The sequence below is a fragment of the Magnetospirillum sulfuroxidans genome (assembly GCF_018224925.1).
GTDB lineage: Bacteria > Pseudomonadota > Alphaproteobacteria > Rhodospirillales > Magnetospirillaceae > Magnetospirillum > Magnetospirillum sulfuroxidans.
Window position 1 is genome coordinate 57672 of the sequence record NZ_JAGTUF010000009.1, and the last position, 57671, is coordinate 115342.

General features: G+C 61.9%; 47 protein-coding genes and 1 tRNA gene (2 of these 48 cut by a window edge). 20 read left to right on the forward strand and 28 right to left on the reverse strand.

The genetic code is table 11. From position 1 onward, the window contains the following. On the forward strand, window positions 1–1980 hold the 3' portion of the coding sequence (locus KEC16_RS10945; protein WP_211548772.1) for an efflux RND transporter permease subunit. 1167 nt of this gene lie to the left of the window's left edge; the window shows 1980 of its 3147 coding nt (coding positions 1168–3147); its start codon lies beyond the left edge, outside the window; the stop codon is at window positions 1978–1980. Between the two features lie 16 nt (window positions 1981–1996). Next, window positions 1997–2629 carry a TetR/AcrR family transcriptional regulator gene (locus KEC16_RS10950; protein WP_211548774.1) on the forward strand — a complete coding sequence of 211 codons (633 nt, stop codon included), beginning with the start codon at window positions 1997–1999 and terminating at the stop codon, window positions 2627–2629. A gap of 94 nt (window positions 2630–2723) precedes the next feature. Here KEC16_RS10950 and KEC16_RS10955 read toward each other — a convergent pair whose 3' ends face one another. Next, on the reverse strand, window positions 2724–2900 hold the full coding sequence (locus tag KEC16_RS10955) for a DUF4169 family protein (RefSeq protein WP_211548776.1): 177 nt from the start codon (window positions 2898–2900) through the stop codon (window positions 2724–2726). A 130-nt stretch (window positions 2901–3030) separates the two neighbouring features. Between KEC16_RS10955 and KEC16_RS10960 the strand changes: the two genes are divergently transcribed. From KEC16_RS10960 to KEC16_RS20125, 3 genes are all read left to right on the forward strand, one after another. Next, window positions 3031–3107: transfer RNA gene (locus KEC16_RS10960), tRNA-Asp, on the forward strand. Between the two features lie 357 nt (window positions 3108–3464). Continuing rightward, on the forward strand, window positions 3465–4748 hold the full coding sequence (locus tag KEC16_RS10965; protein ID WP_211548778.1) for an ammonium transporter: 1284 nt from the start codon (window positions 3465–3467) through the stop codon (window positions 4746–4748). 105 nt (window positions 4749–4853) lie between these two features. Beyond that, complete coding sequence (locus tag KEC16_RS20125) at window positions 4854–6893, forward strand: sensor histidine kinase (protein WP_211548780.1); 2040 nt, start codon at window positions 4854–4856, stop codon at window positions 6891–6893. Here KEC16_RS20125 and KEC16_RS10975 read toward each other — a convergent pair. Both KEC16_RS10975 and KEC16_RS10980 read right to left on the reverse strand, forming a co-directional pair. Beyond that, entirely contained in the window at window positions 6865–7635 is a 771-nt protein-coding gene (locus tag KEC16_RS10975; RefSeq protein WP_249209099.1) for an alpha/beta fold hydrolase, read from the reverse strand. The genes KEC16_RS20125 and KEC16_RS10975 overlap by 29 nt on opposite strands. A gap of 11 nt (window positions 7636–7646) precedes the next feature. Further along, window positions 7647–8099, reverse strand: a complete 453-nt coding sequence (locus tag KEC16_RS10980; protein WP_283091910.1) for a MarR family winged helix-turn-helix transcriptional regulator — start codon at window positions 8097–8099, stop codon at window positions 7647–7649. Between the two features lie 149 nt (window positions 8100–8248). Here KEC16_RS10980 and KEC16_RS10985 point away from each other — a divergent pair, with 149 nt between their 5' ends. Continuing rightward, window positions 8249–8938 (forward strand): fumarylacetoacetate hydrolase family protein, encoded by a 690-nt coding sequence (locus KEC16_RS10985; RefSeq protein WP_211548786.1) that lies wholly within the window; start codon window positions 8249–8251, stop codon window positions 8936–8938. A 75-nt stretch (window positions 8939–9013) separates the two neighbouring features. On the opposite strand, the gene KEC16_RS10990 is transcribed toward KEC16_RS10985, so the two are convergent. From KEC16_RS10990 to KEC16_RS11025, 8 genes are all read right to left on the reverse strand, one after another. Further along, window positions 9014–9661: a NapC/NirT family cytochrome c gene (locus KEC16_RS10990; protein WP_211548788.1), complete on the reverse strand. Its 648-nt coding sequence runs from the start codon at window positions 9659–9661 to the stop codon at window positions 9014–9016. 16 nt (window positions 9662–9677) lie between these two features. Further along, window positions 9678–10127, reverse strand: a complete 450-nt coding sequence (locus tag KEC16_RS10995; protein WP_211548790.1) for a nitrate reductase cytochrome c-type subunit — start codon at window positions 10125–10127, stop codon at window positions 9678–9680. After that, entirely contained in the window at window positions 10124–11074 is a 951-nt protein-coding gene (napH, locus tag KEC16_RS11000; RefSeq protein WP_211548792.1) for a quinol dehydrogenase ferredoxin subunit NapH, read from the reverse strand. The genes KEC16_RS10995 and napH overlap by 4 nt, the downstream gene beginning before the upstream one ends. After that, window positions 11071–11868 (reverse strand): ferredoxin-type protein NapG, encoded by a 798-nt coding sequence (gene napG, locus KEC16_RS11005; protein WP_211548794.1) that lies wholly within the window; start codon window positions 11866–11868, stop codon window positions 11071–11073. Before napG ends, napH begins: the two co-directional genes overlap by 4 nt. A gap of 14 nt (window positions 11869–11882) precedes the next feature. After that, on the reverse strand, window positions 11883–14381 hold the full coding sequence (gene napA / locus KEC16_RS11010; protein ID WP_211548796.1) for a nitrate reductase catalytic subunit NapA: 2499 nt from the start codon (window positions 14379–14381) through the stop codon (window positions 11883–11885). Further along, window positions 14378–14686, reverse strand: coding sequence for a chaperone NapD (locus KEC16_RS11015; RefSeq protein WP_211548798.1), 309 nt, complete (start codon window positions 14684–14686; stop codon window positions 14378–14380). The genes napA and KEC16_RS11015 overlap by 4 nt, the downstream gene beginning before the upstream one ends. After that, complete coding sequence (locus tag KEC16_RS11020; RefSeq protein ID WP_211548800.1) at window positions 14677–14985, reverse strand: 4Fe-4S dicluster domain-containing protein; 309 nt, start codon at window positions 14983–14985, stop codon at window positions 14677–14679. Before KEC16_RS11020 ends, KEC16_RS11015 begins: the two co-directional genes overlap by 10 nt. Before the next feature lie 173 nt (window positions 14986–15158). Next, window positions 15159–16796, reverse strand: a complete 1638-nt coding sequence (locus KEC16_RS11025; RefSeq protein WP_211548802.1) for a sensor domain-containing protein — start codon at window positions 16794–16796, stop codon at window positions 15159–15161. A 118-nt stretch (window positions 16797–16914) separates the two neighbouring features. Between KEC16_RS11025 and nudC the strand changes: the two genes are divergently transcribed. Continuing rightward, window positions 16915–17838 carry an NAD(+) diphosphatase gene (gene nudC, locus KEC16_RS11030; protein ID WP_211548804.1) on the forward strand — a complete coding sequence of 308 codons (924 nt, stop codon included), beginning with the start codon at window positions 16915–16917 and terminating at the stop codon, window positions 17836–17838. 42 nt (window positions 17839–17880) lie between these two features. Here the strand turns inward: nudC and KEC16_RS11035 are convergent, their stop codons facing one another. From KEC16_RS11035 to gltB, 3 genes are all read right to left on the reverse strand, one after another. After that, a complete protein-coding gene (locus KEC16_RS11035; RefSeq protein ID WP_249209101.1) occupies window positions 17881–19569 on the reverse strand; it encodes a methyl-accepting chemotaxis protein in 1689 nt (562 codons plus the stop codon). Between the two features lie 202 nt (window positions 19570–19771). Beyond that, entirely contained in the window at window positions 19772–21184 is a 1413-nt protein-coding gene (locus tag KEC16_RS11040) for a glutamate synthase subunit beta (RefSeq protein WP_211548806.1), read from the reverse strand. Window position 21185: 1 nt separating this feature from the next. After that, window positions 21186–25841 (reverse strand): glutamate synthase large subunit, encoded by a 4656-nt coding sequence (gene gltB / locus KEC16_RS11045; protein WP_211548808.1) that lies wholly within the window; start codon window positions 25839–25841, stop codon window positions 21186–21188. 453 nt (window positions 25842–26294) lie between these two features. Between gltB and KEC16_RS11050 the strand changes: the two genes are divergently transcribed. Beyond that, complete coding sequence (locus tag KEC16_RS11050; RefSeq protein ID WP_211548810.1) at window positions 26295–27740, forward strand: globin-coupled sensor protein; 1446 nt, start codon at window positions 26295–26297, stop codon at window positions 27738–27740. A 202-nt stretch (window positions 27741–27942) separates the two neighbouring features. On the opposite strand, the gene KEC16_RS11055 is transcribed toward KEC16_RS11050, so the two are convergent. From KEC16_RS11055 to glgB, 6 genes are all read right to left on the reverse strand, one after another. Further along, window positions 27943–28122 carry a hypothetical protein gene (locus KEC16_RS11055; RefSeq protein ID WP_211548812.1) on the reverse strand — a complete coding sequence of 60 codons (180 nt, stop codon included), beginning with the start codon at window positions 28120–28122 and terminating at the stop codon, window positions 27943–27945. Window positions 28123–28246: 124 nt separating this feature from the next. Further along, window positions 28247–30703 carry a glycogen/starch/alpha-glucan phosphorylase gene (locus KEC16_RS11060; RefSeq protein ID WP_211548814.1) on the reverse strand — a complete coding sequence of 819 codons (2457 nt, stop codon included), beginning with the start codon at window positions 30701–30703 and terminating at the stop codon, window positions 28247–28249. A 60-nt stretch (window positions 30704–30763) separates the two neighbouring features. Continuing rightward, a complete protein-coding gene (gene malQ / locus KEC16_RS11065) occupies window positions 30764–32968 on the reverse strand; it encodes a 4-alpha-glucanotransferase (RefSeq protein WP_211548816.1) in 2205 nt (734 codons plus the stop codon). A 10-nt stretch (window positions 32969–32978) separates the two neighbouring features. Next, window positions 32979–35108, reverse strand: coding sequence for a glycogen debranching protein GlgX (gene glgX / locus KEC16_RS11070; protein ID WP_211548818.1), 2130 nt, complete (start codon window positions 35106–35108; stop codon window positions 32979–32981). A gap of 77 nt (window positions 35109–35185) precedes the next feature. Next, the gene (locus KEC16_RS11075; RefSeq protein ID WP_211548820.1) at window positions 35186–36787 is read right to left on the reverse strand and encodes an inverse autotransporter beta domain-containing protein; all 1602 of its coding nucleotides are present in this window, start codon (window positions 36785–36787) and stop codon (window positions 35186–35188) included. Window positions 36788–36952: 165 nt separating this feature from the next. Further along, on the reverse strand, window positions 36953–39148 hold the full coding sequence (glgB, locus tag KEC16_RS11080) for a 1,4-alpha-glucan branching protein GlgB (RefSeq protein WP_211548821.1): 2196 nt from the start codon (window positions 39146–39148) through the stop codon (window positions 36953–36955). Between the two features lie 202 nt (window positions 39149–39350). On the opposite strand from glgB, the gene KEC16_RS11085 reads away from it, so the two are divergent. Continuing rightward, window positions 39351–39572: a hypothetical protein gene (locus KEC16_RS11085; RefSeq protein WP_211548823.1), complete on the forward strand. Its 222-nt coding sequence runs from the start codon at window positions 39351–39353 to the stop codon at window positions 39570–39572. 62 nt (window positions 39573–39634) lie between these two features. Here the strand turns inward: KEC16_RS11085 and KEC16_RS11090 are convergent, their stop codons facing one another. From KEC16_RS11090 to KEC16_RS11120, 7 genes are all read right to left on the reverse strand, one after another. Further along, complete coding sequence (locus KEC16_RS11090) at window positions 39635–40105, reverse strand: hypothetical protein (RefSeq protein WP_211548825.1); 471 nt, start codon at window positions 40103–40105, stop codon at window positions 39635–39637. Between the two features lie 7 nt (window positions 40106–40112). After that, entirely contained in the window at window positions 40113–40697 is a 585-nt protein-coding gene (locus KEC16_RS11095; RefSeq protein WP_211548827.1) for a protein-methionine-sulfoxide reductase heme-binding subunit MsrQ, read from the reverse strand. After that, window positions 40697–41596 carry a protein-methionine-sulfoxide reductase catalytic subunit MsrP gene (gene msrP / locus KEC16_RS11100; RefSeq protein WP_211548829.1) on the reverse strand — a complete coding sequence of 300 codons (900 nt, stop codon included), beginning with the start codon at window positions 41594–41596 and terminating at the stop codon, window positions 40697–40699. The genes KEC16_RS11095 and msrP overlap by 1 nt, the downstream gene beginning before the upstream one ends. A 107-nt stretch (window positions 41597–41703) precedes the next feature. Further along, the gene (locus KEC16_RS11105) at window positions 41704–42204 is read right to left on the reverse strand and encodes a DUF4405 domain-containing protein (RefSeq protein ID WP_211548831.1); all 501 of its coding nucleotides are present in this window, start codon (window positions 42202–42204) and stop codon (window positions 41704–41706) included. Window positions 42205–42206: 2 nt separating this feature from the next. Beyond that, the gene (locus tag KEC16_RS11110; RefSeq protein ID WP_211548833.1) at window positions 42207–42440 is read right to left on the reverse strand and encodes a hypothetical protein; all 234 of its coding nucleotides are present in this window, start codon (window positions 42438–42440) and stop codon (window positions 42207–42209) included. A 131-nt stretch (window positions 42441–42571) separates the two neighbouring features. Beyond that, window positions 42572–43126 carry a demethoxyubiquinone hydroxylase family protein gene (locus tag KEC16_RS11115; protein WP_211548835.1) on the reverse strand — a complete coding sequence of 185 codons (555 nt, stop codon included), beginning with the start codon at window positions 43124–43126 and terminating at the stop codon, window positions 42572–42574. Continuing rightward, a complete protein-coding gene (locus KEC16_RS11120; protein ID WP_211548837.1) occupies window positions 43123–43596 on the reverse strand; it encodes a disulfide bond formation protein B in 474 nt (157 codons plus the stop codon). The genes KEC16_RS11115 and KEC16_RS11120 overlap by 4 nt, the downstream gene beginning before the upstream one ends. A gap of 102 nt (window positions 43597–43698) precedes the next feature. Here KEC16_RS11120 and KEC16_RS11125 point away from each other — a divergent pair, with 102 nt between their 5' ends. Then, on the forward strand, window positions 43699–44619 hold the full coding sequence (locus KEC16_RS11125) for an ArgK/MeaB family GTPase (RefSeq protein ID WP_211548840.1): 921 nt from the start codon (window positions 43699–43701) through the stop codon (window positions 44617–44619). Between the two features lie 53 nt (window positions 44620–44672). Further along, a complete protein-coding gene (locus tag KEC16_RS11130) occupies window positions 44673–46022 on the forward strand; it encodes a diguanylate cyclase domain-containing protein (RefSeq protein ID WP_249209104.1) in 1350 nt (449 codons plus the stop codon). Here the strand turns inward: KEC16_RS11130 and ygfZ are convergent, their stop codons facing one another. Continuing rightward, on the reverse strand, window positions 46023–46847 hold the full coding sequence (ygfZ, locus tag KEC16_RS11135; protein ID WP_211548842.1) for a CAF17-like 4Fe-4S cluster assembly/insertion protein YgfZ: 825 nt from the start codon (window positions 46845–46847) through the stop codon (window positions 46023–46025). It lies immediately after the preceding gene. Between the two features lie 101 nt (window positions 46848–46948). Between ygfZ and KEC16_RS11140 the strand changes: the two genes are divergently transcribed. The 9 genes from KEC16_RS11140 to metC all read left to right on the forward strand — a co-directional run. Further along, window positions 46949–47974 (forward strand): glycosyltransferase, encoded by a 1026-nt coding sequence (locus KEC16_RS11140; protein ID WP_211548844.1) that lies wholly within the window; start codon window positions 46949–46951, stop codon window positions 47972–47974. After that, window positions 47971–48996, forward strand: coding sequence for a glycosyltransferase (locus KEC16_RS11145; protein WP_211548846.1), 1026 nt, complete (start codon window positions 47971–47973; stop codon window positions 48994–48996). Before KEC16_RS11140 ends, KEC16_RS11145 begins: the two co-directional genes overlap by 4 nt. Beyond that, on the forward strand, window positions 48996–50750 hold the full coding sequence (gene asnB, locus KEC16_RS11150; RefSeq protein WP_211548848.1) for an asparagine synthase (glutamine-hydrolyzing): 1755 nt from the start codon (window positions 48996–48998) through the stop codon (window positions 50748–50750). The genes KEC16_RS11145 and asnB overlap by 1 nt, the downstream gene beginning before the upstream one ends. 2 nt (window positions 50751–50752) lie before the next feature. After that, complete coding sequence (locus KEC16_RS11155; RefSeq protein WP_211548850.1) at window positions 50753–52084, forward strand: dihydroorotase; 1332 nt, start codon at window positions 50753–50755, stop codon at window positions 52082–52084. 310 nt (window positions 52085–52394) lie between these two features. After that, window positions 52395–54662 (forward strand): right-handed parallel beta-helix repeat-containing protein, encoded by a 2268-nt coding sequence (locus KEC16_RS20130; protein ID WP_211548852.1) that lies wholly within the window; start codon window positions 52395–52397, stop codon window positions 54660–54662. 129 nt (window positions 54663–54791) lie between these two features. Continuing rightward, the gene (locus KEC16_RS11165) at window positions 54792–55334 is read left to right on the forward strand and encodes a hypothetical protein (RefSeq protein ID WP_211548854.1); all 543 of its coding nucleotides are present in this window, start codon (window positions 54792–54794) and stop codon (window positions 55332–55334) included. A gap of 281 nt (window positions 55335–55615) precedes the next feature. Continuing rightward, complete coding sequence (gene radC / locus KEC16_RS11170; protein ID WP_211548856.1) at window positions 55616–56326, forward strand: RadC family protein; 711 nt, start codon at window positions 55616–55618, stop codon at window positions 56324–56326. Next, the gene (locus KEC16_RS11175; protein WP_211548858.1) at window positions 56323–57420 is read left to right on the forward strand and encodes a ParA family protein; all 1098 of its coding nucleotides are present in this window, start codon (window positions 56323–56325) and stop codon (window positions 57418–57420) included. Before radC ends, KEC16_RS11175 begins: the two co-directional genes overlap by 4 nt. A 227-nt stretch (window positions 57421–57647) precedes the next feature. Beyond that, on the forward strand, window positions 57648–57671 hold the beginning of the coding sequence (gene metC / locus KEC16_RS11180) for a cystathionine beta-lyase (RefSeq protein ID WP_211548860.1). Its footprint extends 1146 nt past the window's final position; the window shows 24 of its 1170 coding nt (coding positions 1–24); its start codon is at window positions 57648–57650; its stop codon lies off the right edge, out of view.

Below are 57671 nucleotides of genomic sequence, written 5' to 3' on the forward strand. Positions count from 1 at the left end.
ATCAACACCTTGACCATGTTCGGCTTGGTGCTGGCCATCGGATTGCTGGTCGATGACGCCATCGTCGTCGTCGAAAACGTCGAACGCGTCATGAGCGAGGATGGATTACCCCCACGCGAAGCCACCCGCCGTTCCATGAACCAGATCACCGGCGCCTTGGTCGGCATCGGCTTGGTGCTGTCGGCGGTGTTCATTCCCATGGCCTTTTTCGGCGGCTCTGTCGGCGTCATCTATCGCCAGTTTTCCATCACCTTGGTCTCGGCCATGGCCTTGTCGGTGCTGGTCGCCTTGGTTCTGACCCCGGCCCTGTGCGCGACATTGCTAAAGCCCGTCCACGCCGGGGATTATCACAAGACCGGCTTTTTCGGCTGGTTCAACCGCAATTTCGAGCGCGGCAGCAACACCTATCGCAACGGCGTGCGCGGCATCTTGGGCCGCAAGAAGCGGTTTTTCCTGATGTTCGCCCTGTTGCTGATCGCCTTGGGCGTGTTGTTCACCCGCCTGCCCACCGCCTTCCTGCCCGAGGAAGACCAAGGCATCATGTTCGCCCAGGTCTCGACCCCGCCCGGCGCCACCACCGAACGCACCTTGGAAGTGGTCAAGCAGGTCGAACAGCACTTCCTGGAAAAGGAAAAGGACTCCGTCAACGGCCTGTTCACGGTGGTTGGCTTCAGCTTCAGCGGCCGCGGCCAGAACTCGGCCATGGCCTTCGTCAACCTGCGGGATTGGGATCTGCGCCACAGCCCCGACAAAAAGGTCGGGGCCATCGCAAGGCGCGCCATGGGGGCATTTTCCGGCATCAAGGACGCGCTGGTCTTCGCCTTTACCCCGCCATCGGTGATCGAGCTGGGCAACGCCTCGGGCTTTGACTTCCAATTACTTGATCGCGGCGGCTTGGGCCACGAGGCCTTGTTGCAGGCCCGCAACCAATTGCTGGGCATGGCGGCGCAAAGCCCGGTGCTTGTCGGCGTCCGCCCCAACGGCCTGGATGACACGCCGCAATTCCGCATCGACATCGACCGCCACAAGGCCAGCGCCCTGGGGCTGTCGCTGGCCGACATCAACACCACCTTGTCGGCGGCGTGGGGTGGTTCCTACGTCAACGACTTCATCGACAACGGCCGGGTCAAGAAGGTCTATCTCCAGGCCGACGCCCCCTTCCGCATGTTGCCCACCGATATCGACCGCTGGTACGTGCGCAATACCGCCGGCGAAATGGTGCCGTTCTCGTCCTTCTCCAGCTCGACCTGGACCTATGGCTCGCCCCGTCTGGAACGCTATAACGGCATTTCGTCGCGGTCGATCCTGGGCCAGCCGGCCCCAGGCCGCAGCTCGGGCGAGGCGATGGCGGTAATGGAAGAGATCGCCGCCAAACTGCCCGCCGGCATCGGCTATGAGTGGAGCGGCCTGTCCTACGAGGAACGGCTGTCCGGGTCCCAAGCCCCCGCCCTTTACGCCATTTCCCTGCTGGTGGTGTTCCTCTGTCTGGCGGCGCTGTATGAAAGCTGGTCGATTCCGTTCTCGGTGATGCTGGCGGTGCCCCTGGGCATCTTGGGCGCGGTGCTGGCGGCGATGATCCGCTTCTTGCCCAACGACGTTTATTTCCAGGTCGGCCTGTTGACCACCGTCGGCCTGTCGGCCAAGAACGCCATCTTGATCGTCGAATTCGCCAAGGCGCTGCACGAACAAGGCATGTCTTTGGCCGAGGCCGCCATCGAAGCCGCCCGTCAACGCCTGCGGCCAATCCTGATGACCTCGCTGGCCTTTATCTTGGGCGTCCTGCCGCTGGCCATGGCCGACGGCGCCGGCTCGGGCAGCCAGAACGCCATCGGCGTCGGCGTCATGGGCGGCATGATTGCCGCCACCGTCTTGGGCATTTTCTTTGTGCCGCTGTTCTTTGTCAGCGTGCTGCACCTGTTCCGCAAACGCACGCAAAAGCTTCCGCATGAACTCACCCAGGTCGAAGCCGGTGAAATTTAGCGCGGTGGGGGCCTGCATGCGCGACGAACCCTGCACCTCGCGGCGCGACAAACGGCGGGTCGCCATGCTGGAAGCAGCCCACCGTTTGTTTCTTGAACGCGGCTATGGCGCCACCACCTTGGCCGAGGTGGTCAAATGCTCGGGCGGATCGTTGGCGACGCTCTACGATCTGTTCGAGGGCAAGGAGGGGCTGTTTCGAGCGGTCATCGCCGGCCAGTGCGTCCAGATCGCCGAATCGCTGGAACAGGCCGAGATGGCCGACCTGCCCCCGGCCCAGGCCTTGCGGCGCTTTGCCGAAGCCATCTTCGACATCGTCTTGTCCAAGGACAGCATTGCCCTGCTGCGCCAGATCATCGCCGAAGCCAGCCAGTTTCCCGAATTGGGCCGCACCTTGTTCGCCACCGGCGTCGAAGTGATCCACAGCAAAGTTGACGGTTACCTGCGGCGACAAACCGCCCGCGGCTTGCTGGATATCAGCGAGCCGCGTGTGGCCTCTAATATCTTTATCGAAATGGTTCTCCAGCAATACCGCATGCGGCTGCTCTGCGGCGTGCCGGTCAGCTTGACCGCCGAAGAAAAGAAAGCCCATCTTGATCGGACGCTCGCCGTTTTCCTGCGGGCGTTCGGACCGGCGCAGCGGAACCCCTGACAGGTTGGGGAAAACATCAATTCCCCCAACCTTGGCGCCAAAGCGGAGGGCGGTGGATACCGCCTTCAGCGCGCCAGCGGGTTAGCCCCCCGGATCAATCATCCAGCTTTTTGCCGTCCAGATCGGTTTTTTGCCGCTCCGCCTCTTTGCCTGCCGCCTGCTTTTCCGCCTTGGTCCGACCAAAGGCTGCGCGATTTGCCTCGGCCTGCTTATTTTTCTCGTCCCGCGTCTTGGCCTTACGCCAGCGGTTTAAATTGACGATTTCCGCCATTTTTCACCTCATTCCAGAGCCAAAGCATAGCGTCCCCCCATCGCCGCCGACCATAAAAAATACGCCGAAACCAAAATATCCTCTTGCCCACCCGAAACCCCCCTGTTATATACCCGTCCCTCACGAGGTTGCGGGTGTAGCTCAGTTGGTTAGAGCGCCGGCCTGTCACGCCGGAGGTCGCGGGTTCGAGTCCCGTCACTCGCGCCACCTCGTTGAAGGATGTTTTACCAAAAAGCCGACGCCGCCCTTAACCAGGCGGCGTCGGCTTTTTGGTATTCGGCTTCAGCAAAAGTAAAAGCCCAATAATAAGGCACAGCCGCAAATTGATCACATCTTAGGCTAAATATTGAACCCAGCACCCACACCCACACCGCTCTGTCTATTTTTCACGCTATTTCGCCACACATTTGCATATTTTTTAACCACATCACCAATGTCTGTTTTTTACGCATCTGGTTAATGAATTGATATTACTTGCATTTGTTAAAGCTGCACCTTTGGCACGGTTATTGATGGTGCCCCATCACCCAGTTGATTTGAGGTCAGGGCGAGGAGCGCAGGCAAATGGATGTTACGCGTACCGGGGCAGATGTACTGTTCATTCTTTTGGGCGCCATCATGGTGTTGGCCATGCATGCCGGTTTTGCCTTTCTCGAAGTTGGAACGGTTCGAAAAAAGAACCAAGTCAACGCCCTGGTAAAGATTCTCACTGACTTCGCCGTTTCGACCATCGTCTATTTCTTCGTCGGCTATGGCGTTGCCTATGGCATCAGCTTCCTGCACCCGGCGGCCGAATTGGTGGGAAAGACCGAAGGCGCCGCCTTTGCCCGCAATGGCTATGATCTGGTCAAATTCTTCTTCCTGGCCACCTTCGCCGCCGCCATTCCCGCGATCATTTCCGGCGGCATTGCCGAACGCGCCAAATTCTGGCCGCAATTGATCGCCACCTCGATCCTGGTCGGATTGGTCTATCCCATCACCGAGGGCATGGTGTGGGGCACCCGCCTGGGCTTCCAAGACGCCATCACCGGCCTGTTCGGCGTTCCCTTCCACGATTTCGCCGGTTCGGTTGTCGTCCACGCCTTGGGCGGTTGGGTCGCCCTGGGGGCCGTGCTGATGCTGGGCGCCCGCCGCGGCCGCTATCGCAAGAATGGCCGGGTCATCGCCATTCCGCCGTCGAATATCCCGTTCCTGGCCTTGGGGTCGTGGGTGCTGTGTGTCGGCTGGTTCGGCTTCAACGTCATGAGCGCCCAAGCCATTGATGGCATTTCCGGTCTGGTGGCGATGAATTCGCTGATGGCCATGGTCGGCGGCATCGTCAGCAGCCTGATCGTCGGCCGCAACGATCCCGGCTTCGTCCATAACGGCGCCTTGGCCGGTTTGGTGGCGGTCTGCGCCGGCTCCGACATCATGCATCCCGTTGGCGCCCTGATCACCGGCGGCCTCGCCGGCGCCCTGTTCGTCTGGGCGTTCGAACAGTGCCAGGACAAGTGGAAGATCGATGACGTCTTGGGCGTGTGGTCCCTGCATGGCCTGTGCGGCTTCCTGGGAGGCATCGCCTGCGGGGTTTTCGGCCTCGAGGCTTTGGGTGGCCTGGGGGGCATCCACCCTGGCGCCCAAATCGTCGGCAGCCTGACCGGCGCCGGCATCGGCCTGCTGGGGGGCTTGACGGTCTACGGCAGTCTGCGCGCCACCATCGGCATTCGCTTATCCGACGAAGACGAATTCATGGGGGCCGATCTGGCCATCCACCAGATTACCGCCTATCCCGAGGAAGCCACCTCCATCCATGACGACGGCGCCCCCCTGGCCGCTCGGGCGGCGGCACGGGGCGTCAGTGCCGCGTGATTTGCGCTTGGCGCGGACAATCCTTGTATTAAACTCTCCCCTCGTGGGCCGTGCGCCATGTGAACGCGTCAAGGCGCCAGGGTATTTCCGGGGGGAGAGGAAAGGGTGACGGTATTTTCCAAAAGCTGGCTTCGCCCCTCGGCCAGCGTCAGGTCCGTCATCACCTTGGGGGCTTTGTTCATGCTCGCCGTCCAAGCCATGACCGGCTATGAGATCTGGCGGCAGTACAGCCATAACATCACCTTGGCCGAGCGAAACATCAATTTGCTCGCCGACGTTCTCGCCAGCGAAATCAATCGTTCGGTCATGGCGGTGGATGCCGTGGTCGAACTCACCACCGCCGAATTATCCACCACCACCCACCGGCCACCGGCGGAAACCCGACGGGTGATGCGCGACCGCGCCATCGGAATAGCGCAGATCTTCGGGTTGATTGTGGTTGACGAAAACGGCAACACCATTGCGTCCTTGCACGCTCCTTCTTCCCGCCACGCCGCCTTCATCGATGCCGTTATGGCCGCCGCCCGGGAATCGAACCTGCCGTTTCATATCGGCAATGTCGTCCCGGCGCCATTTGACGGCACTCCGATCATTCCGTTCAGTCGGTTCCGTCACGATGCCAACGGCAATGTCGCCGGCATAACCATTGCCGCCATGTCGGCTCAGTATTTCCAGGAATTGTTCTTGCAGGTGAAGTCGTTGCCGGGGGCCAGGCTGACCTTGGCCCGGCTGGATGGCCGCATCTTGGCGCAGACGCCGGAAGGAACCGATGTGACCTTGGCCGGCTTGCCGGAATTCCAGCCCTATGCCCGCGACAACGGATTGCTGTACGACCACGACGCCGAAGCCGGCCGAATCGTCGCCTTTCGCACCTTGCGCCCGTATGGGCTGAAATTATCGGTATCCATCGATTCTGCGACCTTGTTGACGTTATGGCGCAGCAACGCCTTGCGCCTGTTGTTGGCCGCCATGTTCGGCTCGGTTGTCCTGGCGGCGATGATCGCCCTGATGCTGCGCAACTTGGCGCGGGACGAACAACGCCTGAGCAGCCTGCGCGAAAGCGAACGCCGCCGCCGCATGGCCCAGTTCTCGCTCGATCATTGTGCCGACATGGTGGTGTGGACCAACGACCAAAGCCGGATCGTTTTCGCCAACAAAGCCCTTCATGATCGCCTGGCCTATGACGATCAGAGCTTACTTGGCAAAAACGTCGGCGACATCGACCCCAACTACCCGCAAGAGGACTGGCATCACCGCATGGCCGAATTGCGCAAGGCGGGACGTCTGCGAGTTGAATCAAGCCTGCGTGATAGTGCGGGCCAACTGATTTCGGCCGAAGTATCGGTGAATTTGTTCCATATGGACGGCCAGGATTACACCTGCGCCATCATCCGCGACACGGTCGAGCGCAAACAATCCGAAGCCCTGCTGGCCGAGCGGACCAGACGCCTGGAAGCATCCAATGCCGAGTTGGAACAATTCGCCTATGTCGCCAGCCACGATCTCCGCGAACCCCTGCGCATGGTCAGCAGCTTCGTCGGCCTGCTGGAACGGCAGTTCGGCCAGGACATGTCGGCCGAAGCCCGGGAATATGTGAAATTCGCCCGTGAAGGCGCCGTGCGCATGGATCGTCTGATCCTTGATTTGCTGGAATATTCCCGCGCCGGCGCCAGTGGGCGGCCGCTCGCCGTCGTCGCCCTGTCGCAGGTGGTGGCCAATGTTCACCACAATCTGTCCGTCGCCCTTAATGAGGCGCAAGCCCGCCTCAGCCTCCCCGCCGCCCTGCCCAAGGTTTGGGGCGACGAAGACGAACTTGGCCGCGTGCTGACCAATCTGATCAGCAACGCCCTGAAATACCGCCATCCCGACCGCGTTCCCGAAATCGAGCTGACGGTCGAGTCCCACGACGATCAGGTCACCTGCGTGATCCATGACAACGGCATCGGCATCGCCCCACAATATTTTGATCGCATCTTCCGCATCTTCCAGCGCCTGCACGGCCGCGAACGCTATGAGGGCACCGGGATCGGTCTGGCGATCTGCAAGAAAATCGTCGAGCACCACGGCGGCCGCATCTGGGTCTCATCGGCCCCCGATCAGGGAACGACGTTTTTCTTCACCCTGAAACTGGCGACACCAAGCTGACAAAACCGACAATGGCGGCCAGCACAGCCTCGGCCTGATCCCGTTGCGGGGTGTGACCGCAGGCCGGCAGAACCAGACATTGCGCCCCGGCGGGCACGGTGTCGCGGATGATGTCCACCTGAGCCAAGGTGGCATATTCGTCATCCTCGCCTTGGATCACCAGGACCGGAACCGAAATCGCCGCCAGATGCGAGCGGATATGCCAATGTTTGAAGGCCGGCTCCAGCCATGTGCTGTTCCAGCCCCAAAAGGCGCAATCGACATTGTCGCCGTGATAACGGGCCAGACGCTGGCGCAGATCGGTGTCGCGGTAGATATCGGTGACCGCGGCGATGGCTTGCAGGCACATGTCCTCGACGAAGGAATGCGGCGCCATGGCCACCACGCCGAGAACGCGACGATCGCCGTCACTGCCGGCGGCAACCAGGGCGATGGTGGCACCATCGGAATGACCGATCAGAATGGCCTGATCGATGCCGGCCTGATCCAGCAAGGCCGGCAAATGGATTTCACCTTCGCGGTTCAGGTAATCGACAGGGCGCGGCAAGGCCACCGGGTCGGAACCGCCATAGCCGAGGCGTGAATAGACCAAGGCCGGCAACCCCACGGCGGCGGCGACGCGGTCGGGAAAATCCCGCCATTGCGCCATGCACCCCAATCCTTCGTGCAGAAACACCAGCACCGGCCGCCCGGCCGGCCTGTCGCCAATCCAACGGGTTTCCAGCCGGGCTGTCGCAACCATCGTCACCGACATCAGCGAACGACCGCTTCCCGGCCTTCCACATTGCCGTACAAGCGCTGCAACAATCCCTTGAGCGTCCGAACCTCGTCCTCGCTCATGCCGGCGATGGCGGCGCTTTCCCAATGCAAAGCGCGCGGAACAATGGCCTCGGCCGTGCGGCGACCTTCCTTGGACAAGTCGATGAGCACGGCGCGGGCATCCTCGCCCGAGCGGCGCCGCACCAGCAGACCGGAACGGTCCATGGCGGCGGTAATGCGCGACAGGGTCGACAATTCAATGGCGGTCAGCCGCGACAGGTCGCCCAGGCGCTGCTCCCCTTCATCCAGCAGCGCCGCCATCACCCGCCACATGGGAAGGGTGATGCCAAAACGCTCAAGTTCTCGCGAAAAAGTATTTGATATGGAAACACCTGCACGGTTTACGAGATATGGGACATAGTCCCCCAGTTGGAAGCGCACGATCATTCTCCTCCCTGGACGCCCTCTTTTATTTTTGAGGCGTTCCTAATTTCAGTGGCTCCATGATTTCCACCACGCCCTCTGTGTCAAGAGAGATTGTCCAAGCCATACGAAGGAGTCATGCTGCACGTCCCTGTTTTTCCGCGGAGAAGATCATGAGCGCCGCCCTGTTCACCCTGCCCCAGCCCGCCGTTCCGATTGTCGGAGAAGACGCAGTCTATCCAGTCCGTCGGGTGTTCTGCGTCGGCCGCAACTATGCCGGTCACGCCCGCGAGATGGGGTCAGACCCCAACCGCGAGCCGCCGTTTTATTTCGGCAAAAGCCCTGATTGTCTGGTTCCCGGCGGCGGCGCCATCCCCTACGCTCCGGGGACCGCCAACCTGCATCATGAAATCGAGCTGGTGGTCGCCGTCGGCGCCGATGTCTTTCAGGCCAGCGCCGCCACCGCCGCCAAGGCGGTGTTCGGCCATGCCGTCGGCCTGGACATGACTCGCCGCGACCTGCAAAACGCCGCCAAGGACAAGGGGCGGCCGTGGGATTTGGGCAAATCGTTCGAGTTTTCCGCCCCGATCACGCCGCTGACCCGGTCATCGCAGCCCATGCTGAGCGGGGCCATCACCCTGACCATCAACGGCGAGGTGCGCCAACGCGGTGATATCGCCGATATGATCTGGTCGGTGCCGGAAGTCATCGCCCATCTGTCGCAATACTACCATCTGGGACTGGGCGACCTGATCTACACCGGCACGCCGGAAGGGGTATCGCCGGTCCGCCCCGGCGACGAACTGGTCGGCAGCGTCGCCGGATTGCCGGAATTGCGCGTCACCATCGCCCCGGCCCAATAAATCCGGCCCATGAAAAAGCGGCCCGTTCCAGTCGGAACGGGCCGTTTCAGTTTCGGCATTCCCCGTCCCTGGGGACTATTTGCGGTGAACCGCATTCCAGGTTTCGTTCAACTCGCGCTCGGCATTAAAGGCGCCTTGGGGCAGTTTATGGGCCACCCCCTTATGGCAATCGATGCAGGTCTTGCCCTCTTCCATCGCCTCGTCGTGGCGAACCTGGGCCCGCTTTTGCTGACGGGACAGGTCAAAGGCCGAGAAGGTGTGACAATTGCGGCATTCGCGCGAATCGGTTTCCTTCATCGCCGTCCAGACATGCTTGGCCAGTTCCAGACGCTTGCCCTCAAATTTCTCCCGCGTGTCGATGCTGCCCAAAAGCTTGTGCAAGACTTCGTTCGATGCCTGCATCTTGCGCTTGATCTTATAGAACCACGGCTTGGGCACATGGCAATCCGGGCAGGTGGCGCGCACGCCCGAGCGATTCTGGTCGTGGATGGTTCCCCGATATTCCCGATAGACGTTGGCTTCCATCTCGTGGCACGAGATGCAGAACGCCTCGGTATTGGTCATCTCCATCGCCCAGTTGAAGCCGCCCCAGAACATGATGCCGGTGGTGAAGCCGACCACCAAGATGGCGCCGAGCGACCACCGCGCCGTCGGCCGCCGCAGCAAGCCCCAGGCCTGACACAACAGGCTGGGCTGCTTGCCGGATTCGTTTTCGTTGGTCATGGCCAGGATCCTTTCCTCACCGGCCGGTGACGGCGGGCTTGAACTCGTTTTCCACCAGCGGCTTGGCATCCACTTGCGGCACGTGGCACTGGGTGCACACATAACGATTGCCGTTCACTGTGTCCTGACGCACGCCATTGCGGTCGATGTAATGCAGATCGGAAATCTTCGGCGCTTTTTCCTGGTCGGAATACGGCCATTCGTGGCAGCGCAGGCACTGATTGACCTTAAGGTCGATCTCGTATTTCGAGGTGTCGTGCGGCACCAGCGGCGGCTGCTGACGATAAGCCCGCTCGTGCTTGACGCCGTCTTGAACCTTATAGGTGGGCGGCGCCTTGTCGTCGGCATTGATCGGATTATCGCGCAGGGCCTTGACTTCGGCGGCCAGCGCGCCGCCGCCCATCCCGATTGCCGATCCCAGGGCAAGCCCCAAGGCGACGGCCATGGCCATGATCTTGTGTTTCACAGCTTTTTCTCCCCTTGCAGAACGTGGTCACGCGGTTCTCGGGCGGCCACGCCCGCGCCGTCGTGGAAACGAGTGGAAAAGATGAAGACGTCCTTGGCGCAGACATCGATGCAGCGCCCGCAATTACTGCAATCGCGCGACAAGATGATCGGCCCGACGCCATTCTTGGCCCCGCGCAACGCCGGGGTGATGACCTGGCGTTCGGGGCAGACGGCGAAACAATCCATGCAATTATCGCAAGCCGCGCGGTTGACGGCGGAAACCCGGATCAAGCCCTTGGCGCCGATCAGGGCGTAAAAGACGCCGACCGGGCACAGATGACCGCACCAGCCACGCGACACCACGCCCAAATCGAACAACAGCACGGCGACGGTGACCGACAACGCGGCGCCGAAGGTGAACAGCGAGCCGGTGACCAAGCCGCGATGCAACATGGTGACCGGATTGACCGCTTCCCAAGCGATGGTGCCGGTGACCGCCGACGCGGCCAGAACGCCGGCCAGGATCAGCAGACGCAGACGGCGATCCAACGGATAGGCGTCTTTCCAGCCCAGCCGGGTCCGCACCCAGGCGGCGAAATCGGTCAGCACGTTGACCGGGCACACCCAGCCGCAATAGCTGCGTCCGCCAACCAAGGCGTAGACGCCAACGACCAGAGCCGCGCCAATCAGCCCGCTGACTTCCATCACATGGCCGGCCAGCAGGGATTGCAGCGCCATCAGCGGATCGGTCAGCGGCAACACCCCCAAGGTCATGCTGGCGGCCAAGGTCCCCTTGGTGATCCAGACGCCCCATAGCGGGCCGGTCAGGAACACGGCAAGGAAAACAGACTGGCTGAGACGGCGCAGGATCAGCCATTTATGCGCCGCCAGCCAGCCGTCACGGGCCATGCGGTCGGCACCGGGGCAGGTCTTGTCGCGACCGGCATTGGCGGCTTGCGGCGTCATGGCTTGAATTCCTTGAAGCCGCCGCCGGGCAAACGTTCGGGACCGGGCGCAGCCGGAGCCTCGGGCATGCGGTCGGGCAAGTCGATGATGTCGTCGATCAGCGCCTTGCCGGCCTTGCGCTTTTCTTCCCATCCCAGACGGTAATGAGCGCCAAGCTGGCCCACGGCCAAGGCAGGCGGCAACACCTTGATGGCGGCTTCGTCGAGCACGCAGGCTTTCTCGCACTTGCCGCAGCCGGTACATTTGTCGGTATGGACGGTGGGGATGAACACCGCGTGCTTACCGGTGCGTTCGTTGTGATGACGTTCCAGCGTGATCGCTTGGTCGATCATCGGGCAGACGCGATAGCAGACGTCGCAGCGCAATCCCAGATAGTTCAGGCAGGTTTCCTGGCCGACCAGCACCGCGACCCCCATATGGGCCTTGGTGATGTCGGTCAGCGACTTGTCCAACGCCCCGGTCGGACAGGCGACGACGCACGGAATGGTCTCGCACATCTCGCACGGCACCGTGCGGGCGGTGAAGAACGGCGTGCCGATCGGCGGACCGTCGCCGGCTTCGGACAATTTCAAGGTGTCATAAGGGCAATCGCGCACACATAAGCCGCAGCGGACGCAAGCCGACAGGAAATCGGCATCGGCGATGGCGCCGGGCGGCCGCAAGGCGACCGCTTCGGCCCGACGCCGCGCCGGTACCGCCAGCAAGGCCGCCACCAAGCCGGCACCACACGCTGCCCGGAAAGTTCCGGCCAGCATGTCGCGTCGGGTCATGGGGGCGGCCTGGCGGCGGTCCATGGCATGTTCTCCGATCAGGCCTTGACCACCTTGACCGCGCACTTCTTGTAGTCCGTTTCCTTGGAAATCGGGCAGGTGGCGTCAAGGGTGAGCTTGTTGACCAAAACGGATTCGTCGAAGAACGGCACGAACACCAACCCTTCCGGCGGCCGATTGCGGCCACGGGTGTCCAGACGCAGGGAAATCTCGCCGCGCCGGCTGGCCACCTTGACCACGTCGCCATTGCGCAAATTGCGCTTCTTGGCGTCGTTGGGGTGCATGAAGCAGGTGGCGGCGGGAACCGCCTTGTGCAGTTCGGGCACACGCCGGGTCATCGAGCCGGAATGCCAATGTTCCAACACGCGGCCGGTGCACAGCCACAGGTCGAATTCGGCATCGGGCTTTTCCGGCGGATCTTGGTACGGCAAGCCGATGATGAAGGCGCGGCCATCGGGACGGCCATAGAAACGCACGCCTTCCCCGGCCTTGACATAGGGGTCATAGCCTTCGCGGTAACGCCACAGGGTTTCCTTGCCATCGACCACCGGCCAACGCAGCCCGCGGGCCTTGTGGTAAAGATCGAAATCGCCGAGATCATGGCCATGGCCACGGCCGAAGGCGGCGTATTCCTCGAACAGGCCTTTTTGCACGTAGAAACCGAACGCCTTGGATTCGTCGTTTTCGAAACCCTGGGCGATTTCCGACAGCGGGAACTTATTGACGTTGCCGTTGGCATACAGCACGTCGAACAAGGTCTTGCCCTTGTATTGCGGCGCCTTGTCCAGCAATTCCGCCGGCCACACTTCTTCCATCTTGAAGCGCTTGGAGAATTCCATCACCTGCCAGACGTCGGAGCGGGCCTCGCCCGGGGCCTTGACCTGCTGGCGCCAGAACTGGGTCCGCCGTTCGGCGTTGCCGTAAGCGCCTTCTTTTTCCATCCACATGGCGGTGGGCAGGATCAGATCGGCGGACAAGGCGGTGACGGTGGGGTAAGGATCGGAGACAACGACGAAGGCTTCCGGGTTACGATAACCGGGATAGGTTTCCTCGTTCATGTTGGCGGCGGTCTGCATATTGTTGGTGCATTGCACCCAATAGGCGTTGAGCTTGCCGTCCTTCAACATGCGATTTTGCAAGACGGCGTGATAGCCGACCTTGGGATTGATGGTGCCGGGCGGCAACTTCCAGATCTTTTCGGCGATTTCGCGGTGCTTTTCGTTCATCACCACCAGATCGGCGGGCAGCCGATGGGCGAAGGTGCCGACCTCGCGCGCGGTACCGCAAGCCGAGGGCTGACCGGTCAGCGAAAACGGGCCGTTGCCCGGTTCCGAGATCTTGCCCACCAGCAGGTGGACGTTATAGATCATGTTGTTGACCCAGGTGCCGCGGGTGTGCTGGTTGAAGCCCATGGTCCAGTACGACACCACCTTCTTGGCGGGATCGGCGTACAGCTTGGCCAGGGCGATCAGCTTGTCCTCGGGCACGCCCGACAACTTGGACACCTTCTCGACCGTGTAATCGGCGACAAACGCCTTGAACTCGTCAAACGACGAGTCGTTCATCTTGTTGGGATCACCCTTGCCGTTATAGCCGTTGTTGCCCGGCTCCTGCTCCAGCTTGTGGGTGGGGCGCAGGCCATAACCGATATCGGTGACCCCCATCTTGAACGTCACCGCTTTGTCGATGAACGCCTTGTTCACCGCACCATTCTGAATGATGTAGTTGCAGATGAAGTTCAAGATCGCCAGATCGGTGTTGGGCACGAACACCATGCCGTTATCGGCGAGATCGAAGCTCTTGTGTTCGTAGGTGGACAACACGGCGACCTGACAGCCGTCATGGGTCAAACGGCGATCAGTCAGACGCGACCACAAGATCGGGTGCATCTCGGCCATGTTGCTGCCCCACAACACGAAGGCATCGGCGTATTCAAGGTCGTCGTAACAGCCCATGGGCTCGTCCATGTTGAACGTGCGCATGAAGCCGGTCACCGCCGAGGCCATGCAATGGCGGGCGTTGGGGTCAAGGTTGTTGGAACGGAAACCGGCCTTCATCAGCTTGGCCGCCGCATAGCCTTCCCACACCGTCCACTGGCCGGAACCGAACATGCCGATACGGGTGACACCGTCCGGCTTTTTCAGTTGTTCTTTCCACTTTTCCGCCATGATGTCGAAGGCTTGGTTCCAACTGATCGGCGCAAATTCGCCGTTCTTGTCGAACTTGCCGTTCTTCATGCGCAGCAGCGGCTGGGTCAGGCGATCTTGGCCGTACATGATCTTGGACAGGAAATAGCCCTTGATGCAGTTCAGGCCGCGATTGACCGGGGCATCGGGATCGCCTTGGGTCGCCACCACCCGTCCGTCCTGGACGCCGACCAGGACGCCGCAGCCGGTGCCGCAGAAGCGGCAGACGCCCTTGTCCCAACGGATGTTGGCCTTGGCCGGCTGCGCCGCCGCCGGCAACGAGATACCGGCCGCCGCGGCAGTGGCGGCGGCGGCGTTCGCCTTGATGAAGTCGCGCCGGTTGAGGCTCATGGAACGATCTCCCCTTCCAAATCCGTGTCGAAATGGTGATAGACGAGGGCGACCGATAAGATGCCCTCGATGTCGTGGAAACTGGTGATGGTGGCCCCGGCCCACTGGCCGGCGGCGTCTTCGACGATGACGACCATCTTGCCTTCGTCGGTCATGGTGTGGACTTCAACGCCGGGCAGGGACTCAAGCGCCTGCTTGACGCGATGGCGCTGGGCCGGAATGACGTGAACCAGCACGCCGCAGATGTTCTCGACCATTTCGCGCGGGGCTTCATGCTCCCGCGCAACGAAAGTGCCTAGGCGCATGACGTGTTTTCTCCCAGACCGGCCGGCGCCAATGTCAGCGCCCCCACCGGACAGACGTTCAGACAATCGCCACAGCCGGAGCAGACGGCGACATCAATCAAGGGAATGGCCCGGCCGCCCAGCAGGGCGTGCATTTTCAGGGCGCGAGGGGCGCAGGGATCAGCGCAGCTTCCGCAAGCAACGCCTTGCACGGCCAAACAGCCGCCGCCGAGAACGGCGACCCGTGGCCCCTGGGTTTCCGGCGGTTGAATGCGGGCGGCGCGTCCGAACAGGGCGCGGCGGGAAAGCTGTGGCGACATCTCTTGGCCCCGTCAAAACCGCCTTCCCAAAGAAGGAAGACCGGCGAGGTCAGAGTGTACCCATGCGTACGAATGGCATTTGATTTTGGTCAAGAAGACCACACAAGACACGGGGTTATTCCCGACGCCTTTGCTTGGTTATTCAAATATCAGGAAAACACGGTATTGCCCGATCAGCCTTGCCCCGGCAGGAACCCATCAACCAACATCTGGCGGAATTGGTCCGCCGGCACCGGTCGGGAATAGAAAAATCCTTGCACGGTATCGCAGCCATTATCCTTGAGGAATTGGATATGAGCGGCGATTTCGCATCCCTCGGCCACCACTTCCAGATTGAGGCCGCGGCTGAGGCCGATGATGGCGCGGGCGATTTCAGCCGTCTTGGGATTGCTGTCCACATCCGAGATGAAGGCGCGGTCGATCTTCAAGGTGGTGATGGGGAAACGCCCCAGATAGGACAGCGACGAATAGCCGGTGCCGAAATCGTCGATGGACAACCCCAACCCCAGATCGCGCAACGCGGTCATCTTCTTGACCGCGACTTCCACGTCATTCATCAGCATGCTCTCGGTGATTTCCAGTTCCAGCCATTTGGCCGCAAGACCGGTTTCAGCCAGCACGCCGGTGACGATATCAAGCAAGGCCCGGCTTTTGAACTGGCGGGCCGACACATTGACCGAAACCTTGACCGTCTTCAGCCCCTCGCTCTGCCATTCGCAGATTTGCAGGCATGAACGGCGCAAGACCCAGGTGCCAATCTGTTCGATCAGGCCGGTTTCCTCGGCCACCGGAATAAACTCACCCGGATTGATCATCCCCCGATCGGGATCAATCCAGCGGATCAGGGCCTCGGCCCCGACAATGCGGTTGTTCTCGGCCGACACCTTGGGCTGGTAAAAGACGACGAATTCCTCGTTGGCCAAGGCCCGGCGCATGCGCGCTTCCAGATCCAGGCGGGATCGGGCCTTGTTGTTCATATCCTTGGAAAAGAACTGGTAATTATTGCGGCCCGAGACCTTGGCGTGATGCAGCGCGTTTTCCGCCTGCTTGATCAGCCCCTCGGCCGATTGGGCATCTTGCGGATAAAGGGCGACGCCGATGGAAAAGGTCACCACCACTTCCTGACCATCAATGCCGAACGGCTCCTTCACCGCCGCCAGAACCTTTTCGGCAACGATGACGCTGTCATCCACATCGGCCATGGTCATGACCAAGGCGAATTTATCGCCTTCAAGCCGCACCGCCGTATCGGTTTCGCGGATACACCGGCGCAGACGGCTGGCGACTTCGGTCAACAGACGATCGCCGGCGGCGTGGCCCAAGGCATCGTTGACCAAGGTAAAACGATCCAGCCCCATCATCAGCAAGGCCACCGAGCCGCCGACTCGGTTGATCTGCACCATTGCCCGTTCGACCCGATCGACAAAGATGTCGCGATTGGGCAATCCGGTCAGGGAATCATGGCCGAATTTGTTGCCGCCGCCGTCTCCCGCCGGACGCAGCAAGGCGAGAAAATGGGCGCCATCGGCAATCGCGGTAACACTGATATCGGCCAGCAGCGGCGATCCATCGGCGCGGCGGATCTCGCCACGCCACGGCGTCGCCGCCGCCTGGGTCAAGGCTTGGCCAATCTGCCCATGAGCGATGGAAGCGTGGGGCGAGCCGTTGTTGAGGAAACTGCCGCCGGTATGGCCGGTCAGAAGTTCGAATGCCTTGTTGACGCGCACCGGCACCCGTTCGGCGTCGGCAACGACCACCGCGTCGCGAATGTTTTCCAAAATGGCGTCAAGCACAAGATGGTCTTCGGTCATTGGCCCCCCTTAGGATCGCCAATTTTCACCAAGTCCGGCAAAAGCGCAATCGCCATATGCATGTGGATTGCCATCGCCACCCTTGAGACCGGGAAACGACCATGCCATGGTTATGGCCATGAGCCATCTTCTTTTCGCCACCGCCCCCCTGGATCGCGCCCACCATCTGCGCCGCGACCTCACTATTATCAACCGCTTGCGCTCTGGCCCCGAGGTTCGAGTGGTCAGTTATTGGCGCGATCTGTCGCTGCTGCGCGACGGCCGCGCCCTGCTGGCCTGCGGCACCGAAGCGGCTCAATTGCTCGATCTGGCCAGCGAAACTATTTTTCTGGGTCTGCTCGCGGGCAAGCCCGTCTTCGCCGCCGATGTCAACACCTTGCGCGCTGAAGCCGACGGCGCCCCGCCGCAATGGGAAAACGGCGCCAGCTGGGGCGAATTACGCGCCATCGGCGCCACTTTGTCGGCGGAAGACGGGGCTATCTTGGCCACCGGCCGCGCCTTGGTCAACTGGCACCGCACCGCCAAATTCTGCGGCCGTTGCGGCAGCCCGACCGAATCGCGCGAAGGGGGCCACGTCCGGGTCTGCCTGGACATCGCCTGCAACGCCCAACATTACCCACGCACCGATAATGCGGTGATCATGCAGGTCACCGATGGCGACAATATTCTTTTGCACCGCCAGCCATCTTGGCCCGCCGGGATGTGGTCGGTCCTGGCCGGCTTCGTCGAGCCGGGCGAAACCCTGGAACAGGCGGTGATTCGCGAAACCCACGAAGAAACCGGCATCATCGTCGATGACATCCGTTATGCCGGCAGCCAGCCGTGGCCGTTTCCGGCGTCATTGATGGTCGGCTTCACCGCACGCGCCATCGGCGGTCAGTTATGCCCCGACCTGCACGAATTGGAAGATGCCCGCTGGTTCAGCCGCGCCGATATCGCCGCCGATTTCAGCGACGCCCACCGCAACACCGACGCCGGCCCCTATCTGGCCCGTCCCGGCTCCATCGCCCGCCAGATGATCGATGCCTGGTTGAAAGGCTGAGCCCCTCCCGCCGCGGTGACCCGCGGCGGGAGGGAACTATCGCTACATCTTGCGGACTTCATCGAGGAAGCGCGACAATCCGCCGGTCAGTTCGTTGGCGTCGTCGGCCAAGGAATCGGCAGCGGTTTGCACCTCGCGCGCCGCTGATCCGGTTTCGTTGGCGGCGTCGGCCACCGCGCCGATATGATTGCCAACCTCTTGCGCCCCATGGGCGGCTTCGCCGACCGAGCGGGCGATTTCATTGGTGGCGGCACCTTGTTCTTCGACCGAGGCGGCGATGGATTGGGCGATGCCGCTCATCTGGGCGATGGTGCGGCCGATTTCACCGATGGCATCGACCACCTGCGAGGTCGTGCCCTGAATGGCTCCGATCTGGCTGGTGATCTCGTCCGTCGCCTTGGCCGTCTGGTTGGCCAAATGCTTGACTTCGTTGGCGACCACGGCGAAGCCCTTCCCCGCCTCGCCGGCCCGCGCCGCTTCGATGGTGGCGTTCAGCGCCAGCAGATTGGTCTGCGCCGCGATGGTGTTGATCAAGCCCACCACCTGACCAATGCGCGACGCCGCTTCCGACAGACCGCGAACGACGCTATCGGTGCGCTCGGCCGCTTCCACCGCGTCGTGGGCGATGGTGGTCGATTGCGCCACCTGCCGCGAAATCTCCCCGATCGAAGCGTTGAGCTCCTCGGCCGCCGCCGCGACGGTTTCAACATTGCTGGTGGTCTGTTCCACCGCCGCCGCCACCATGGCGGTTTCGGCGCTGGTCTGATCGGCGGTCCGGGTCATCACCCCGGCGGTGGAGCGCATCTGCGATGCCGCCGCGTTGACCGCCTGAGCCGCGGCGGAGACCCCCGCCTCCAACTCGTCGGCCAGCCGGGCCAAGGTCTCGCGGCGATCCACTTCCGCTTGACGCCGCCCCTGTTCCTGCTCGTCGCGCAGGGATTGCACGGCCAAGGCATTATCCCGAAACACCATGACCGAACGGGCCATCTCGCCGATCTCATCCTTTCGCCCGGTCCCCTCGGGCATGGCGCTGGTATCGCCATCGGCCAGTTTGTGCATGGTGCCGGTGATATTGGTCATGGCCCCGACCATGCCCTTGCCGACCACATACGATACCAGCACGACCAAGATGATGATGATGGAAATGCGGATACCTTGGCTCAGCAATTCGGCGCGAAAGGCGGTTTCGATATCATCGACATAAATGCCAGAACCGATCACCCAGCCCCAGGCATCAACACCCTTCACATAGGAAATCTTCGGCACCGGCGCTTCGTGTCCGGGCTTGGGCCATAAGTAATCGACAAACCCAGCCTTGTTTTTGGCCACTTCCTCGACAAAGGCGACAAAGATGGCCTTGCCATTACCATCCTTCAACCCCGACTGGTCCTTGCCGTTCAATTCCGGCTTGATCGGATGCATGACCACGCGAGAGGCCATGTCATTGATCCAGAAATACTCGTTCTCGCCATACCGCAAGGCCTGCACGGCAGCCTTGGCGGCGGTCTTGGCGTCATCTTCCATCATCAGGCCGGAATTGGCCTGTTCGATGTAATATTCGACCAGGCCGGTGGCGGTTTCAACGATGTGCTGGGTTTTCAGGCGCCGTCCATCAACCATTTCGCCACGGAGATGGCTGAGATTCAATCCGACCAACACCACCATGCCGATCAGAGACACGCCAAGAATCAGCAAAATCTTGCTGCGAAACTGCCAGTTGTCGATGAACATGCAGAAAACCCCGATGCCTGGAATTATTATTTTAATTCTGTTTTAGCCCGCCTTTTTTCAAGATTATTGCGGCAGACCCCCGGGGATGGTCAACACTATTGTCCAGAATTATGACTTTAGTTTTAAGATCATCTCTCTCCGCCACCCTCAATAAAAAAGGCGCTTCCACCGGGGTGGAAGCGCCTTTTTATAACAATCCCGATCAGCGCGGCAGGGTGCTGGCGCCCATCAGGAATTCATCGACAGAGCGAGCAGCCTGACGGCCTTCGCGGATGGCCCAAACCACCAACGACTGACCACGCCGGATATCGCCCGCGGCAAACACCTTGGGGTTCGAGGTCTGGTACTTCAGCGTATCGGCCTTGACGTTGCCGCGACCATCCTTTTCCAGACCTAGCCCTTCGACCAGACCTTCATGCACCGGATGGACAAAGCCCATGGCCAGCAAGACCAGATCAGCCTCAAGCGTGAATTCGCTGCCGGCGATGGGCTGGAACTTGGCGTCGACTTCGATGCAGTTCAGCCCCTTCAACTGACCGTTTTCGCCAAAGAACGAGTTTGTCGCCACCGACCAGCGCCGGGCACAGCCTTCGTCGTGCGACGACGAGGTGCGCAGCTTGTTCGGCCATTTCGGCCAATTGACCAGCTTGTCTTCCAATACGGGCGGCTTGGCCATGATCTCGATCTGGGTGACCGAAGCAGCCTGCTGGCGGTTCGAGGTGCCGACACAATCGGCGCCGGTATCGCCGCCGCCGATGACGACCACCTTCTTGCCCGTGGCCAAGATGTCGGCAACGCCCACCGCCTCGCCCGAGACCCGGCGATTCTGCTGGACCAGGAAGTCCATGGCGTAATGCACACCAGCCAATTCGCGACCGGGAACCGACAGATCGCGCGGCTTTTCCGCCCCGCCGGTCAGCACCACCGCATCATAGCCGTCCAACTCGGCCACCGGCACGGTGACGCCGACATGGGCATTGGTGCGGAATTCGACACCTTCGGCAACCATCTGGGCGGCGCGGCGTTCGATCACCGCCTTATCCAGCTTGAAATCGGGAATGCCATAGCGCAGCAGACCGCCGACATGGGCGTTCTTTTCATAGACCACCACATGATGACCGGCGCGGACCAATTGCTGCGCCGCCGCCAGACCGGCGGGACCGCCACCGACCACCGCCACCTTCTTGCCGGTGCGCGGCTTGCTGGTGTCGGGCTTGATCCAGCCTTCGGCCCAAGCATGTTCGACGATGGCATGCTCGATGGTTTTGATCGCCACCGGAACGTCTTCCAGATTCAAGGTGCACGATGCCTCGCACGGCGCGGGGCAGATGCGGCCGGTGAATTCCGGGAAGTTATTGGTGGAATGCAGAACCTCGATCGCTTCGGCCCAGCGGTCGCGATAGACCAGATCATTCCAGTCGGGAATGATGTTGTTGACCGGGCAGCCCTGGTGGCAGAACGGAACGCCGCAATCCATGCAGCGCGCGCCCTGCTTGGCCAGATCGCCATCCGACAGCGGCATGGTGAACTCGTGGTAATGCTTCACCCGATCTTCCGGCTTTTCATAGCCGGGGGTCAGGCGGGCAAATTCCTTGAAACCGGTCGCCTTGCCCATCTCAGTGCCCTCCCGCCGGAGCAACGGTCTGGGCCTTTTGCATTTCCTGCAAAGCGCGGCGGTAATCCACCGGCATGACCTTGACGAACTTGGGCATGTAATATTCCCAATTCAGCAGAATGTCGTGAGCCCGCTTGGACCCGGTGTAATGGACGTGGTTCTTCAGCATGGCCAGAATGCGATCGGCATCGCCACGGGTCATGTCATCCATGACATCGACCAGACCATGGGCTTCCAGGTCGTTGGCCATGCCTTCTTGTTCCATCGCCTCTTCTTCGGCTTGCACCGGTTCAAGTTCGACCATGGCCAGATTGCAGCGCTTGGCGAAATCGCCGGCCTCGTCCAGAACATAGGCGACGCCGCCCGACATGCCGGCGGCGAAATTGCGGCCGGTCGGGCCGATAACCAGCACACAGCCGCCGGTCATATATTCGCAGCCGTGATCGCCGACGCCTTCGACCACCGTGATGGCGCCCGAATTGCGGACGGCGAAACGTTCGCCGCCGATGCCACGGAAGTAACACTCACCTTCGACGGCGCCGTACAGCACGGTGTTGCCGACGATGATGTTGTCCTCGGGGACGATCTTGGAAATCTTCGGCGGGTAGATGATGATCTTGCCCCCCGACAGACCCTTGCCGACGTAATCGTTGCCCTCGCCTTCCAGTTCCAGGGTCATGCCCTTGGCGGCAAAAGCGCCGAAAGACTGCCCCGAGGTTCCGTTCAGCTTGACGTGGATGGTGTCCTCGGGCAGGCCGGCATGGCCCCACTTCTTGGCCACCTCGCCGCCCAGCATGGCGCCGGCGGTGCGATCGTAATTGCGGATGGTCTTTTCGATGCGCACCGGTTGTTGGGTGTCGATGGCGTTGCGCGCCGCGGCGATCAGCTCACGATCCAGAACCTTGTCGATATCGTGGTCCTGGGCCTCGCAATTATAGACCGCCTCGCCCTTGCTATCGACCTGATGGAACAGGCGGGTGAAGTCCAGTCCCTCGGCCTTCCAGTGATTGATGGCCTTGTTGGTGTCCAACAGGTCGGAGCGGCCGATCATTTCCTGCAAGGACCTAAAGCCGAGCTTGGCCATCCACTCGCGCACTTCCTCGGCGATGAAGAAGAAGTAGTTGATGACGTGCTCGGGCTGGCCCTTGAAGCGCTTGCGCAATTCAGGGTCCTGCGTCGCCACGCCGACCGGGCAGGTATTGAGGTGACACTTGCGCATCATGATGCAGCCGGCGGCGATCAAGGGCGCGGTGGCAAAGCCGAATTCATCGGCGCCCAACAGCGCGCCGATGACCACGTCGCGGCCGGTGCGCAAGGCGCCGTCGACCTGGACGGCGACGCGTTTGCGCAAGCCGTTCAGCACCAGGGTCTGATGGGTTTCAGCCAGACCAATTTCCCACGGGCTGCCGGCATGCTTGATCGAGGTCAGCGGCGAAGCGCCGGTCCCGCCATCGAAGCCGGAAATGGTGACATGGTCGGCCTTGGCCTTGGTGACGCCGGCGGCGACGGTGCCGACGCCGACTTCCGACACCAGCTTGACCGAGATACGGGCGGCCGGATTGACGTTCTTCATGTCGAAGATCAGCTGGGCCAGATCTTCGATGGAATAGATGTCGTGATGCGGCGGCGGGCTGATCAGGCCGACGCCGGGGGTCGAGTGACGCACCTTGGCGATGTTCTCGTCCACCTTGTGGCCGGGCAGCTGCCCCCCTTCGCCGGGCTTGGCGCCTTGGGCCATCTTGATCTGGATGTCGTCGGCATTGACCAGATATTCGGTGGTGACGCCGAAACGGCCCGAGGCCACCTGCTTGATGGCCGAGCGCATGGAATCGCCATTGGCCATGGGGACGAAGCGTTCGGACAGTTCGCCGCCTTCACCGGTATTGGACTTGCCGCCGATGCGGTTCATGGCAATGGCCAAGGTGGTGTGGGCTTCCCACGAAATCGATCCGAACGACATGGCGCCGGTGACGAAGCGCTTGACGATCTCGGCCGCCGGCTCGACCTCGGACAAATCGACGCCATTGCCCGTGGGCGCCGCCCGCGAATCGTTGGAAATGGCGGCTCCGCCGCCGGCCGGCTTGATGTCGAATAGGCCGCGCAAGGTCAGCAGACGCTGGCCCTGTTCGTCGATCTGGCGCGAGAAATCCTTGAAGGTCTCATAGGAATTGGTGCGCACGGCGTGCTGGATGGCCTGGATGCTTTCCGAGGTCCAGGCATGGTCTTCGCCACGAATCCGCCACGCATATTCACCGCCCACATCCAAGGCATTCTTGTAGATGGGGGCATCGGAATAAGCCATCTGGTGACGGCGCACCGATTCCTCGGCCACTTGGGCCAGACCAACGCCGCCGATGCGGCTGGCGGTGCCCTTGAAATAGGAATCGACAAAATCCTGGGCCAGACCGACAGCGTCGAAAATCTGGGCGCCGCAATAGGATTGATAGGTCGAGATGCCCATCTTGGCCATCACCTTCAAGATGGCCTTGTCGATGCCCTTGATGAAGCGCTTTTGCACTTCATGGGCGTCCAGCTTTTCCGGCAAGGTCGGACGCATGCTTTCCAGCGTCTCGAAGGCCAGATAGGGATTGATCGCCTCGGCCCCATAGCCGGCCAGACAACACATGTGATGGATTTCACGGGCTTCGCCGGTTTCCATCACCAGACCGACCTGAGTGCGCAAACCTTCGCGGATCAGGTGATGATGCACCGCCGACACCGCCAGCAGCGACGGCATGGGAATGCGATCGGCGCTGACCTTGCGGTCGGACAGGATCAGAATGTTGTAGCCATCGGCCACCTTGGCCTGGGCCAGGGCGCACAATTCGGCGACGGCGTGCTGCATTCCGGCGGCGCCGGCGGCAGCGGACCAAGTGATGTCCAACGTCAGCGACTTGAAGCCGGAATTGGGCACATTTTCGATGCGGCGGATCTTTTCCAGATCCTCATTGGTCAGGATCGGCTGCTTGACCTCCAGCCGCTTGCTTTCGGCGCCATGTTCGACGGCCAACAGATTGGGACGCGGACCGATCAGGCTGACCAGGCTCATCACCGATTCCTCGCGGATCGAATCGATCGGCGGATTGGTGACTTGGGCAAACAATTGCTTGAAATAGTTGAACAGGTTCTTGGGCTTGTCCGACAACACGGCGATGGGGGTGTCGCTGCCCATGGAGCCGATGGCTTCCTGGCCGGTGACCGCCATGGGCTGCATCAGGAACTTCAAATCTTCCTGGCTATAGCCGAACACCTGCTGACGCTTGAGCAGGGTGGCGCCGTCGAAATCCTTGGGCTCCACCTCGATCTTGAGATCTTCCAGCACCAATTGGGCTTCATCCAGCCATTGCTGATAGGGCTTGGCTTCGGCCAATCCCAATTTGATCTCCAAATCGTCGATCAGACGACCCTTTTCCAGGTCGATCAGCAGCATCTTGCCGGGCTGCAAACGCCACTTCTTGACGATCTTGTCTTCGGGGAAGGTCAGCACGCCCATTTCCGACGCCATCATGATCTTGTCGTCGTCGGTGATCACATAGCGCGCCGGACGCAGGCCGTTGCGGTCCAAGGTGGCGCCGATCATGCGGCCATCGGTGAAACAAACGGCGGCGGGGCCGTCCCACGGCTCCATCAGGGCGGCGTGGTATTCATAGAACGCGCGACGCTTTTCGCCCATCAGCGGATTACCGGCCCAGGCTTCCGGCACCAGCATCATCATGGCGTGATGCATGGGGTAACCGCCCAGCACCAGCAATTCCAGCGCATTGTCGAAACAGGCGGTATCGGATTGGCCCTCGGCGATCAGCGGGAACAGCTTTTCCAGATCGGCGCCGAAGACCGGGCTGCTCATGGCCTTGCGGCGGGCATTCATCCAATTGACGTTGCCGCGCAGGGTATTGATCTCGCCGTTATGGCTGATCATGCGGAACGGGTGGGCCAGACGCCAAGACGGGAAAGTGTTGGTGGAAAAGCGCTGGTGAACCAGGGCCAAGGCCGAAACCATGGCCGGATCGGACAGATCCTTGTAATAGGCGCCGACCTGATCGGCCAGCAGCATCCCCTTGTAGACGATGGTGCGCGACGACAGGCTGGGGATGTAGAAATCATCCTCGGCGCCCTTGGGGATGGCGTTTTCAGCCTGCTTGCGGATGACGAACAGTTTGCGTTCGAACGCCTGTTGGTCGGCGCAATTGCCGCCCTTGCCAACAAAGACCATGCGGACGAAAGGCTCGGTCGGCTTGACCGTCTCGCCCAGGCCGGAACCGTCGGTGGGGACATCGCGCCAGCCCAGCAACACTTGGCCTTCGGCCCGGATCAGATTATCGACCGAGGCGACGCAGGCAGAGCGCAACGTCGCATCTTGCGGCAAGAACACGGTGCCGGCGGCATAAGAGCCTTCGGACGGCAGCACGATGCCCAGCTTGGCCGCTTCGGCGCGCAGGAACGAATCGGGCAATTGGATCAAGATGCCGGCACCGTCGCCGGCCAGCGGATCGGCCCCCACGGCCCCGCGATGGGTGAGATTGCGCAGGATCTCCAGACCCTGCTTGATGATCTCATGCGACTTGCGGTTCTTGATATCGGCGATAAAGCCGACACCGCAGGCGTCGTGTTCATAACGCGGGTCGTACAGTCCCTGTCCCTCAGGCAATCCGCTCATCGTACACTCGGTTCCCTTAAGGCCTGGTCGACCCCCCCCAAAAGGGCTTGCGCCGACGCTGCCAAATTCCAAAGTTGTCCCATGACGCCGGAGCAATGCTCCAACCCCATCCGGCGAAGGGTTTTACCCATCCGGCCGAAGCGAAGCAGCTTTCATACGGCATTACGTCGCGCTCGCCAAGCCTCGCTTGGGTCTGTTGCTGGCAACTTGCCGAATCATTGAATTTTCAACCCCCGCCCCCGCCCTCTTGGATGGGGAATGCCTACCCAAGCGAAGGATGCCGCCCCTCTTGAAATCATTCCAACGCATGGCACTTATCCCGCGATTTTCTTTGACAGAGGCCGTGAATGTGGTTTTCTGCTCGGTGATTTAGTGGTGCTTCACCGGGGGGACAGAAATGCCACTGAATGTTCTTGGGGATTCGAACACGAACCTTTTAGCATCTAGGCCCGCATGAGCGACGATTTCGAGCTGTTCGACGATACCCCGGCCACGCAACCCGGTAGCGGAACGACTGCGCCGAGCGGGACGGATTTGTTTTTCGACGATGACGCACCCGGCGCCAGCGATGTCCCGCTGGGCATGAGCATGACCGAGCGGGTCGCGCAATATCTCGATCTGTTTTGCGTCGATGCCCCGGCCCAGGCACTGATCGCCGGCAATTGCGTCAAGGTTGTCGCCTCGGTCGAACAGATCGTGGCTCAGGCGTCGGATTGGGTACAGCGGACGCCGCCCTTTGGCGAAAAAATGAACAGCGAAGCCGGGCAGACGCTGAAAAGCGCCCTGGTCGAGCATTGGTCGCGGCTGTTCCGCGCCGAATTCACCGCCGATTATATCGCCACCGCCCAGCAATTGGGCTTCATGCTGGCCTATCTTGATCTCGGCGCGTCATGGTATCAGGCCATGGCCGCCAACGCCGCCTCCCAAGCTCTGTCCATGCTGCGCGACCACCGCCGCTTCGCGGAGTTGTCCGGTGCGCTGAGCCGGGCCAGCCAGCTTGACGTGTCCTTGGTCACCCACGATTACTTCGAAGCGGCCAAGCAGACCCGGACACGCATGGTCAACGATCTGGCGCAAGGTTTCGAACGCTCGATCAAGGGCGTGGTCGACGAAGTCGGCGCCATGGCGGCAACCTTGAAGACCAATTCGTCGCAAATGCTGCACCGGCTGTCGCATATGGATTACGAAACCGTCAACATGGCCGCCGCCGCCGAAGAAGCGGCCTTTTCGGTGCAAAACATCTCCGCCAATTCCACCCAATTGGCCGGCTCGATCCAACATATCTTGTCCAATGTGGTGCGCACCGCCGAAGCCGCGCAAGACGCCGCCGTGGCCGCCACCGCCACCAGCGAGGCCATGCAAACCCTGTTGGGGGTGGCGTCGCGCATTGGCCGCATCGGCGAAACCATCGACAATATCGCCCGCCAGACCCGCATGCTGGCGTTAAACGCCACCATCGAAGCGGCACGCGCCGGTCAAGCCGGCCGCGGTTTCGCCGTCGTCGCCGAAGAAATCAAAAAGCTGTCGGAACAGACCAGCACCGCCACCCATGACATCGCCGCCAGCGTCGCCGAAGCGGTTGACGCCACCAACAAAGCCGCCGACACCATCCACAACACGGTGCAGACGGTGACCAGCATTAATCAGGTGGCCGCAGAGGTGCGCATCGCGGTGGAAGCGCAAACCCAAGCCACCGCCACCATCGCCGATCATGTCGGCGAGGCGGCGTCGGGAGCCAAGGCGGTGACCTCTTCGGTCAACAGCGCCATCGAAGCCTTGGGAGTATCCGCCTCCGCCGCCGGAGAGCTGAATGAATCGGCCGACGCCCTGGCGATCAAGGCCGATCACATGCGGCGCGAGGTTGATTCCTATCTGGATCGCCTGACGACGCTGAGTTAGTGGTCCGATCCAGACACACAAAATCAACGGATTGCGCCCTCATTCATTCAGATGGTCGGCGAATCATCCAAATGAATCAGTGCATTAGCGAACCATCTCGCCGCGTGCATCCGGGGACAGCCCCTCACCGTCCGATCATCATTGCCGCGCATCCCGCCCCCCACCGCATTCATCGGGAAAAGCGAATGGCGGCAAGCCCCACCTACCGGGCCTCGCCGTGCATCCGCTCGCTGATCCGGTGCATGGTCTGCCCCATTTCCGGGCACGCCTTCGCCAGATTTGAAGCAAGATTATGAGCCTGGGAGCGATCGAACGGCCGACCGGCGCATTCGTCTTCAAGCAATTCGGACAGCCGACGCATGTCACTCAGAAGCTGAAGCATGGCGATATCTCCTTGGTGCTGACCAGGGAATGATGCGCCGCAACATGCTGCACTGCAACAGAATCTTTGGTGACAAAACCTCGGCCATGACAACCTCTGCCGAGGCCTCATGGCCGAGGCATGACTAAACCGGCACCCCCCAGATATCGCGGGCATATTCGGTGACGGTACGATCAGACGAGAATTTGCCCATGCGCGCCACGTTCAAGATGGCCTTGCGGTTCCATTCCGTCTGGTCCAGGTAAAGCTGATCAACCCGGCCCTGGGCTTCGGCATAGCCGGCAAAATCGGCGGTCAGCAGGTAATGGTCGGAATTGGTCAAGATATCGACGATCCCGGCGAAACGCTCGGGCTCGTCGGGGGAGAAATAGCCCGAGGCGATCAGTTCGATCGCCCGCTTCAAATCCTGATTGGCGGCGATGGCGGTGCGCGGGTTGTAGCCGTCGATCCGTAACCGCGCCACTTCCTGCGCCGTCAGACCGAACAGGAACATATTTTCCTCGCCCACTTCCTCGCAAATTTCCACATTGGCGCCGTCCCAGGTGCCGATGGTCAGCGCCCCGTTCATGCTCATCTTCATGTTGCCAGTGCCCGAGGCCTCGGTGCCGGCGGTGGAAATCTGTTCCGACAGATCGGCCGCCGGCATCACCAGCTCGGCGGTCGAGACGTTGTAATTGGGGATGAACACCACTTTCAGCTTATTGCCGACCAGCGGGTCGTTATTGACCACGTCGGCGACGTCGTTGATCAGCTTGATGATCAATTTCGCCAGCAGATAGCCGGGCGCCGCCTTGCCGCCGATGATCACCGTGCGCGGCACCACATCAAGCAGCGGATTGGCGCGGATGCGCGAATAGCGGCTGATCACTTCCAGCACGTTCAGCAACTGGCGCTTATATTCGTGGATACGCTTGATTTGCACGTCGAACAACGAATGCGGCACGATATCGACGCCCAGACGCTGCGAAATCACGTCGGCCAGCCGCACCTTGTTGGCGTGCTTGACGGCGGCGAATTCGGCCCGGAAGGCCGCATCATCGGCGAAGCCTTCCAATTGCTTCAACTGGTCGAGATGGGTAACCCACTGGGTGCCGATCTTGCCCGAGATCAGCGCCGACAGACCTGGATTGGACAGCAACAGCCAGCGTCGCGGGGTAACGCCGTTGGTCTTGTTGTTGATCTTGCCCGGATTGAGATGGTCGAAATCGGAAAAGATCGTCGATTTCATCAAGCCGGTATGGATGGCGGCGACGCCGTTGACCTTGTGGCTGCCGATCACCGCCAGATGCCCCATGCGCACCCGGCGTTCATCCCCCTCGCCGATCACCGAAACCCGGCGCAGCAGGTCGTTATCGCCGGGATGGCGATGGCGGACCTCTTGCAGGAATTCGTGATTAAGCTGGAAGATGATTTCCAGATGACGCGGCAACACCCGCTGGAACAGATCCACCGGCCAGGTTTCCAAGGCTTCGGGCAACAGCGTGTGGTTGGTATAGGCGCAGGTCCGACGGGTCAGCGCCCAGGCGCGGTGCCAATCAATCTGATATTCGTCCACCAGCACCCGCATCAGCTCGGCCACCACCATGGCCGGATGGGTGTCGTTCAACTGCACCGCCACCTTGTCAGGCAGCTTGTCCCAGTCGCTATGCGACTTGCGGAAGCGGGCCAGGATGTCTTGGATCGAGGCGGCGACGAAGAAATATTCCTGCTTGAAGCGCAATTCCTTGCCGCGATCAGTCAGATCGGACGGGTACAGCACCTTGGACAGGGTTTCCGATTCGGCCTTGTCGCGCACGGCTTCGATATAATTGCCGGCGTTGAAGTATTTCAGGTCGAATTCGCGGGTGGATTTGGCCGTCCACAGACGCAGATTGTTGACGGTCTTGCCGCCATAGCCGGGGATCGGCACGTCATAGGCCATGGCCATGACTTCCTCGGTGTCCATCCACTGGGCGCGGGTGTGGCCAAGAACGTCCTTGTAATGAACGACACGCCCGCCGAAACGCACCGGATAGATGATTCCGGGACGGGGAAATTCCCACGGATTGCCGTAGCGCAGCCAATTTTCCGGGCTTTCCACCTGCCAGCCATGCTCGATGTGCTGGGTGAACATGCCGTAATCATAGCGGATGCCGTAACCGAAACCAGGAACGCCCAGCGTCGCCATGGAATCCAGCAGACAGGCGGCTAAGCGGCCCAAACCGCCATTGCCCAACGCCGCTTCCACTTCCCACCCCAACACTTCGTCGAAATCGACGCCCATGTCGGTGACGGCCTGCTTGACGGTGTCATAGATGCCCAGATTGATCATGGCATTGGACAGCGTCCGCCCGATCAGGAATTCCATGGACATGTAATAGACGCGCTTTCTGTCCTCGGCGTAATAGCGGTTCAGCGTCGGCATCCAATGTTCGGAAACGCGGTCGCGCACGGTGTAGGCGGCGGCCATGAACCAATCGCGCGCGGTCGCGCTGATCGCTTCCTTGCCCACGGAATACAGCAGGTGACTGCCCAACGCGTATTTGATGCTTTCGACGTCGTCATCAAGCAACTTGATCACCGGAGGCCCGACACGGCGCATGCTTTCGTCCTTCCTGCCTAAACCGTCTGCGTTACGAAGTCGCCTGAACCAGCACCCCTGTCAAGGCGTTTCGTTGCCGTGCGGCCTGAGCGCGTTCAGGGCCGCAGACATACGCACAAGGCGGAAATCATTCAACAGGGTCGGGACCTCAGCGGCGAAACGGCGGCGCCAGTTCGGGTGCTGATCGACGGTGCCGGGCAAATTCATTTGCAAATTCAAGCCTAACACATCTTCCATCTGCACCATCATCAGCCGCGAGCGGGCAGCGCCCAGATACAGATGAGCGGCGTCGGACAGAGCCAAAACCTGTTCGTCGGTCAAATCGCCCTGGGTGGGAAAATCAGCCGCCAGACCACTTTGTTCAACCAGCGCCGCCACCAGGGCGACGCGGTCGATGGCACGGGCGGCGCGTTCTTCGTCCGCCATGCCTGGGCGGGGGTAAAGATCCAGCCGCGCGCGGCTGGCGATGTCGATACCGTTCCACCAGCCGCGCAAGGACGGCAAATCATGGGTGGCGAAAATCGACAGCGCCTGGGGCTGGAATTCTTCCGGCCGCTTGAAACGGTCCGGTCCGGTCTTTTCAAAAACCATGACGCGATAGGCAAACAACGCCATGCGATCCATGCGTTCGCGGAAGCCTTCGGGCACCGTCCCCAGATCCTCGCCGATGATCAGGCAGCGATTGCGCACCGATTCCAGCGCCACCAAGCGAAACAGATCGTCCACCGGATAGCGCACATAGGCGCCTTGGTCGGCGTCCAGCCCCGGCGGCACCCAATAAAGCCGCTGCAAGGCCATGGCGTGATCCAGGCGCAACGCCCCGGCATGGGCCATATTGGCCCGCATCACCGCGATGAACGGCTCAAAGGCGGCTTCTTTCAGGGCGATGGGATTGAACGGCGCCAGCCCCCAATCCTGACCCTTCAGCGCCAGCGGGTCGGGCGGCGCCCCGACCGAGACGCCCAGCGCCAGCCGGTCTTGTTCCATCCAGGCATCGCCGCCATCGCCGGCAATGCCGACGCCAAGATCGCGATACAGACCGATGGCCGCCCCCGCCGCCACCGCGCCGTCATGGGCGGCGGCCAATTGCTGATCGGCCAGGAATTGCAGCCACCAGAAAAACTCGACATCGTCCATGTGGGTGGCGGCGAATTCGGCCACCGCCGGATTGTCGGGATGCTGATATTGCACCGGCCAATGGCGCCAATAGGGCGTGCCGGCGCGACTGAAATGCCGTTGCAGGGCTTCAAAGGTGCAAAACAGCCGGGCTTTGTCGCCCCCCGCCGCCTGGAAGGCGCGGAAATCTTTGCCGCGTTGATCGTCGGCGCTCAGGTGCTCGGCCCGAAAGCAAGCATACAATTCCTCGAGGATCGGGCCTTGCAGATGGGCGACATCGGCATATTCGACCATGGGCATGGCCCGCAACCGGTCAAGATTGGCCTGAAATCCGGGTGAGGCGTACAGGCGCTTGGCCGCACGGCACGCGGCGAATTCAAAAACAGCCTCGACATCAAGATAGCCGACATTAAGGAACCGCCGCGACGACGGCGCATAGGGGCTGAACTTTTCCGGCTGGGTCGGAAACAGGGCGTGGAGCGGATTGATGCCGATGGTCGACGCCCCCAGCCTGGCCGCGCCCTCAGCCAGACGGCGCAGGGAACCATAGGTGCCGACGCCCCAATCATGTTCATCTCGCAAGGCGTATATTTGGGTGGCGATCCCCCAGGCCCCGTTTCCTTCGCCCACCACGGCGGGAACAAAGGCACGGGGCGGCGTTACCGCCAATTTGGCGGTGGCGGTGACGCCATCGGCGGCGCGAAGGTCAAGATTGTGATAGCCCAAGGCCAAATCGTCCGGCAGCTTCAGCCGCCAGCGTTTGACCAAGGCGCCATCGAGCCAGCGTTCCTCGATCCAGCTTTGCGTGTCCACCTGCACCTGTCCGCGACGAAGACCGCCGCCTTCAAGCGCCACCTCCCAGGACAGCGTTTGCTTGTCGCGGGCGGCGGGAACGGTCAGCGTCACCGCCATATCCGAACCACGTTCGATGACCGTCATGGGCTCCAGCCAGCGACGCCATGGCCGCTGCTCGAAAGTGGTCAGGGATTGGGCTAAATCGGTCTCGTCGTCGATGGCGAAGCCCATGGCGCGCAGGAACACCCGCTTGGTGCTTTCCGGCACCACCCGCCACTGGCCGTAGAAATCCCACCACCCATCTTCAATTCCAGCCAGCCGCGCCAATTGGTCGAGCATATCCGATGCGCTCATGATGGTTTCCCTATTGGCTCAGATCGTCATTACGCCGGCGCAGAATGGCCAGCGAATGGGGTTTCAACGGAAAGCGGGCGCCGGCGGCACAAACCTCGTCGGGGCGGATGGGATCGGTGCGCGCGGTATCGATGACCACGTCCCAGCTTTTACCCAATTGCGGCGGCGGCAGGGTATAGAAAATGATTTCGGTGTAGGCGTTCATCAGCAGCATGAAGGTGTCGTCGGGCTGACCGCCGGCGGTATGCGACTGGATTTCATCGGAATCGCCGCCCAACACGCATCCCAGCGAGCGGGCATAGGGCATGACCCAATCCGCCTCGCTCATTTCCAGGCCGTCGGGGGTGACCCAGGTGATGTCCTTGATGACTTGGCCGGGCTGGCGCTGGCCGTGGAAAAAACGCGGCCGGCTAAAGACCGGGTGCTCGCGCCGCAATTGGATCATGCGGCGGACGAAATCAAGCATGGGCTGGTCCAAGCGATCCCAGTCGATCCACGAAATGTCGTTGTCTTGGCAATAAGCGTTGTTGTTGCCGCCCTGGCTGCGGCCGAATTCATCGCCGGCCAAAATCATCGGCACCCCTTGCGACAGCAGCAGCGTCGCCATCAGATTGCGCACCTGTTGGGTCCGCAAGGCGCTGACCTTGGGCTGATTGGTTGGGCCTTCGATGCCGCAATTCCATGAATAATTGGCGTCGGTGCCGTCGCGGTTGCCTTCGCGGTTGGCGTCATTGTGCTTTTTTTCGTAGCTGACCAGATCGCTTGCGGTAAAGCCGTCATGACAGGTGATGAAATTCATCGACGCCCACGGACGCCGCCCGCCCCAGCCGAACAGGTCGGAAGACCCGGTCAGGCGCGACGCGAAATCGCCGATCAGGCCGCCATCGCCGCGCCAGAACCGGCGCACCGTATCGCGGTAACGGCCGTTCCATTCCGACCAGCCGGGGGGAAAAGCCCCCAACCGATAGCCGTCACCGCCGATATCCCAAGGCTCGGCGATCAATTTCACCCGCGACAATACCGGGTCTTGCCGCACCGCGTCCAAAAAGCCGGAACCGCCATCAAAGCCGGATTTTTCCCGCGCCAACGACGCCGCCAGATCGAAGCGGAAGCCATCGACATGCATTTCCTCGACCCAATAGCGCAAGCTGTCCATGACCATCTGCAAGACCCGCGGATGGGACAATTGCAAGGTGTTGCCGCAGCCGGAATAGTTTTCGTAATGCTGCGGCTGGTCGGGAACCAGCCGGTAATAGCTGGCGTTGTCGATGCCCTTATAGGACAGCGTCGGCCCCATGTGATTGCCTTCGGCGGTGTGGTTGTAGACCACATCCAAGATGACCTCGATGCCGGCTTCGTGCAGGCGCCCGACCATGGTCTTGAAATCGCCATGTGACGACGCGCCGTAATAGCGCGGATCGGCGGCGAAGAAGCCGATGGGGTTATAGCCCCAATAATTGCGCAAGCCCTGATCGACCAGATGGCGTTCGTCGATGATGGCGTGAACCGGCAGCAATTCCACCGCCGTCACCCCCAGCTTCACCATGTAATCGATCACCGCCGGATGCGACAGGCCCAAAAAAGTGCCGCGATGCTGGGTCGGCACCTGCGGGTGCTTCATGGTGTAGCCGCGCACATGCAGCTCGTAGATCACCGTTTCCGCCCACGGTCGATTGGGCCGGCGGTCATCGCCCCAGGTAAAGGCGGTATCGACCACCCGCGCCTTGGGCATATAGCGGGCGTTGTCACGGCGGTCGATAAGCTGATCGCCACGGGGATTGCCCAGCTTGAAGCCGAAATGGGTATCGGACCACAACAGATGCCCGCTCAATGCCTTGGCATAGGGGTCGATCAGCAGCTTGGCCGGATTGAAACGATGCCCATGGGCGGGATCATAGGGGCCGTGAACCCGATACCCGTACAACTGCCCCGGCCGCGCTTCCGGCAGATAGCCATGCCAGACTTCGTCGGTGTATTCGGGCAGCTTAAGACGCTCGACCTCGCGCCCGTTGGTGTCGAACAGACACAGCTCCACCGCCTCGGCATGGGCCGAGAACAGGGCGAAATTGACACCGTTGCCATCCCAGGTCGCGCCAAGGGGATAGGGGGAGCCGGGCCAGATATGACGGCGATGGGGCATGATCGGCCACGTGGTTGCGAATGGGGCGCCATCTTTGCCGAGAACACGCCCCCTGCCAAGGTCAAAAGGCGGAACGATTACGGGCAGCTGGTGCCGTTGGTGAAACCGACCGAACCGCTCAGAGCCGTGCCGCTGCAATTGCCGTTGCCGCGGACATTACTGGTGGAGCCGCTATTGAAGGTCGTCGCGCCGGCGGAAAGCACGATGACGTCGTTGGCGGAAACCGCGGCCCCCGACGCCGACAAGGTGTTGCCCGTTACGGTCACGGCGGTGGTCTGATTGGCGAGCAAAGCCCGGGTACCGACGGCCGAACCGGTCCCGGTGGCGGTGATGCTGTTGCCGCGGATGGTCGCGCTGGTGCCGTTGCCAAAGGCCAAGGCGTGCGCCTGGAGGTTGCCGGTCTGCGTCGCCGTGATGACATTGTCGGCGATGGTCACCCCGGTGACCCCGTCGGCGACATAGATGGCCCGGCTGACGCTGCCGCCGCTGGAACTGTTGCTGATGGTCAGCCCCTGGATGGTCCCGTTCACACCATTGATCAGCAAGGCTTGAGTGGCCGTATTGTTGCCCTGGATCGCCGCCCCGGTATTCACCGTGGCGGTGCGTCCCGAGGCGCTGCGCACGGTTACGGTTCCCGTCAGGGTCTGATTGGCCAGGGTCGAGACCATGGTGGTGCCGGTGGCAAAGGTCCCCGCCAGCAAGACGGTGCTGCCGACACCGGCGCTGTTCACCGCCGCGGCCAAATTCGCCCCCGAGGTGGTGGCGCTGTTGAGCACGGTGAAAGCCCCGCCACTGGCCAGTTGGTTGGCCGTCTCCGTCGCCCCGAAGGCTCCCGCCTGGGCGACGATGTCGATGTCGCGGACGATGGGATCGGTCATGCGCCGTTCCAGCGGCGTCAGCCTGGACACGCCGCTTTCCGCTTGCAGCGGAATGCGCAGCCGCGCCGTCAGAAAGCCCTGTGAGCCGCGCACCTCGTCGCGCTGCCACTCCGCCCCCAGCGACAGACGCGAACCGTCCCACAGATGCGCCACTTCGTCGAACACCATCTCGGCCCGGCCGCGCGGACCGGCAACGGTGGGCACGCCGTCATCGGCAAAACGATAGCCGCCGGCATAGACGCGCACCTGTTGGCCGGCATCGGGCTCGAACACCGGCAGCCGCCAGCCGATCTCGGCGTCGAAACCACCCAAGCTGCGTTCCTCGCCGCCCCTGAAGATGACGCTGGTGCCGGAGACCTCGGCACTGTTCAGGCTGTCTTCCAGATGGGTCGTCCGTCCCACCGGGATATAGCCGTTGGCGCGCAGGTCCCAATCCTGCGACAGCGCCTCGGCCCCCAGGGTGACCTGATTGAAGTAATTGTCCAATTCGCTGCGGCGGCGGTCGAAATAGCCGTAGCCACCCAAATTCCAGCCGGATTCCAGCATGGTGCGGACGCCCAGGCCGAAATTACCCTCGCGACTGCCTTGATCGTCCATGCGGGTGCGAATATCGGCGAACAGCAATGTGTGGTGGTCTTGAGCCACGGGCAAGAACAGGTCAACCTCGCCCAAATGGCGCTCGGTCCCCAACTTGCCTTCCAGGTCCAGATGGGCACCCCATTTCGGCGCCTCCCCGGCCTGTACGGATTCACCCACACACAAAGCGGCAAGCACTGCCGCGACCATCCGGCTGCGATACATTCTGTCCCCCGATCCGCCCCGGTGGACCGTAACAATCAGAACATGAAAATTCTATCCCACCTTCTTGGAATATGCCGATGGCTTAATGATCAGATCCAGACAGAAGGTTCGCGTGCATGAACCGTCCATCTGGAAAATCGGCCACCAAAATCAACGAATCGTGCTCTAAGCCCGCTTGAGCACCAAGGTGGCCAGCGGCGGCAAGGTAACCGCCATGGACAAGGGCTGTCCCTGCCAAGGTTCGTCCTCGGCGGTGCAGCCATCGCCGTTATGGATATTAGAGCCGCCATACCATTGGGAATCGCTGTTGAACACCTCGCGGTAATCCCCGCCCAAAGGCACGCCGACGCGGTAATCATAACGAACCACCGGCGTCAAATTACAGATGACGATGCAAAAATCGGTCTCGTCGAAGCCTTTGCGCATGTAAGACAGAACCGAATTGTCGCGGTCATTACAGTCGATCCAGGCAAAGCCGGCCGGATCGTGGTCAAGCTGATGCAGCGACGGCTCGACCCGGTACAGCCGGTTCAGGTCGCGCACCAGCCGCTGCACGCCCTGATGCAGCGGATAGCGCAGCACGTCCCAGTCCAGCGATTCCTCGCAATTCCATTCGCTTTGCTGGCCGAATTCCTGGCCCATGAACAGCAGCTTCTTGCCCGGATGGGTCCACATAAAGGTGTAATAGGCGCGCAGATTGGCGAAACGCTGCCATTCATCCCCAGGCATGCGGCCCAGGATGCTGCCCTTTCCATGCACCACCTCGTCATGGGACAACGGCAGGACAAAGTTTTCGGTAAAGGCGTAGAGCAATCCGAAGGTCAGTTTGTCGTGGTGATAGCGCCGATGGATCGGGTCCTTGCTGAAATAATCCAGCGTGTCGTGCATCCAGCCCATGTTCCACTTGAAGCCAAAGCCCAAGCCTCCGGTCCAGGTCGGCTTGGACACGCCGGGCCAGGCGGTGGATTCCTCGGCGATGGTCATGGCGCCGGGATGTTCGGCATAGACCACTTCGTTCATCCGCCGCAGGAAATCGATGGCCTCGAGATTCTCGTTGCCGCCATGGCGGTTGGGCAGCCATTCGCCGGCCTTGCGCGAATAATCCAGATACAACATGGACGCCACCGCATCGACGCGCAGACCGTCGATGTGATAGTGCTCGATCCAGTAAAGGGCGTTGGAATACAAGAAATTGCACACTTCGGTGCGGCCGTAATTATAGATATAGGTATCCCAATCCTTGTGCAGGCCAAGGCGCGGGTCCTCGTGCTCATACAAATGGGTGCCGTCGAAATAATGCAGGCCATGGGCGTCGCGGGGGAAGTGACCGGCGACCCAATCAATGATCACCCCGATGCCGTTGACGTGCAGACGCTCGATCAGCAGACGGAAATCGTCGGGATCGCCATGGCGCGACGTCGGCGCGAACAGCCCCACCGGCTGATACCCCCACGAGCCGGAAAACGGATGTTCATGCACCGGCAGGAACTCGACATGGGTGAATCCCATATCCTTGACATAGGCCGACAATTTGTCGGCCAGCTCGACATAGGTCAGCATGCGGTTGCCGTCTTCGGGCACCCGCATCCACGAGCCCAAATGCACTTCGTAGATGGAAATCGGGGCGTGACGGTCGTTGCGCTTGGCCTGGGCGGCCATCCAGCCGCCATCGGCCCAATCCCGATCCGCCAAATCGGCGACAATGGAAGCGGTGCGCGGCGGCACCTCGGCGAAATGGCCATAAGGATCGGCCTTCAGCGGCAACAAGGCGCCATGGCGGTCGATCAGTTCATATTTGTAGTGGGTGCCGTTGGCGAGACCAGGGATGAACAATTCCCACACCCCGGCATTGTGGCGCAAGCGCATGACATGACGACGGCCATCCCAGCCGTTGAAATCGCCCACCACGGAAACCCGGCTGGCATTGGGGGCCCAGACGACGAAATGGGTGCCGGCGACGCCATCGGCCACCAAAAGATGAGCCCCCAGCTTCTCGAAAGTGCGCAAATGGCGACCTTCCATCAGCAGATGGATGTCCAAATCCCCCAACAACACCGGGAACCGATAGGGGTCTTCGCGTTCCAGCATCCGCCCGCCAACCGCGAGGCGCAGGCGATAGGACGCGGCCAGGGCATCACTCAGCGGGGCGGCGAAAAAGCCGGCGCCGTGCACGCGGGGCAGCTCCGTCTCGCCCGCCGGGCCGATGGCCCACACCCGCGCCGCCTCGGGGGCGAACACCCGTAAATGCCAGCCGGCGCTGCCGTGATGCGGCCCTAAAATAGCGAACGGGTCGCCATGCGTGCCGGCGACGACGGATTCGATCTCGGCATCGTCCAGCGTGATCGGGTGGGTCTTGGTCATTTTTCATCCCCTGCCGGCGAGATTTCGCCCCCTTCTAGGTAGCAGGGTTTGCCCAGCAAGAACAGACCAGCCGACGCGAAGCGGCTTTTCCCTCAGATCATGGCTGATTACCCTTTAAGATAAGACCACAATCTGGTAGAGGTTTTGGCCGAGGGGGCCGGCTATTGTGAGCCGGCATATGAAATTTTTAGGAGCCTGTCTCATGAGCGTCCTTCCCAAGGTTCTCGGCCTGACCGTCGCCGGTGTGCTGGTGATCGCCCTGTATCTTTCCACTTCGGTGGTTGGCAGCCTGTTCTTCGGCGCGGTTTCCGCTCCGAGCACCGCCAACCCGCTGAGCTTCATGATTTATGTGGGCTTGGCCCTGACCGCCACCTTCGTCTGCCTGATCATGTATCTGGCTTCGACTGGCGGCGAAGAAGCGTAAGCTTCGGCCCGTTCGGCACGAAAACCGCCCCGGTCGCAAGGCCGGGGCGGTTTTCTTTTGCCTCAAGGGCAAATCTTCAGATCGGTGATGACGTCAGCTTGTACGATGGCCGATTGCTTGGCGAAGACATTCCAACCGCCGCGGGTCACTTCCTTGAGCAATTTGTCGATGTGACCGCAATAAGCGACACTGAGCGGATAATAGCGGTAATAGGTGACCAGCCGGCCATCGAAATAGGTCATCACCTCGATCGGATTGGCCTTGAATTCCCGTTCGAACAGCTTTTTGCGGCGTCCGGTCTGCTGCGCCAGCCGGGTCCCGAATTGGCTGTCGAAATCCTTCCACATCTTGGCGGTGCCGGGATTGTAATCCTCATCGCAGCGATTGCCGCCTTCCCGCAGGAAAATGCCGTGGCGGACCAGTTGTTCCACTTTCACTTCCTGCTGGGTCAGACAACGCTTGAATTTCACCTGGGCCAAGGCCGGGGTGACCAAAAGCAGCATGATTGCCGTCAAGGGAATGGTCTTGCTCATGCGGGCATTATGCCCGCAGCCGCCGCCCGGCGAAACCCCAGAGGCGCCACCCCAAAAGCACCGCCAAAATCAACGCATAGGCCAGCGGTTCGCGGATATCGGCTTTGACCATCAGCCAAAAATGCGCCACCGCCAAAATACCGGCGACATAAACCAACTGGTGCAGCCGGCGCCAACGGGCTCCTCCAAGCCGACGGATCATGCCATCGGTCGAGGTCACCGCCAATGGCGTCAGCAAAAGAACCGCGACCATCCCCAACGTGATGTAATTGCGCTTAAGCACGTCCTTCCACAGCGCCGCCCAATCAAAAAACAGGTCAAGTCCGACATAAGACGCCAGGTGCAGGAAGACATAGAAAAAGGCGAACAACCCCATCATCCGGCGCAACCGGGCCAAGCGGTTCCAACCGCTCCAGCGCCGCACCGGCGTCACCGCCAGGGCGATCAATAAAAAGCGCAACGCCCAATCGCCCAGATAGCGGTTGATGAATTCCACCGGATTGGCCCCCAGCGAACCATAGCTCGCCTGCCAGGCCAGCCACGCCAGCGGCAGCAGCGACACGGTGAAAGCGGCGGGTTTCAACCAGCGCATCAGTAATCGGCCCGCAGATCCATGCCGGCATACAGCCCGGCAACCTGGTCGGCATAGCCGTTGAACATCAAGGTCTTGCGCCGGCGGAACTCGCCGATGCGCCGTTCGCTCGCCTGGGACCAGCGCGGGTGATCGACCTCGGGATTGACGTTGGAATAAAAGCCGTATTCCCGCCGATTGGCCTTTTGCCAGGAATTCAGCGGCTGGGTTTCACTAAACCGGATGCGAACGATGGATTTGATCGATTTGAAGCCGTATTTCCACGGCACCACCAGCCGTAGCGGCGCGCCGTTCTGCGGCAACAGCGCCTGGCCATACAGCCCGGTGGCCAACAGGGTCAACGGGTGCATGGCTTCGTCCAGACGCAACCCCTCGACATAAGGCCAGTCCAGCACCGCCACCCGAATGCCGGGCATCTGCGCCTTGTCGGCCAAGGTGGTGAATTCCACGTATTTGGCCTTTGAATTGGGCTCGAACCGTTTCAGCACGGCGGCCAGCGGCACCCCCTGCCAGGGAATGACCATGGACCAGCCTTCGACGCAGCGCAGCCGGTAAAGGCGATCTTCCTGCGTCACCGGCTTGATCAGATCCTCCAGGCCGATGGTGCCGGGACGGCCGCATTCGCCGTCCACCGTCACCGACCACGGCGACACCTTCAAACGCCCCGGCGCCGTCACCGCCGGATCTTCCTTGGCGGTGCCGAACTCATAGTAATTGTTATAGGTGGTCACCGCCTCGAACGGCGTCGGCGCGTCGTCGGACGTCGCCGCCATCCCCTTCCCCGCCGCCAGCACCGTCCCCAAAGCCGCGCCCACGGCCAAGAACCGCCGCCGATCCAGATAGACGGCGTGATCAGTGATTTCGGATGGGCGAATATCGGCAGCGGGACGAATCAGCATGGCGGCATTTTCCTTGGCGCGGTGTTGTGAAGATGTGTTCGATCCCGGCAAAAGAAAAGTTACACGGCGCAAAAATCTGGACGCCCCCCACGGCGTGACACGCGTGATTATTTTTTCGTCGTCACCGCCGCGTTCAGCAATGCCGGCACCGGCATGCCGGAATGATCGGACAATTGCTTCAACGAGATGGTCATGGCGCTCACCGGCACGCCGGCTTGGGTCAAGCGTTCGACCAGCACCGGCTCGCTGATGCCGATGACCGGCGCCAGCGCACTCAGCGGTGCGTTTTCCGCCGCCTGGACGAACCGACGCATGGGATTGCCGCTGTCTTCCCCGCCGCTGGCCAGCATGAAACCACCGGCCGCCACCACGGCGAGGGCAAAGGCGGCATGGGTCGCCGGCTTGGTCATCAGCTTGATAAAGGCCGGACCATTGCGCCAAACATGCAGACCGGCCAGAACGACGAAGCCCAGCCCCAGCCATTCATGCAGCCCCTTCAGCAGACTTTCGCCCAGGTGGAAGAAAATCAGCGTGCCTGACAGGCCAACCACCGAGAACAGGGCCGCGGTCGCGGCGGTGATGTGTTTGCGCCACAAAATACCGGTCATGATCATCCTGCCTTGGAAGGTTGCACATATTCGCCCGAGGCCCGCAAATCGACGGTGCCACCGCCCGGCAATTCCGGCGTGCGTTGATGCAGCCACACGGTCGCCCCCAAGATGATCAGCGCCGCGCCGCCTAATTGCAGCACCGGACGGCCAAGAACCCGACTCAGCCGGCTCAGGTGGATGGCGCATAGCCGCCGCAGCGGATTGCGGTATTGCGAGCGATAGGGAATGGTCATTGTCGCCTCGGGTCATCATGTCGATGACTGAAACTAACGTCAGACTGTGTCAGGGAAATGGCCGGAGCAAGGCAAAAGGTAACACAGGGTAACGTTTTGTTACGCCTGCCGGCGCACTCGATTGGTCCAGCTCATATCCGCTCGGACAGCCAAATGGCCAATTTGCACCCCCCCTTGATGGCCGAGGACAACAGCGGATAAGCCGGGGCTTTTTCCGCTTCGTTGGCAAGGCCGATGTCGCGGTGCTCCAACTCTTCTAGGCGGAATTCCTCGATGGTGGCCTTCAACTCGGCCTCGTCATCCCCCAAAATCGCCGCTTGGGCGGCGTAATGTTCGTCGATGGCCTCTTCCACCGCCACGGTGCAGGCCATGGCGACGCGCTCGCCCAGCAAGGCGGTCCCCGCCCCCAAGGCAAAGCCGGCCACATGCCACAAGGGCGCCATCAGCGTCGGCCGCACGCCACGTTCGCCGATCAGCGCGCTGAAGGTATCAAGATGATGCTGTTCCTGTTGCGCCATCTTGGCCAGCAACGCTCCATGCCGCCCCCGCCCCAGCACGGCGCGCTGGCCCTGATAGATGCGCACGGCTCCCAATTCGCCGGCCTGATCGACGCGCAGGATCCGGGCCAAAACCTGTTCGCGGGTCAGATCGCCGGGAATGCGATTGTCAGCGGTCTGCGCGGTCATCGACGCCCCTTTCGGCCAAGGGCGGACAGCACCAGCAGGGCCAGACCGCCGGAAAAGGCAATATTCATGCCGGCCATGGTGACGCCATGCCACTCCCATGCCGGTTCATCGCAACGGGCCTCGGCCGGTTTGCGCATGAGCGCCGACAGGTCGGCCATGGAGACTTTCGCGCCATCGCTGCCGCTACAGGCCGATTCCCACCATTTCTGCTCGACGCCGACGTGATAGACGGCAATGCCGGCATTGATCAGAAAAGCCAGGCCGGCCAGGGTCATCAGCAATCGTTGCCATGACAAAGGCCGCAGCAACGCCAGCACCGCCAGCAGGCCGGCGATGGCAAAAGGCACCCGTTGAGTCAGGCACAAGACGCAGGGACGCAGGCCGAAACCGTATTGCGCCGTGTAAGCGGTGGCCAGGGCGACGACGCTGACAGCCAGCACGAACAAGGGGAGGCGACGTTGAGTATTCATGCCCGGACCATATCACCGCGCAGACCGCTTGACTAGTTGGCCGGCTTGACCTGCCGGGCTGGGGCGGGAACAATGGCGGCACCGCCACTGTCCCGAGGCTTCATGAATCTCTCTTCTCTTCGTGTCGGTGGCAAGGCTGCCTTGGCCCGTGCCCTGGCCCAATTGGAACGCGCCCCCGACGCCGGCGAAACCATCGACCTGCTTGACGCCGCCCATGCCGCGCCGACCGCCCATGTGGTCGGCATGACCGGCCCGCCCGGCGTCGGCAAATCAACGCTGATGAACGCGCTGATCAGCGGCTGGCGGCGGGACGGCCGCCGCGTCGCCTGCATCGCCGTCGATCCGTCGTCGCGACGGTCGGGCGGCGCGTTGTTGGGCGACCGCACCCGGCTGTCCACCGACCCCGAGGATCAAGACATCTTCGTCCGCTCGATGGCGGCGCGGGATCGTCTGGGCGGTTTGGCCGGCTTGACGGTCTCGTCCATGGTGCTGATGCGGGCGCTGTATGACGTGGTGCTGATCGAAACCGTCGGGGTCGGCCAAAGCGAAACCGACGTGGTCGGCGTCGCCGACACCGTGCTGTTTTGCGTGCAGCCGGGATCGGGCGATTCGTTGCAATTCATGAAGGCCGGCATCGCCGAAATCCCCCATGTGGTGGTGGTGACCAAGGCCGACATGGAACAGGCGGCCAGCCGCGCCCGTTCCGACGTGCTGGGCGCCCTGTCGTTAGGCGGCGGCGATGACAATGACGGCTGGGACGTGCCGGTGCTGATGGTGTCATCCCTGCGGCGCGAAGGCGTCGACGCGCTGATCGCCGCCATCGATTCCCACCGCGACTTCCTGGGCGACGGCCACCGCCTGGAACAGACCCGCCATCTCCAGGCTCAGCAATGGCTGGTCGAGGCCGTGCGCGAACGCTGGGGCCGCGAAGGCGTGGCGCGCGCCGGCGATTTAAGCCTGGCGCCAGGCCTGTCGCCCTTTCGGCGCCTGGCACAGTTGAACGCCAGCTTGAAAGTGGTCTGACCAAAGTATTTTCCGCAGAGCTATCACGCGTATTGACACGGCGCGGCGTTGCGTTGACCATCTTTGCGATGAACATGGGGGAAAGCGAGTTGACGGCAGCCATGGCGGGAATTTCCGCGTCCGTCGTACTTGACCGCGAGCTTCTCGAGCTCGTGTCCTCCCTTGTCTGTCTTTTGCATGACGGTAAAGTGCTGTTCCTCAACAATGCCGGCGTGCGCATGCTGGGGCTATCCTCGGCCGCCGACGCCCAGGATGAACCCTTTGAAAGCTTCGTCGTCGAGGATTACCGCTTCCTGATGGAAGCCGGCTGGGAATTGCTGGCCGAGGAAGATTTCCTGCCGCTGAAGCTGGCGCGCGCAGACGGCCAAGTGTTCGAAGCCGAGCTGCGGGTGCGCCAAGCCCCCTCTGCCGCCGATACCTTCTTGGTCGAGGCCCGCGACATCTCGAAATTCGTCAAATCGGCCGAAGCCCTGCGCGAGCGAGAGGAAAGGCTGCAAGGGGTTCTGGCCTCGGTCGCCGAAGGCATCGTCACCATCAATGATTCGGGCCGCATTGAATCGGCTAATCCGGCGGCCGAGCGCATGTTCGGCTATTCGCGCGGTCAATTGGTCGGCCGCGACATGACCGAATTGCTGCCGAGCAGCGCCCGCGATAACCACATCCGTTTTTTCGATGCCTATATGTCCGGCCTGTTCCCCACTCTGATGGGACGCCAAATCGAAGGGCTGGGCCTGCGCCTGAACGGCTCCATGTTCCCCATGGAAATCTCGGTCAGCGAATTGCGCCACGGCCGGCACCGCCTGTTCACCGCCATCTTGCGCGACATTTCCGAACGCAAGGAGGCCGAAGACCGCATTCGCCGGCTGGCTCACCACGACACCTTGACCGGCCTGCCCAACCGCAATTTGCTCAATGACCGCATGAACCACGCTCTGGCCCGCATCAAGCGCCACGGCGGCCACATGGCGGTGCTGTACGTCGATTTGGACAAGTTCAAGCCGATCAACGACACCTTGGGACACGAAGCCGGCGATTTCGTCTTGCAGGAAGTTTCGCGCCGGCTGGCCTTGTGCGTGCGGTCGTCGGACACGGTGTCGCGCGTCGGCGGCGACGAATTCGTCGTCGTCGTCGAAGAAATCACCCGGCTGGGGGAAGCGGCGCTGGTGGCGAAGAAAATCCTCGACGCCATGGAAGTTCCCGCCGTCTTCAATGGCCATGACTGCAAGGTCGGCGCCTCGATCGGCGTCGCCCTGTTCCCCCTTGATGGCAGCACGATCGAAGAGGTGTGCAAAGCCGCCGATCTGGCCATGTACCGGGTCAAGCATTCCGGCCGCAACGGCTATTGCTTTTATTCGGACACCGACGGCACCATCCTTGCCGCCAATGACCCCACCATCGATTGATTATTCGCTTTCGGGCAAGACCATCCAGGCGGGGATGGTGACATTCAGCCCCTTGCCGCCACACATCAGCGCCGTCCCCGCCCGCACGTGTTCAAGCCGCAACATGGCCAATCCGGCGCCGTCTCCGCCGGAATGCATCTCGCCTGCCTCGATTTCGCCGGCCAGAACCGGGCTTCCCGCCGCCGGCGCCGCGCCGTCGAACGTCACCGGCAACAAGCGTTTCCGCACCAATCCGCGATACTTGGTCCGTGCCGTCAATTCCTGGCCCATATAGCAGCCCTTGTTGAAATCGACGCCACCCAGCTCGTCAAAGCCATTTTCCAGCAGCAAGGATTTATCGACGACCATGTCACGGCTGCCATCGGGCACGCCGAGGGCAAAGCGCAAGCCATCCCACACGGCCAGCGGAACCTCGGCCAGTCCCGTCGGCACTTCGGCGGCGTACAGCCGGCCGCCCATCCCGGCCAGCCGGGGATCGGCCACCGCACCGGCCGGCAAGGGGCCATCGCCGCCGAAGACGGCGAACACCGCCAGATCCGAGGCGGTGATCGTGACCTTCGAACGCAGCTTGTACAGCGACATTTTCTTGCGGAACGCCTCGGCGGTGGCGGCCTCGACGTCAATCAGCACGGTCTCACCGTCCTCGACGATGAACAGATCCCACAAAAATTTTCCCTGTGGGGTCAGAAATGCCGCCCACAACGCCTTGTCGGCGCCAGCCTTGGCGATATCGTTGGAAATCAGGCCTTGCAAAAAGGTCTTGCGGTCGTCGCCGGCCACGACCAAAACGGCACGGGGCAAACGGGTGAACTGATATGCGGGCATGAAAAGCTGCCTTCAAGTAGGAGTGGGCGGCGGATGAAGAAAAGGTGGGACAATCAGGGCCGCTTGGCAACCCCCGTTCCTGGCCGTATATAAGGGGCACCATGCATATCACCCTGGTTGACGATTCCATCCCCTTCGACGGCTATACCGCCTCGTCCCGCCCGTTGGGCGGGGCGGAAAAGGGCTTCGCCGCCCTGGCCGGGGCCTTGGCCCGGCGCGGACACACGGTTTCGGTGTTTAATCGCTGCCGCTGGTCCATGTTCATCGAAGGCGCCCAATGGGAAACCTTCGAGGCGAAAAAGCCGTTGCTGACCGATGTGCTGATCGCCCTCAGGAAGCCCGAATTGTTGGGTTTTGTCCGCCAGGCCAAGCGACGGGTGCTGTGGCACACCGCACCGGGACGCATGCTCGAGAAGAAATCCACCCGCGCGACCTTGCAAGACATGAAGCCGACGATTTTGTTGTGTTCGGAAGTCCAGGCCGAGGGATGGCGGGCCAATGGCCTGAAAGTGGCCTTGCTGCCCGCCGCGCTGAAATCCGATTTCCAGGCCAAGCCTGACACGGCGCCGGAACGCCCCCCCCGCGCCATCGTCACCACTCACCCGGCCCACGGCCTGCCCTGGCTGATTGATCTGTGGGTGAACAAAATTCGTCCCCAGGCCCCCGACGCCCAATTGCACATCCATTCCACCTCTTTGGCTAAAATGAATGAGGGCGGCGGCGTCGAGCCGGGGCTCGAGGATCTGGCGGCCAAGATCGTCGCCGCCAAGGGCGATGGCGTCGAGGTGTTCCGCCCCCAAGGCGACGCCCTGATGGCCGAAGCCTACCGTCAGGCCATGGTTCATCTGTATCCCGGCCATCCCGATGACAGCACCGCCTTTACCTTGATGGAAAGCCAAGCTTGCGGCACCCCGGCGGTGTTGCGGCCACTGGGGGCGGCACCGGGACGCGTCGCCAACGGCGCTTCCGCCTACGTCGCCCCCGACGACGAGGCTTTCGCCAATCTGACGGCGATGCTGCTGAACAAGACTGAAACCCGCGCCAGCCTGGGAGCGGAAGCCTGTGCGTTGTACCAGGGCCGCACCTGGGATGCGGCGGCGGAGAAACTGGAGACGTTGCTGGCATGACCCGTCTTTTACAAGCCATGGCCGGAGCCGAACACGGCGGTGCCGAGGCATTTTTCGAACGTCTCGCCATCGCCCTGCAAAAGGCCGGAATCGATCAGCATGTGCTGATCCGGCAAAATGCCCGCCGGGCCGCCCATCTGCGGGCCGCCGGGGTCAGCGTCACCGAATTGCCGTTCGGCGGCCCCTTGGATCTGACCACCCATTATGGCTTTCGCCGCGCCATCACCCAATTCAAGCCCAGCCATGTGCTGACCTGGATGAACCGGGCCAGCAAATTCTGCCCCAGGGGGAATTTCGTCCAGGTCGGGCGGTTGGGCGGTTATTACGATCTGAAATATTATCGCCGCTGCCAACACCTGATCGGCAACACCGCCGACATCCGCAACTGGATCGTCGATCAAGGCTGGCCGGCCGATCATGCCCATTACGTCCCCAATTTCGTCGCCGAAACCCGCGCCGCCGCCGTCACCCGCAAGACGTTCTCGACCCCCGGCGGCGTGCCGGTGATCCTGGCCTTGGGCCGACTGCACCCCAACAAGGCCTTCGATACCCTGATCAACGCCCTGGCCCAAGTGCCCGAGGCCTATCTGTGGATTGCCGGCGATGGACCGCTGCTGGGCGAGTTGGAACGCCAAGCCGCCCGGCTGGGAGTGATCTCGCGCACCCGCTTCCTTGGCTGGCGCGAGGATGTGGCGGCGTTGTTCGCCGCCGCCGATCTGTTCGTCTGCCCCTCGCGCCACGAACCCCTGGGCAATGTGGTGATCGAAGCCTGGGCACAAGCCAAGCCGGTGGTCGCCGCCGCGGCGGAAGGGCCGTCGCAACTGATCTTCGACGGCGAAAACGGTCTGCTCTGTCCCATCGACGATGCCGAGGCCATGGCCGCGTCCATCAACCGCGCCTTGGCCGACCCGGAACTGTCGGCACGGCTGGCCAGCACCGGCCACGCCGCCTATCAATCGCAATTCACCGAAGCCGCCGTGGTCGAACGCTATCTGACGTTTTTCCAACAGGTCAGCCGCTGATGTGCGGCATCGCCGGGCTGATCGTCCCCACCGGACAGACCCCCGATGAAGCCATTCTCGACCGGCTGGCCGAAGCGCTGGCCCATCGCGGCCCCGATGGACGCGGCCGCTATCTGCGCGGCAATGTCGGGCTGATCCAGAACCGGCTGTCGATCATTGATCTGCAAGGCGGACGCCAGCCCATCCTTGACGCCGATGGCCGCGCCATCGTCGCCAACGGCGAAATCTATAATTACCGCGAATTGCGGGACCAACTGGACGGCATCAGCTTCACCACCGCCTCGGACAGCGAGCCGCCGTTGCATCTGTACGCCCGCGACGGCGAAAACTTCGCCGATCAGCTGCGCGGCATGTACGCCCTGGCCATTCACGACCCCCTCCGCGACGTGGTGGTGTTGGCACGCGACCCCTTTGGCGTCAAACCGCTCTATCTGGCCCAGGGCAGCTGGGGCATCGCCTTCGCCTCGGAAGCCCAGGCGCTGATCAAGGCCGGGCTGGTAACCGCCAGGGTCACCCCGCAGGCCCGCGCCGAATTGCTGCAATTGCAGTTCACCTGTGGTGAAGAAACCATCTTCGCCGGCGTTTCCCGTGTTCCCGCCGGCGCCACTTTGGTCATCGAAGCCGGTCGGATCAGATTGGCCCGGCTGCGCCCGGCCCTGCCCCGCGGCGGCAGCCGGGGCGGCGGCGCCGATTCGCTGCTCGACCAATTGGACCGGGTCCTGACCGATTCGGTCGACCTGCACCAGCGCGCCGACGTGCCCTATGGCATGTTCCTGTCCGGCGGCATCGATTCGTCGGTGTTGCTGGCGTTGATGGCCCGGCTCAATCCGCGCCCGGTGCTGGCCTATACCGCCGGCTTCCCCGGCAGCGCCGCCCATGACGAACGCGCGCACGCCCGTGCCCTGGCCCGCCAGGTCGGGGCCGAACACATCGAGGTGGAATTCACCGAGGCCGATTTCTGGCGCCTGTTGCCGCAAGTCGCCGCCGCCATGGACGACCCCGCCGCCGATTACGCCTGCCTGCCCACCTTCAAGCTGGCGGTCCGCGCCGGTCAGGACGTCAAGATCATCTTGTCGGGCGAAGGCGGCGACGAATTGTTCGGCGGCTATGGCCGCTATCGCAAGGTCATGCGCCCCTGGCCGTTGTGCAAACGCATGCGCCGCAAAGGCATCTTCGACAAGCTGGACGTGTTGCAGCCGATGCCGGGCTGGCGCGACCGTTACGCCCAGAGCGAAGCCGCATGCTGCGCCGTTCCCGGCCGCACCCGCCTGCAAGCGGCCCAGGCCATGGATTGCACCGATTGGCTGGCCAATGATTTGTTGATCAAGGCTGATCGCTGCCTGATGGCCAATGCCATCGAAGGCCGGGTGCCATTCCTTGACCCGGTGGTCGCCGATTTCGCCTTTTCCCTGGCCGACCGCTGGAAAGTCCGCCATGGCCAGGGCAAACACCTGCTGCGTCTGTGGCTGGACAAGGCCATGCCCGCCGCCCGCCCTTTCGATGCCAAACGCGGCTTTACCGTGCCGGTGGGGCCGTGGATGGCGGCACGTCCCGCCATCGGCGCATTGGTCGCCGCCCAAGCGGGGATCGCCGAAATCGCCGTCCCAGGTCGAGTGGAAAAGCTGTTCGCCGATGCCGGCGACAAGACCGCCTTTGCCCGCTGGTCGTTGCTGTTCTATGCCTTGTGGCATCAAACCCATATACTAGGCGTCGCAGCCCATGGCGACGCGTTCGAGACCCTGTCCGCGAGGTAATCATGTCCCAAAGCTTCGATCTGGTTCTGGCCAATGGCACCGTGGTCAGCCCCAACGGCACCGGCACCACCGATATCGGCATCCAAGGCGGCCGTATCACCGCCATCGGCGATCTGCGCGGCCAGCCCATGGCCGACAAGATCGACTGCACCGGGTTGCACGTCCTGCCGGGGGTCATCGATACCCAGGTGCATTTCCGCGAGCCGGGGCTGGAGCACAAGGAAGATTTGTCCACCGGCACCGCCGCCGCCGCCATGGGCGGCGTCGTCGCCATCTTCGAGATGCCCAACACCAAGCCCGGCACCACCACCGATGTGGAATTGAAGGACAAGCTGGCCCGCGCCCAAGGCCGTGCCTGGACCGATCACGCCTTCTTTCTGGGTGCGGCAGCCGACAACATTGATCATCTGGCCGAATGGGAACGCATCCCCGGCTGCGCCGGCATCAAGGTGTTCATGGGGTCCTCCACCGGCAACTTGCTGGTCGCCGACGACGAGACCCTGGCCAAGGTGATGGCGCAAGGATATCGCCGCGTCGCCGTCCATTGCGAGGACGAGTCCCGGCTGGTCGCCCGCAAGCACATCGCCGATGCCGCCGGCCACCCCCGCGCCCACCACATCTGGCGCGACGCCGAAACCGCCATGATCGCCACCCAGCGTCTGGTCAAGCTGGCCGAGGCGGCCAAGCGCCGCGTCCATGTGCTGCATGTGACCACCGCCGAGGAAATGGAATTCCTCGCCGCCCACAAGGATCTGGTGACGGTGGAAACCACCCCCCAGCACCTGACCCTGACCGCGCCTGATTGCTATGAGACCCTGGGCACCTATGCCCAGATGAACCCGCCAATCCGCGAGAACCATCATCGCGGCGCCCTGTGGCGGGCCATCGCCAACGGCACGGTGGATGTTCTGGGCTCGGACCACGCCCCGCACACGCGCGAGGAAAAGGACAAGCCCTATCCGCAATCGCCATCGGGGATGACCGGAGTGCAGACCCTGGTGCCGCTGATGCTGGACCACATCAACGAAGGCCGGCTGACGCTGGAACGCTTTGTCGATCTGACCTCGGCCGGACCGGGACGCATCTACAATCTGGCTGGCAAGGGCCGCATCGCCCTGGGCTATGACGCCGATTTCACCCTGGTCGACATGAAGGCGGAACGCACCATCACCAACCAGTGGATCGTCAGCCGGTGCGGTTGGACCCCGTTCGACGGCAAGAAAGTCAAGGGCTGGCCCATGGCCACCATCATCCGCGGCCGGCTGGTGATGAGCGACGGCCAGTTGATCGGCGACCCCGCCGGCCAGCCGGTGCGCTTCCAACTGGCCTATTAGAGCATTTTCACGCGAAGCGTGGACATGCGATAAGCCGGAGCGGCGCCTGAGCGGCCCGTCACGGGCCACTTTTGAAATCTAAACCAGTTTCCGCTTTAGCTGAAACTGGTTTAGCACAGCCCCAGCGAACAACGCGGCCCCCGGCACAATTCCGGGGCCGCGGCCCTGTTTCACCCCCGGATTGAAGATGAACGCCCGTTGATTTGAACTTCGGGCGAATAGTCGTATTGAAGGGAGGGGAATACCGCATCGGCGGTTTGGGCGTTGTTCTGGGGCAATCGGCTTGAAAAAGAAAACCACGCGACCGAGCGTGACGGCGAGACAAGCCTTATGTCTGGCCGCCACCGCCCTTTCCTCTTTGCCGCTGTCCCCTGTGCGAGCAGAGCAACCAAAGTGGGGCGCATCGGTCGATAGCGGGATCAAGGCCAGCGAAAATCGCCGTATCGGCGAGCTTGACCTGTTCCTGCCGGTGGCTCAGGACGACCGTAATCTGCTGTTCTTGGACCTCAGAACCAACTTTGACAATCTGAGCCAGCGGGAAGGCAATTTCGGCCTGGGCTATCGCGCCATGCAAGATGATGGCTGGAACCTGGGCATCTATGGCTTCTTTGATCGCCGCCGGTCGTCGGAAAATCACTATTTCAGCCAGATCACCACCGGCATCGAAGCATTGGGGCCGGATTTCGACGCCCGCATCAATGCCTATATCCCCATCGGCAACAAAAGCCATGAGGTCGAGAACAGTACGCAGGTGGACCTGTCGGGCGGGACCATCCAAATCCTCTCCGGCATGGAGCGGGTCTATCACGGCGGTGATGCCGAATTGGGCTGGCGGGTGCCGATCTTCGCCGCCGACCGCAACGCCGAAATGCGAATCTATGGCGGTGGTTATTGGTTCGACGCCGAATCCAGTGAATCCGTGGCCGGTCCCCGCGCCCGCCTGGAATTCCGCCTGTACGACCCGATCGAAGCCCTACCCGGATCACGCGTCACCTTCAGCGGCGAACTTCAGCGCGACGATGCCCGTGGCACCCAGCATTTCTTCGGTCTGAAACTGCGCATTCCGTTACAGGCGGAAACCACGGCGCGGCGATTGTCGCCGCAAGAGCGCCGCATGACCGACCCGCTGGTTCGCGACGTCGATATCGTCACCCAAAGCGCCACCATCAGCGAAGCGGCGACCTTGGGTGGCCAGACGCTTTCCGGTGTCACCACCATCACCGACGGGGCGACGGCCCAAGCCGCCATCAATGCCGCCGGCGCCGGCAAGCTGATCGTCTTGAACGGCACCACCACCGTGTCCTCACAACTGACCTTGGGTCAGGGACAGACTCTCAGCAGCGGCGGCAGCGTCATCACCTTGACCGGTTCCAGCAGCGGCAAATCGGTCAGTTTTTCCGTTCCCGGCAGCAGCGGCACCCTGACCGGATCGTTGGCCGGCACCTCGGTGCTGGCCTTGTCCTCGAACAGCACGCTGTCGGGACTGATCGTGGAAAACACCAATACCGCCGACGACAGCAATGCCGTCTCCGCCGTCGGCATCAGCGGGGCCAGCATCATCGGGGCGACCTTGACCAGCGCCAAAGGGGCGGCTCTGCGGATCGAGAACAGCTCGTCCATGACCGTCAACAAGAACACCTTACGGGCAAGCGGATTGTCGTCGTCCGCCCTATCGGTCGACAACGCCGACGACAGCACCTTTTCCAACAACACGATCAGTGCCACCGGCTGGCACGGAACCGCCTTTTCGCTGCTCAACAGTTCCGGCCTGAACGTCACCGGCAATACTGTTTCCGCCTCGGGGGCCGGGGCGACGGCGTTGCGCATGGACCAAAGCGCGGGCACCGTCAGCGGCAACACCATCTCGACCACCGGCGACGGCGACGGCACCACCAACGCTTACGCCCTGTGGATCACCCAGGGCGGCGGCAGCACCGTCAGCAACAACACCGTCTCCGGCAGCGGCCAGTACGGCACCGCCCTTTACGTCGACAACAGCGCCGCCATCACCGTCAGCGGCAACACCCTGACCGCCAGCGGCTATGCCGGCCGGGGGATTCAGCTCTACAACAGCGCCGGCTCGACCATCGCCAACAACACCGTCACCACCAATGACACCACCACGGGAACCGGCTTCTACACCTCGGCCACCGGTCTGTTCATGGAAAACAGCGCCAACACCAAGATCACCGACAACACCATCGTCACCAAAGGGGAAGCCGCCGGCATGAACCTGCGCTCCTCCAACAACCTGACGGTGAGCGGCAACAAAATCACCACCATCGCCAACCAAGCCATCGGCATGGTGCTGACCGGCTCGGCCGATGGGACGATCACGGGCAACACGATCTCGACAACGGGAACGTCGTCCCACGGTATCCAGCTTTTCCTCAACGCCAACAATGCCCTGGTCGAAAACAACACGGTCACCGTCAGTGGATCCAGTGCCAATCTCGTCTATGTCAGCAACGGCAATGACATCCGCATCATCAACAACAAGCTGACCGGTGCCGGCAACAGCGGCGTCACGTCAACAGGCTCGATCAGCAACCTGACGGTGAGCGGCAATACACCATAGCAACCAGGAACTCCCTTATAGCCGTTCGTCAGCCTTTTCTGGCATAATGCGACAAGGACTGGACGCGCCCATCGCCCTTGCGTTACATTCTGCGAATAATTCGCAATTAGGCCGGAAAGGAACCCGACCATGTTCACCGATAACACACTGACGCCGAAAGAGGCCGTACGGTTGTGCGCGTTGGGCATGATCGCGCGTCAATCCACCCGCTATTCCGAATTGGCCGGCTCCGTCCGTCATTTCATCAGCCGGGTGGCCGGGCCACAGATCGACCTGATGGGCATGTCCATCGAATTGCTGCGCTACGAAGGTCTGGTCGAAGCCATCGGCGGCGAAGGCATGGAAGACGATGCCCAACTGACCATCACCGAAGCTGGCAGCCGTGAATTGCACACCCTGCTGACCGCCCGGCTGCGCCCCGGAACCGACCTGTCCAAGCTGATCATCGCCTTGAAGATGCGCTTCCTTGATCTGCTCGACGTCAAGGAACAGCAGGCCCAGGCCGATTTGCTGCTGGAAATGGTCGAAAGCGAACTGGCCCGTCTGCTGGATTTGCGCGGCGCCTTTGCCGGCGATGGCGATGGCTGTCATCTGATCGATTGGCTTGATCACGACATCGAAACGCTGGAAACCCGATTGTCCTGGCTGGAAGCCTTCCGCACCCGTCTTTGAGCTGCTTATGATGTAGTTCAAACGAGGCACCCCACCACCAAAAAGCGTGGATGACGAGGGCTTGCGGCGAAGAATCCTTGGGATGATTAAGGATTGCACTCACTCCCCAGACAAAGAGTCTTTTGTATAGGGAGGGGGCTATGTCTCCCCACATTTCCGTTTCAGTCCGCACCTATGGTGGCTTCGCCCGCTTCCTGGCCAAACCCAAGACCGCATGACCATTCTTGGCCGGACGGCGCCGTCTCTGGACGTGCCCTCCGCTCTTGCCTATAGTACCGATCATGTCCGACGACATCCCCGGATTGGAAGATTCCGCCGTCCCGCAACCGCATCATGCCGGTCATCGCGAACGCTTGCGCGAACGCTTTCTGGCCGAACCCGGCGCTCTGCCCGATTACGAGATTCTGGAATTGCTGCTGGCCAGCGTCATCCCGCGCAAGGATACCAAGCCGCTGGCCAAGGCGCTGATCACCGAATTCAAAACCTTCGCCGACGTCCTGGCCGCCCCGGCCCAGGTGTTGGAAAGTTTTCACGGTGTTTCCGCCGCCACCGCCGCCTATCTGAAGGTGGTCGAACATGCCGCCACCCGCATGGCCCGTTTGCAGGTGATTGACCGGCCGGTGATCAGCAAATGGGAACAATTGCTTGATTACTGCACCATTGCCATGGGCCGGCTGCCGACCGAACAGTTCCGCCTGCTGTTTCTTGATCGCAAGAACGTGCTGATCGCCGACGAGCTGCAAAGCCAGGGTACCGTCGACCACACCCCGCTTTACCCGCGTGAAGTGGTCAAGCGCGCCCTGGACCTCAACGCCAGCGCCATCATCATGGTCCACAACCATCCCAGCGGCGACCCGGCGCCGTCGCGCGCCGATATCGACATGACCCGACAGGTACAGACCGCCCTAAAGGGCGTCGGCATCTCGGTGCATGATCACCTGGTCATCGGTCGCAAGGGCCATGTCAGCTTTAAAAGCCAAGGGCTGATATGATCGAGCCCCGGCCAAAGGCCATCTATCCGCCCATCATCGCCGTGTTCAACCACAAGGGCGGCGTCGCCAAGACCACCACATCGGGCAATCTGGCCACCTGTCTGGCGGCTTTCGGCTATCGGGTGGTGCTGGCCGATCTTGACGCCCAGGGCAACGCCACCGGCAGTTTCGGCATTTTGCCGCTGCCGCCCATCGGCGCCATGGATGTCATCACCGGCCGGGTCCGGCTGGAAGATGCGCTGATTCCCACCCAGTTTCCCGGCCTGTCGCTACTGCCGGCAACCACGCAGTTGCGCACCGCCGAGATGGAATTGGCCGCGCATGAGCGATCGCACCAAGCCCTGCGGGAAGCCTTCGCCAGCCAAAATATCGGCAGCCACGCCCATATCGTCATCATTGACTGCCCGCCCTCGCTGGGCACCATCACCGGCAACGCCCTAAGCGCCGCCGCCGCCGTGTTGATTCCGGCCCGCGCCGACCCTTATTCGCACGAGGGGCTGGTCAACACCTGGCATGAAATCAAACGCCTGCGCCAAGGCGCCAATGCGTCGTTGACGGTGGCCGGGATCTTGTTGACCATGACCGGCGAGGATGCCGCCGGCGACGACGTCGCCCGCTCCATGCGGGCTGAATTCGGCGATCAGGTTTACGGCGTTTCCATCGAAAGCGATGCCAAGGTTACCGAAGCGGCGCAATTGGGGGTGCCGGTGGCGGTGCTTGATCCCGATGGCGGCGCCGGCCACAATTACCTGCAAGCCACCGCCGAATTGATCTTGCGGCTGCGTCGTCATGCCCGCCACGACATTTCCACCCTGGCCGAACCCTTGTCCATGGTCGATGCGCAAAACACCCTGCGTGATTGGCGCGCCCGCCTGCCGGGGTTGCAGCGCCGCGCCAACGACGCCCCGGCCTGGACCGCCGTGCAAGCGGCCAACCCCGATAGCGACGAGGATCCCGGCCCGTCTCCGCTTAATGCGCCGCCACCACCGCCTCGAGCGGGATTTGGCTGGGGCGCGATGGTGCTGGCGGTGATCCTGGGCGCCATGCTGGGGGCGATGACGGTATTTTTATATAATTCCATCGCCGGACATTGACCGGCACCGATTTCTTCCCCATCTTTGACGGCAAGGGAGATTCCCTCGGATCACAGGAGCTGCCGATGCGTCGTCGCCAAGCTATTGCCAAAGCCCAGCAACAGGTGGATTTGCGCCCTCTGGCCGTGACCTTCCTGTTCGTCATCGCCGCCTTCATCCTGACATCGCTGTAAGGGCCGACGGATGGACGGCGGTTTTCGCCTGACCTTGCCGCCCTTCCGGATGCCATGAAAAAAGACAGCCTGATCGTT

Coding starts and splice junctions, on each gene's coding strand:
- KEC16_RS10950 (WP_211548774.1), top strand. CDS start 1,997: ATGCGCGACGAACCCTGCACCTCGCGGCGCGACAAACGGCGGGTCGCC.
- KEC16_RS10955 (WP_211548776.1), bottom strand. CDS start 2,900: ATGGCGGAAATCGTCAATTTAAACCGCTGGCGTAAGGCCAAGACGCGG.
- KEC16_RS10965 (WP_211548778.1), top strand. CDS start 3,465: ATGGATGTTACGCGTACCGGGGCAGATGTACTGTTCATTCTTTTGGGC.
- KEC16_RS10975 (WP_249209099.1), bottom strand. CDS start 7,635: ATGGTTGCGACAGCCCGGCTGGAAACCCGTTGGATTGGCGACAGGCCG.
- KEC16_RS10980 (WP_283091910.1), bottom strand. CDS start 8,099: ATGATCGTGCGCTTCCAACTGGGGGACTATGTCCCATATCTCGTAAAC.
- KEC16_RS10985 (WP_211548786.1), top strand. CDS start 8,249: ATGAGCGCCGCCCTGTTCACCCTGCCCCAGCCCGCCGTTCCGATTGTC.
- KEC16_RS10990 (WP_211548788.1), bottom strand. CDS start 9,661: ATGACCAACGAAAACGAATCCGGCAAGCAGCCCAGCCTGTTGTGTCAG.
- napH (WP_211548792.1), bottom strand. CDS start 11,074: ATGACGCCGCAAGCCGCCAATGCCGGTCGCGACAAGACCTGCCCCGGT.
- napG (WP_211548794.1), bottom strand. CDS start 11,868: ATGGACCGCCGCCAGGCCGCCCCCATGACCCGACGCGACATGCTGGCC.
- napA (WP_211548796.1), bottom strand. CDS start 14,381: ATGAGCCTCAACCGGCGCGACTTCATCAAGGCGAACGCCGCCGCCGCC.
- KEC16_RS11015 (WP_211548798.1), bottom strand. CDS start 14,686: ATGCGCCTAGGCACTTTCGTTGCGCGGGAGCATGAAGCCCCGCGCGAA.
- KEC16_RS11020 (WP_211548800.1), bottom strand. CDS start 14,985: ATGTCGCCACAGCTTTCCCGCCGCGCCCTGTTCGGACGCGCCGCCCGC.
- KEC16_RS11025 (WP_211548802.1), bottom strand. CDS start 16,796: ATGACCGAAGACCATCTTGTGCTTGACGCCATTTTGGAAAACATTCGC.
- nudC (WP_211548804.1), top strand. CDS start 16,915: ATGAGCCATCTTCTTTTCGCCACCGCCCCCCTGGATCGCGCCCACCAT.
- KEC16_RS11035 (WP_249209101.1), bottom strand. CDS start 19,569: ATGTTCATCGACAACTGGCAGTTTCGCAGCAAGATTTTGCTGATTCTT.
- KEC16_RS11040 (WP_211548806.1), bottom strand. CDS start 21,184: ATGGGCAAGGCGACCGGTTTCAAGGAATTTGCCCGCCTGACCCCCGGC.
- gltB (WP_211548808.1), bottom strand. CDS start 25,841: ATGAGCGGATTGCCTGAGGGACAGGGACTGTACGACCCGCGTTATGAA.
- KEC16_RS11050 (WP_211548810.1), top strand. CDS start 26,295: ATGAGCGACGATTTCGAGCTGTTCGACGATACCCCGGCCACGCAACCC.
- KEC16_RS11055 (WP_211548812.1), bottom strand. CDS start 28,122: ATGCTTCAGCTTCTGAGTGACATGCGTCGGCTGTCCGAATTGCTTGAA.
- KEC16_RS11060 (WP_211548814.1), bottom strand. CDS start 30,703: ATGCGCCGTGTCGGGCCTCCGGTGATCAAGTTGCTTGATGACGACGTC.
- malQ (WP_211548816.1), bottom strand. CDS start 32,968: ATGAGCGCATCGGATATGCTCGACCAATTGGCGCGGCTGGCTGGAATT.
- glgX (WP_211548818.1), bottom strand. CDS start 35,108: ATGCCCCATCGCCGTCATATCTGGCCCGGCTCCCCCTATCCCCTTGGC.
- KEC16_RS11075 (WP_211548820.1), bottom strand. CDS start 36,787: ATGTATCGCAGCCGGATGGTCGCGGCAGTGCTTGCCGCTTTGTGTGTG.
- glgB (WP_211548821.1), bottom strand. CDS start 39,148: ATGACCAAGACCCACCCGATCACGCTGGACGATGCCGAGATCGAATCC.
- KEC16_RS11085 (WP_211548823.1), top strand. CDS start 39,351: ATGAGCGTCCTTCCCAAGGTTCTCGGCCTGACCGTCGCCGGTGTGCTG.
- KEC16_RS11090 (WP_211548825.1), bottom strand. CDS start 40,105: ATGAGCAAGACCATTCCCTTGACGGCAATCATGCTGCTTTTGGTCACC.
- KEC16_RS11095 (WP_211548827.1), bottom strand. CDS start 40,697: ATGCGCTGGTTGAAACCCGCCGCTTTCACCGTGTCGCTGCTGCCGCTG.
- msrP (WP_211548829.1), bottom strand. CDS start 41,596: ATGCTGATTCGTCCCGCTGCCGATATTCGCCCATCCGAAATCACTGAT.
- KEC16_RS11105 (WP_211548831.1), bottom strand. CDS start 42,204: ATGACCGGTATTTTGTGGCGCAAACACATCACCGCCGCGACCGCGGCC.
- KEC16_RS11110 (WP_211548833.1), bottom strand. CDS start 42,440: ATGACCATTCCCTATCGCTCGCAATACCGCAATCCGCTGCGGCGGCTA.
- KEC16_RS11115 (WP_211548835.1), bottom strand. CDS start 43,126: ATGACCGCGCAGACCGCTGACAATCGCATTCCCGGCGATCTGACCCGC.
- KEC16_RS11120 (WP_211548837.1), bottom strand. CDS start 43,596: ATGAATACTCAACGTCGCCTCCCCTTGTTCGTGCTGGCTGTCAGCGTC.
- KEC16_RS11125 (WP_211548840.1), top strand. CDS start 43,699: ATGAATCTCTCTTCTCTTCGTGTCGGTGGCAAGGCTGCCTTGGCCCGT.
- ygfZ (WP_211548842.1), bottom strand. CDS start 46,847: ATGCCCGCATATCAGTTCACCCGTTTGCCCCGTGCCGTTTTGGTCGTG.
- KEC16_RS11140 (WP_211548844.1), top strand. CDS start 46,949: ATGCATATCACCCTGGTTGACGATTCCATCCCCTTCGACGGCTATACC.
- KEC16_RS11145 (WP_211548846.1), top strand. CDS start 47,971: ATGACCCGTCTTTTACAAGCCATGGCCGGAGCCGAACACGGCGGTGCC.
- asnB (WP_211548848.1), top strand. CDS start 48,996: ATGTGCGGCATCGCCGGGCTGATCGTCCCCACCGGACAGACCCCCGAT.
- KEC16_RS11155 (WP_211548850.1), top strand. CDS start 50,753: ATGTCCCAAAGCTTCGATCTGGTTCTGGCCAATGGCACCGTGGTCAGC.
- KEC16_RS11165 (WP_211548854.1), top strand. CDS start 54,792: ATGTTCACCGATAACACACTGACGCCGAAAGAGGCCGTACGGTTGTGC.
- radC (WP_211548856.1), top strand. CDS start 55,616: ATGTCCGACGACATCCCCGGATTGGAAGATTCCGCCGTCCCGCAACCG.
- KEC16_RS11175 (WP_211548858.1), top strand. CDS start 56,323: ATGATCGAGCCCCGGCCAAAGGCCATCTATCCGCCCATCATCGCCGTG.